At 70.0% G+C, this 53,976-nt stretch carries 61 protein-coding genes and 2 tRNA genes (2 of these 63 only partly in view); 47 read left to right on the top strand and 16 right to left on the bottom strand.

What is annotated here, in order from left to right; translation table 11 throughout:
- The 7 genes from VB738_RS10960 to VB738_RS10930 form a co-directional block, all read left to right on the top strand.
- Positions 1-777, top strand: the 3' portion of a protein-coding gene (locus VB738_RS10960) for an efflux RND transporter periplasmic adaptor subunit (RefSeq protein WP_323305764.1). Its footprint begins 438 nt before the window's first position; only the last 777 of its 1,215 coding nucleotides appear in the window; its start codon lies off the left edge, out of view; it ends in the stop codon at positions 775-777.
- The gene (locus tag VB738_RS10955; RefSeq protein ID WP_323305763.1) at positions 777-3,884 is read left to right on the top strand and encodes an efflux RND transporter permease subunit; all 3,108 of its coding nucleotides are present in this window, start codon (positions 777-779) and stop codon (positions 3,882-3,884) included. Before VB738_RS10960 ends, VB738_RS10955 begins: the two co-directional genes overlap by 1 nt.
- 153 nt (positions 3,885-4,037) lie before the next feature.
- Positions 4,038-5,054 (top strand): metallophosphoesterase, encoded by a 1,017-nt coding sequence (locus VB738_RS10950; RefSeq protein WP_323305762.1) that lies wholly within the window; start codon positions 4,038-4,040, stop codon positions 5,052-5,054.
- Between the two features lie 55 nt (positions 5,055-5,109).
- Positions 5,110-5,259, top strand: a complete 150-nt coding sequence (locus tag VB738_RS10945; RefSeq protein ID WP_254990500.1) for a hypothetical protein — start codon at positions 5,110-5,112, stop codon at positions 5,257-5,259.
- A gap of 16 nt (positions 5,260-5,275) precedes the next feature.
- The gene (locus VB738_RS10940) at positions 5,276-6,079 is read left to right on the top strand and encodes an META domain-containing protein (protein ID WP_323305761.1); all 804 of its coding nucleotides are present in this window, start codon (positions 5,276-5,278) and stop codon (positions 6,077-6,079) included.
- A gap of 9 nt (positions 6,080-6,088) precedes the next feature.
- Positions 6,089-6,799: a hypothetical protein gene (locus tag VB738_RS10935; protein ID WP_323305760.1), complete on the top strand. Its 711-nt coding sequence runs from the start codon at positions 6,089-6,091 to the stop codon at positions 6,797-6,799.
- Positions 6,800-6,920: 121 nt separating this feature from the next.
- Positions 6,921-7,631 carry a hypothetical protein gene (locus tag VB738_RS10930; RefSeq protein ID WP_323305759.1) on the top strand — a complete coding sequence of 237 codons (711 nt, stop codon included), beginning with the start codon at positions 6,921-6,923 and terminating at the stop codon, positions 7,629-7,631.
- Here VB738_RS10930 and VB738_RS10925 read toward each other — a convergent pair.
- From VB738_RS10925 to VB738_RS10910, 4 genes are all read right to left on the bottom strand, one after another.
- The gene (locus VB738_RS10925) at positions 7,586-8,572 is read right to left on the bottom strand and encodes a hypothetical protein (protein ID WP_323305758.1); all 987 of its coding nucleotides are present in this window, start codon (positions 8,570-8,572) and stop codon (positions 7,586-7,588) included. The two genes, VB738_RS10930 and VB738_RS10925, sit on opposite strands and share 46 nt — an antisense overlap.
- Entirely contained in the window at positions 8,551-8,949 is a 399-nt protein-coding gene (locus VB738_RS10920; protein ID WP_323305757.1) for a hypothetical protein, read from the bottom strand. Before VB738_RS10920 ends, VB738_RS10925 begins: the two co-directional genes overlap by 22 nt.
- A gap of 149 nt (positions 8,950-9,098) precedes the next feature.
- On the bottom strand, positions 9,099-10,217 hold the full coding sequence (corA, locus tag VB738_RS10915; protein WP_323305756.1) for a magnesium/cobalt transporter CorA: 1,119 nt from the start codon (positions 10,215-10,217) through the stop codon (positions 9,099-9,101).
- 51 nt (positions 10,218-10,268) lie between these two features.
- Positions 10,269-11,171, bottom strand: coding sequence for a prephenate/arogenate dehydrogenase (locus VB738_RS10910; protein WP_323305755.1), 903 nt, complete (start codon positions 11,169-11,171; stop codon positions 10,269-10,271).
- A gap of 43 nt (positions 11,172-11,214) precedes the next feature.
- On the opposite strand from VB738_RS10910, the gene VB738_RS10905 reads away from it, so the two are divergent.
- The 3 genes from VB738_RS10905 to VB738_RS10895 all read left to right on the top strand — a co-directional run bounded on the left by VB738_RS10905 (position 11,215) and on the right by VB738_RS10895 (position 13,416).
- On the top strand, positions 11,215-12,672 hold the full coding sequence (locus VB738_RS10905) for a helicase (RefSeq protein WP_323305754.1): 1,458 nt from the start codon (positions 11,215-11,217) through the stop codon (positions 12,670-12,672).
- A gap of 28 nt (positions 12,673-12,700) precedes the next feature.
- Complete coding sequence (locus VB738_RS10900; RefSeq protein ID WP_323305753.1) at positions 12,701-12,952, top strand: DUF2839 domain-containing protein; 252 nt, start codon at positions 12,701-12,703, stop codon at positions 12,950-12,952.
- 98 nt (positions 12,953-13,050) lie between these two features.
- Positions 13,051-13,416: a DUF1815 family protein gene (locus tag VB738_RS10895; RefSeq protein ID WP_323305752.1), complete on the top strand. Its 366-nt coding sequence runs from the start codon at positions 13,051-13,053 to the stop codon at positions 13,414-13,416.
- Between the two features lie 48 nt (positions 13,417-13,464).
- On the opposite strand, the gene recA is transcribed toward VB738_RS10895, so the two are convergent.
- The 7 genes from recA to VB738_RS10860 form a co-directional block, all read right to left on the bottom strand.
- Positions 13,465-14,667: a recombinase RecA gene (gene recA / locus VB738_RS10890; protein ID WP_323305751.1), complete on the bottom strand. Its 1,203-nt coding sequence runs from the start codon at positions 14,665-14,667 to the stop codon at positions 13,465-13,467.
- Positions 14,668-14,831: 164 nt separating this feature from the next.
- Entirely contained in the window at positions 14,832-15,632 is an 801-nt protein-coding gene (locus tag VB738_RS10885) for an HAD family hydrolase (protein WP_323305750.1), read from the bottom strand.
- Between the two features lie 21 nt (positions 15,633-15,653).
- Positions 15,654-15,725 (bottom strand) — tRNA-Gln (locus tag VB738_RS10880).
- A 114-nt stretch (positions 15,726-15,839) separates the two neighbouring features.
- Entirely contained in the window at positions 15,840-17,441 is a 1,602-nt protein-coding gene (locus tag VB738_RS10875; RefSeq protein WP_323305749.1) for an AAA family ATPase, read from the bottom strand.
- Between the two features lie 98 nt (positions 17,442-17,539).
- On the bottom strand, positions 17,540-18,622 hold the full coding sequence (locus tag VB738_RS10870) for an LdpA C-terminal domain-containing domain (protein WP_323305748.1): 1,083 nt from the start codon (positions 18,620-18,622) through the stop codon (positions 17,540-17,542).
- Between the two features lie 45 nt (positions 18,623-18,667).
- Positions 18,668-19,924: a sodium:proton antiporter gene (locus VB738_RS10865; RefSeq protein ID WP_323305747.1), complete on the bottom strand. Its 1,257-nt coding sequence runs from the start codon at positions 19,922-19,924 to the stop codon at positions 18,668-18,670.
- A gap of 47 nt (positions 19,925-19,971) precedes the next feature.
- Positions 19,972-20,433 (bottom strand): NAD(P)H-quinone oxidoreductase subunit N, encoded by a 462-nt coding sequence (locus VB738_RS10860; RefSeq protein ID WP_043325625.1) that lies wholly within the window; start codon positions 20,431-20,433, stop codon positions 19,972-19,974.
- Positions 20,434-20,844: 411 nt separating this feature from the next.
- On the opposite strand from VB738_RS10860, the gene rplC reads away from it, so the two are divergent.
- From rplC to prfA, 30 genes are all read left to right on the top strand, one after another.
- Entirely contained in the window at positions 20,845-21,492 is a 648-nt protein-coding gene (rplC, locus tag VB738_RS10855) for a 50S ribosomal protein L3 (RefSeq protein WP_159820413.1), read from the top strand.
- 11 nt (positions 21,493-21,503) lie between these two features.
- Positions 21,504-22,139, top strand: a complete 636-nt coding sequence (gene rplD / locus VB738_RS10850) for a 50S ribosomal protein L4 (protein ID WP_323305746.1) — start codon at positions 21,504-21,506, stop codon at positions 22,137-22,139.
- Positions 22,132-22,434 carry a 50S ribosomal protein L23 gene (locus VB738_RS10845; protein WP_015109402.1) on the top strand — a complete coding sequence of 101 codons (303 nt, stop codon included), beginning with the start codon at positions 22,132-22,134 and terminating at the stop codon, positions 22,432-22,434. The genes rplD and VB738_RS10845 overlap by 8 nt, the downstream gene beginning before the upstream one ends.
- Before the next feature lie 15 nt (positions 22,435-22,449).
- On the top strand, positions 22,450-23,313 hold the full coding sequence (rplB, locus tag VB738_RS10840; protein ID WP_094586022.1) for a 50S ribosomal protein L2: 864 nt from the start codon (positions 22,450-22,452) through the stop codon (positions 23,311-23,313).
- Between the two features lie 35 nt (positions 23,314-23,348).
- Positions 23,349-23,624, top strand: a complete 276-nt coding sequence (rpsS, locus tag VB738_RS10835) for a 30S ribosomal protein S19 (RefSeq protein ID WP_015109404.1) — start codon at positions 23,349-23,351, stop codon at positions 23,622-23,624.
- Positions 23,625-23,628: 4 nt separating this feature from the next.
- A complete protein-coding gene (gene rplV, locus VB738_RS10830) occupies positions 23,629-23,988 on the top strand; it encodes a 50S ribosomal protein L22 (protein WP_015109405.1) in 360 nt (119 codons plus the stop codon).
- Positions 23,989-24,007: 19 nt separating this feature from the next.
- On the top strand, positions 24,008-24,736 hold the full coding sequence (rpsC, locus tag VB738_RS10825) for a 30S ribosomal protein S3 (protein ID WP_015109406.1): 729 nt from the start codon (positions 24,008-24,010) through the stop codon (positions 24,734-24,736).
- A 16-nt stretch (positions 24,737-24,752) separates the two neighbouring features.
- Positions 24,753-25,211 carry a 50S ribosomal protein L16 gene (gene rplP, locus VB738_RS10820; protein WP_106221673.1) on the top strand — a complete coding sequence of 153 codons (459 nt, stop codon included), beginning with the start codon at positions 24,753-24,755 and terminating at the stop codon, positions 25,209-25,211.
- A 2-nt stretch (positions 25,212-25,213) separates the two neighbouring features.
- Complete coding sequence (rpmC, locus tag VB738_RS10815) at positions 25,214-25,426, top strand: 50S ribosomal protein L29 (protein ID WP_323305745.1); 213 nt, start codon at positions 25,214-25,216, stop codon at positions 25,424-25,426.
- Positions 25,427-25,442: 16 nt separating this feature from the next.
- Positions 25,443-25,694, top strand: coding sequence for a 30S ribosomal protein S17 (rpsQ, locus tag VB738_RS10810; RefSeq protein WP_015109409.1), 252 nt, complete (start codon positions 25,443-25,445; stop codon positions 25,692-25,694).
- 10 nt (positions 25,695-25,704) lie between these two features.
- Complete coding sequence (rplN, locus tag VB738_RS10805; protein ID WP_015109410.1) at positions 25,705-26,070, top strand: 50S ribosomal protein L14; 366 nt, start codon at positions 25,705-25,707, stop codon at positions 26,068-26,070.
- 1 nt (position 26,071) lies between these two features.
- Positions 26,072-26,428 carry a 50S ribosomal protein L24 gene (gene rplX / locus VB738_RS10800; protein WP_323305744.1) on the top strand — a complete coding sequence of 119 codons (357 nt, stop codon included), beginning with the start codon at positions 26,072-26,074 and terminating at the stop codon, positions 26,426-26,428.
- A 119-nt stretch (positions 26,429-26,547) separates the two neighbouring features.
- Positions 26,548-27,087: a 50S ribosomal protein L5 gene (rplE, locus tag VB738_RS10795; protein ID WP_015109412.1), complete on the top strand. Its 540-nt coding sequence runs from the start codon at positions 26,548-26,550 to the stop codon at positions 27,085-27,087.
- Between the two features lie 20 nt (positions 27,088-27,107).
- Complete coding sequence (gene rpsH, locus VB738_RS10790; protein ID WP_015109413.1) at positions 27,108-27,509, top strand: 30S ribosomal protein S8; 402 nt, start codon at positions 27,108-27,110, stop codon at positions 27,507-27,509.
- A 16-nt stretch (positions 27,510-27,525) separates the two neighbouring features.
- Positions 27,526-28,065, top strand: coding sequence for a 50S ribosomal protein L6 (gene rplF, locus VB738_RS10785; RefSeq protein WP_323305743.1), 540 nt, complete (start codon positions 27,526-27,528; stop codon positions 28,063-28,065).
- A 32-nt stretch (positions 28,066-28,097) separates the two neighbouring features.
- Positions 28,098-28,463 carry a 50S ribosomal protein L18 gene (gene rplR, locus VB738_RS10780; protein ID WP_015109415.1) on the top strand — a complete coding sequence of 122 codons (366 nt, stop codon included), beginning with the start codon at positions 28,098-28,100 and terminating at the stop codon, positions 28,461-28,463.
- A 14-nt stretch (positions 28,464-28,477) separates the two neighbouring features.
- A complete protein-coding gene (gene rpsE / locus VB738_RS10775; protein WP_015109416.1) occupies positions 28,478-29,143 on the top strand; it encodes a 30S ribosomal protein S5 in 666 nt (221 codons plus the stop codon).
- An 8-nt stretch (positions 29,144-29,151) separates the two neighbouring features.
- On the top strand, positions 29,152-29,607 hold the full coding sequence (gene rplO / locus VB738_RS10770) for a 50S ribosomal protein L15 (protein ID WP_323305742.1): 456 nt from the start codon (positions 29,152-29,154) through the stop codon (positions 29,605-29,607).
- A gap of 107 nt (positions 29,608-29,714) precedes the next feature.
- Complete coding sequence (gene secY / locus VB738_RS10765; RefSeq protein ID WP_323206763.1) at positions 29,715-31,034, top strand: preprotein translocase subunit SecY; 1,320 nt, start codon at positions 29,715-29,717, stop codon at positions 31,032-31,034.
- Positions 31,035-31,058: 24 nt separating this feature from the next.
- The gene (locus tag VB738_RS10760) at positions 31,059-31,610 is read left to right on the top strand and encodes an adenylate kinase (RefSeq protein ID WP_323305741.1); all 552 of its coding nucleotides are present in this window, start codon (positions 31,059-31,061) and stop codon (positions 31,608-31,610) included.
- A gap of 43 nt (positions 31,611-31,653) precedes the next feature.
- A complete protein-coding gene (gene rpmJ / locus VB738_RS10755) occupies positions 31,654-31,767 on the top strand; it encodes a 50S ribosomal protein L36 (protein ID WP_006173336.1) in 114 nt (37 codons plus the stop codon).
- A 66-nt stretch (positions 31,768-31,833) separates the two neighbouring features.
- Positions 31,834-32,199, top strand: coding sequence for a 30S ribosomal protein S13 (gene rpsM / locus VB738_RS10750; RefSeq protein ID WP_015109420.1), 366 nt, complete (start codon positions 31,834-31,836; stop codon positions 32,197-32,199).
- A 171-nt stretch (positions 32,200-32,370) separates the two neighbouring features.
- Entirely contained in the window at positions 32,371-32,763 is a 393-nt protein-coding gene (gene rpsK, locus VB738_RS10745) for a 30S ribosomal protein S11 (RefSeq protein ID WP_094586009.1), read from the top strand.
- An 82-nt stretch (positions 32,764-32,845) separates the two neighbouring features.
- Complete coding sequence (locus VB738_RS10740) at positions 32,846-33,784, top strand: DNA-directed RNA polymerase subunit alpha (RefSeq protein ID WP_094586008.1); 939 nt, start codon at positions 32,846-32,848, stop codon at positions 33,782-33,784.
- Positions 33,785-33,830: 46 nt separating this feature from the next.
- On the top strand, positions 33,831-34,181 hold the full coding sequence (gene rplQ, locus VB738_RS10735; protein ID WP_015109423.1) for a 50S ribosomal protein L17: 351 nt from the start codon (positions 33,831-33,833) through the stop codon (positions 34,179-34,181).
- The gene (gene truA, locus VB738_RS10730) at positions 34,178-35,023 is read left to right on the top strand and encodes a tRNA pseudouridine(38-40) synthase TruA (protein WP_323305885.1); all 846 of its coding nucleotides are present in this window, start codon (positions 34,178-34,180) and stop codon (positions 35,021-35,023) included. Before rplQ ends, truA begins: the two co-directional genes overlap by 4 nt.
- Before the next feature lie 146 nt (positions 35,024-35,169).
- Positions 35,170-35,622: a 50S ribosomal protein L13 gene (rplM, locus tag VB738_RS10725; protein ID WP_015109425.1), complete on the top strand. Its 453-nt coding sequence runs from the start codon at positions 35,170-35,172 to the stop codon at positions 35,620-35,622.
- Positions 35,619-36,026, top strand: a complete 408-nt coding sequence (rpsI, locus tag VB738_RS10720) for a 30S ribosomal protein S9 (protein ID WP_015109426.1) — start codon at positions 35,619-35,621, stop codon at positions 36,024-36,026. Before rplM ends, rpsI begins: the two co-directional genes overlap by 4 nt.
- A gap of 8 nt (positions 36,027-36,034) precedes the next feature.
- The gene (gene rpmE, locus VB738_RS10715) at positions 36,035-36,331 is read left to right on the top strand and encodes a 50S ribosomal protein L31 (protein ID WP_323305740.1); all 297 of its coding nucleotides are present in this window, start codon (positions 36,035-36,037) and stop codon (positions 36,329-36,331) included.
- A gap of 94 nt (positions 36,332-36,425) precedes the next feature.
- Positions 36,426-37,541 (top strand): peptide chain release factor 1, encoded by a 1,116-nt coding sequence (gene prfA, locus VB738_RS10710; protein ID WP_323305739.1) that lies wholly within the window; start codon positions 36,426-36,428, stop codon positions 37,539-37,541.
- 35 nt (positions 37,542-37,576) lie between these two features.
- On the opposite strand, the gene VB738_RS10705 is transcribed toward prfA, so the two are convergent.
- The gene (locus VB738_RS10705) at positions 37,577-38,077 is read right to left on the bottom strand and encodes an HNH endonuclease (RefSeq protein WP_323305738.1); all 501 of its coding nucleotides are present in this window, start codon (positions 38,075-38,077) and stop codon (positions 37,577-37,579) included.
- 74 nt (positions 38,078-38,151) lie between these two features.
- Between VB738_RS10705 and alr the strand changes: the two genes are divergently transcribed.
- Both alr and VB738_RS10695 read left to right on the top strand, forming a co-directional pair.
- Positions 38,152-39,375: an alanine racemase gene (gene alr, locus VB738_RS10700; protein ID WP_323305737.1), complete on the top strand. Its 1,224-nt coding sequence runs from the start codon at positions 38,152-38,154 to the stop codon at positions 39,373-39,375.
- Positions 39,376-39,393: 18 nt separating this feature from the next.
- A tRNA-Ser gene (locus VB738_RS10695) sits at positions 39,394-39,482 on the top strand.
- Positions 39,483-39,543: 61 nt separating this feature from the next.
- On the opposite strand, the gene VB738_RS10690 is transcribed toward VB738_RS10695, so the two are convergent.
- Positions 39,544-40,191, bottom strand: coding sequence for a GAP family protein (locus tag VB738_RS10690; protein ID WP_323305736.1), 648 nt, complete (start codon positions 40,189-40,191; stop codon positions 39,544-39,546).
- 26 nt (positions 40,192-40,217) lie between these two features.
- The gene (locus VB738_RS10685; protein ID WP_323305735.1) at positions 40,218-41,138 is read right to left on the bottom strand and encodes a serine hydrolase; all 921 of its coding nucleotides are present in this window, start codon (positions 41,136-41,138) and stop codon (positions 40,218-40,220) included.
- Positions 41,139-41,156: 18 nt separating this feature from the next.
- Here VB738_RS10685 and VB738_RS10680 point away from each other — a divergent pair, with 18 nt between their 5' ends.
- From VB738_RS10680 to VB738_RS10665, 4 genes are all read left to right on the top strand, one after another.
- On the top strand, positions 41,157-41,894 hold the full coding sequence (locus tag VB738_RS10680) for a C40 family peptidase (protein ID WP_323305734.1): 738 nt from the start codon (positions 41,157-41,159) through the stop codon (positions 41,892-41,894).
- Positions 41,895-41,928: 34 nt separating this feature from the next.
- Positions 41,929-42,936, top strand: coding sequence for a glycosyltransferase family 2 protein (locus tag VB738_RS10675; RefSeq protein WP_323305733.1), 1,008 nt, complete (start codon positions 41,929-41,931; stop codon positions 42,934-42,936).
- A gap of 110 nt (positions 42,937-43,046) precedes the next feature.
- Positions 43,047-43,136 (top strand): photosystem I reaction center subunit VIII, encoded by a 90-nt coding sequence (psaI, locus tag VB738_RS10670; protein ID WP_254945554.1) that lies wholly within the window; start codon positions 43,047-43,049, stop codon positions 43,134-43,136.
- A 76-nt stretch (positions 43,137-43,212) separates the two neighbouring features.
- Entirely contained in the window at positions 43,213-43,704 is a 492-nt protein-coding gene (locus VB738_RS10665; RefSeq protein WP_159820436.1) for a photosystem I reaction center subunit XI, read from the top strand.
- Between the two features lie 139 nt (positions 43,705-43,843).
- Here the strand turns inward: VB738_RS10665 and VB738_RS10660 are convergent, their stop codons facing one another.
- On the bottom strand, positions 43,844-45,097 hold the full coding sequence (locus tag VB738_RS10660; RefSeq protein ID WP_323305732.1) for a hypothetical protein: 1,254 nt from the start codon (positions 45,095-45,097) through the stop codon (positions 43,844-43,846).
- A gap of 218 nt (positions 45,098-45,315) precedes the next feature.
- Entirely contained in the window at positions 45,316-51,492 is a 6,177-nt protein-coding gene (locus VB738_RS10655) for a choice-of-anchor I domain-containing protein (RefSeq protein WP_416233175.1), read from the bottom strand.
- A 480-nt stretch (positions 51,493-51,972) separates the two neighbouring features.
- Between VB738_RS10655 and VB738_RS10650 the strand changes: the two genes are divergently transcribed.
- Positions 51,973-53,976, top strand: partial view of an HAD-IC family P-type ATPase gene (locus VB738_RS10650; protein ID WP_323305730.1) — the 5' portion only. Its footprint extends 729 nt past the window's final position; the window shows 2,004 of its 2,733 coding nt (coding positions 1-2,004); its start codon is at positions 51,973-51,975; the stop codon falls past the right edge of the window.

Below are 53,976 nucleotides of genomic sequence, written 5' to 3'. Positions count from 1 at the left end.
GTGCGGCAGCAGCTCACCCTGGCCGAACTGCAGCGCGACCGCCGCCGGCAGCTCCATGCCCAGGGGGCGATCTCCCGCGAGGACCTCGACCAGCAGATCCACGGCAGCGCCGCCCTGCGCAGTCGGCTCGTCCAGGCCGAAGCCCAGGTGGACGACGCCGAGGCCCGCCTGCGCCAGATCGATGTCGACCTGGCCCGCAGCGTGCTGGTGGCCCCCTTCGACGGCACGGTGAGCCGGCGGCGGCTCGATGAGGGCGTGGTGGTGAGCGGCGGCCAGGCGCTGATCACCCTGGTGGAGTCCGCCCCCCTGGAGGTGCGGGTGGGGGTGCCCCCCGACGCCGCCCGGGGCCTGCGGCCGGGGCAGCGCCATCCGGTGCGCATCGGCGATCGGCGCCTGCAGGCCACCGTCAGCGCCCTGCTGCCGGAACTCGATGCCGGCAGCCGCACCGCGACGGTGGTGCTCCGGTTGCCGGCCGAGGATCTGCCGGTGGGGGCCACGGCCCGCCTCAGCCTGCGGCGCAGCGAGACCGGCGCCGGCTTCTGGCTGCCCACCACCGCCCTGGTGGCCGCCGAGCGGGGCCTCTGGTCGGTCTATGTGCTGGAGCCCGCCGACACCGCGCCTGAGCAGGGGCGGCGGGTGGTCCGGCGCCTGGTGGAGCCCCTGCACAGCGAGGGCGACCGCTCCCTCGTCCGCGGCACCCTGCGCCCCGGCGACCGGGTGATCGCCGCCGGCACCCACCGGGTCGTGCCGGGGGTCCGGGTGCAGGAGGCGCCCTGATGTTCGACATCTTTCACCGCAACCGCCAGCTGCAGCTGCTCACCCTGCTGCTGGTGGTGGTCTGGGGGCTGTCGGCCCTGCTCACCCTGCCGCGGCTGGAGGACCCCCTGATCACCCAGCGCAACGCCCTGGTGGTTACCGCCCTGCCGGGGGCCACCCCGGAGCGGGTCGAGTCCCTCGTCACCGAACCCCTTGAGGAGGCCCTGCTGGAGCTGGAGGAGGTGGACCACCTCGACTCCACCTCCTCCACCGGCACCTCGGTGATCGCCGTGAGTCTCAAGGAGTCGATCCGCCAGGTGGCGCCGGTGTGGGGGAAGGTGCGCAGCAAGATCGATGACGCCACCCCCGAGCTGCCGCCGGAGGCCACGGATCCCGAGTTCCGCGACGGCAACATCGGCGCCAGTGCCCTGATCGTCGGCCTCACCTGGGAGCTCGACAGCCCCCCCAACCTGGGCCTGCTGACCCGGCTGGCCGACGATCTGGCCAGCCGGCTGCGGGCCCTGCCCGGCACCGACCGGGTGGAGCTCAGCGGCGAACCCGACGAGGAGATCCGGGTGGCGATCGGCGCCCGGGAGCTGGCCCGGCTCGGCCTCACCCCGGCGGGCCTCTCCGAACGGATCGCCGCCAGCGACGCCAAGGAGGCCGCCGGCCAGGTGCGGGGCCTCCGCAGCGAGCTGCTGCTGGAGGTGGATGGCGCCCTCGATTCCCTGGAGCGCATCCGCGCCATCCCCCTGCGCACCGGCGACGACGGTGCCAGCGCCCGCCTGGGACAGGTGGCCGCCGTGAGCCGCGGGGTGCGCCAACCCGCCGCCCGCCTGGCCCTGGTCGGGGGCCGGCCAGCCGTGGTGGTGTCGGCCACGGTGGCCTCCGGCTCCCGGGTCGACCAGTGGGCCCGCCAGGCCCGCGCCCAGCTCGACGCGGTGCGCGCCACCCTGCCCGAGGGCCTGGGGCTGCACACCGTGCTCGACCAGAGCCGCTACGTGCAGGAGCGTCTCGACGGCGTGATCGGCAACCTGGTCACCGGCTCGCTGCTGGTGGTGGCCGTGTCGGTGCTGATGCTCGGCGGCCGGGCCGCCCTGGTGGTGGGGGTGGCCCTGCCCCTGTCGGCCCTGATGGTGTTCGGCTGGATGCGGGTGCTGGAGGTGCCCCTGCACCAGATGTCGGCCACCGGCCTGGTGATCGCCCTGGGCCTGCTGATCGACAACGCCATCGTCGTGGTCGACGAGGTGCAGCAGCGGCTGCGCTCCGGCGACAGCCCCGGCGCGGCGGTGCGCCACTCGGTGCGGTATCTGCTGGTGCCGCTGCTGGCCTCCACCCTCACCACCGTGCTGGCCTTCGTGCCCATCGCCACCTCGCCGGGGGCCACCGGGGAATTCATCGGCACCATCGGCCTCACCGTGATCCTGGCCCTGGGCAGCTCCCTGTTCCTTTCCCTCACGGTGATCCCGGCCCTCACCGCCCAGCTGCAGTCCTGGCAGCCCCTGGGGCCAGGCGTGCGCTGGTGGGAGCAGGGCATCTCCCCGTCGATGCTGGCCCACCCCTACCGCCGCTCTCTGCTCCGGACCCTGCGCCATCCCGGGCGGGGGGTGGCCCTGTCGCTGCTGCTGCCATTGCTGGGGTTTCTGGCCTTCGGCAGCCTCGACCAGCAGTTCTTCCCGCCCACCAACCGCGACCAGTTCCAGATCGAGCTGCGGCTTCCCCAGCAGAGCGCCCTGGGGCGCACCGAAGCCCTGGCGATGGCCGTGCGCCAGCGGATCCGTCAGGACCCCCACGTCGACGACGTGCACTGGTTCCTTGGAGAAAGCGCCCCACCCTTCTTCTATAACGTGATCGCCTCCGAGGAGAACGCCCCCCACTACGCCCAGGGCCTGGTGCAGCTGCGGGGGGCGGAGGGGGTGCGGACCACGATCCGCTCCCTCCAGCGGGCACTGGATCAGGACTTCCCCGAAGCCCAGATCCTGGTGAAGCAGCTGGAGCAGGGGCCCCCCTTCGAGGCGCCGATCGAGCTGCGGCTGGAGGGGGCCGATCTGGAGCAGCTGCGCCGCACCGGCGACGAGCTGCGCCGCCACCTGGCCCAGCTGGAGCCTGTGACCCACACCGCCGCCAGCCTGGGCGAGGCCGTGCCCCGTCTGGCCCTGGCGGTGGACGAGGAGCAGGCCCGCCGCAGCGGCCTCGACAACCGCGCCATCGCCCGCCAGCTCCAGGGCGGCCTCGAGGGAACCGTGGGCGGGTCGATCCTGGAGGGGGTCACCACCGTGCCGGTGCGGGTGCAGGTGGCCGAGGACCAGCGCGGCGATCTCCAGCAGGTGGCCTCGCTGGATCTGGTGGCGCCAGGCCGTGAGGCACCGATTCCCCTCGGGGCCCTGGCCGGGCTGCGGCTGGAGCCGGAGCTGGCGGCGATCGAACGCCGCGACGGGCAGCGGGTCAACACGGTGCAGGCCTTCCTGGAGGCGGGGGCCCTGCCCGATTCCGTGCTGGGGGACTTCCGCCGCCAGCTGGAGCGGGAGGGCTGGCAGCTCCCGGCCGGGCTCCGGCTGGCCTACGGCGGCGAGGCCGATGCCCGTGGCGATGCGGTCGCCAATCTCCTCTCCACGGTGGGGGTGCTGGCGATCCTGATGACCGCCACCCTGGTGCTCTCCTTCCGCTCCTTCCGGATGGCCGCCCTGATCGCCTCGGTGGCCCTGCTGTCGGTGGGGCTGGCGGCCCTGGCCCTGAGGCTCAGCGGATCGCCCTTCGGCTTCACCGCCATCCTCGGCACCCTCGGGCTGATCGGGCTGGCGGTGAACGACGCGATCGTGGTGCTCACCGCCATCCGCACCGATCCGCTGGCCCGCAGCGGCGACCCTGCCGCCACCGCCGCGGTGGTGCTGCACGCCACCCGCCATGTGCTGGCCACCACGATCACCACGGTGGTCGGCTTCCTGCCCCTGATGCTCGATCCCACCGGCTTCTGGCCGCCGCTGGCGATCGCGGTGGCCGGCGGCCTGGTGGGGGCCACGGCCCTGGCCCTGTACTACGTGCCGGCCGCCCACGGCCTGCTGGCCAGGGCCGCCAGGCCCACGGCCGGCCAGGCTTCCCGGCATCACCGTCCGAGCCCTGCGGCATGAGGCGGCTCACCGGGGTGCTCTCCGCAGCGGAGCCGGTGCCGTTCGCAGGCGATGCCACCGGCCGGGTGGGCGACTTCAACCCCCTCGGCCAGGGCGTCCGGCGCCTTGTCCCCTGAGGGGCCATCCTGGGCATCGGATCGCCCTCATGCCGCCATGCCGCCGACCCTGGGCCGTCGCCAGGTGCTGACGCTCTCCGGCCTGGCCCTGGGGGCGGGCCTCTGGCAGGCGAGCCGACCGGCCCGAGCCCTGGCCGAAGGCGGCACCCGCCTGGTGCTGATCAGCGACCTCAACGCCGCCTACGGCTCCACCACCTACATCGCCGAGGTGCATCGGGGCGTGGCCCTCATCCCCTCGCTGCGCCCGGATCTGGTGATCTGCGCCGGCGACATGGTGGCGGGCCAGAAGGCGGGGCTGGGGCGGGAGCGGCTGGCCGCCATGTGGGCGGGCTTCGACCGCAGCGTTCTGGGCCCGCTGCGGCGCGCCGGCCTGCCCTTCGCGCCGGCGATGGGCAACCACGACGCCTCCGGCGCCCGCTCCGGCGGCCGCTTTCTGTTCGAGGACGACCGCCGCGAGGCGGCCCGCTTCTGGAGGGCTCGCCGCGACGCCCTTGGGCTGACGTTCGTCGACAGCGGCGACTTCCCCTTCCACTACGCCATCCGCGAGAAGGACGCCTTCGTGCTGGTGTGGGACGCCTCCACCGCCCAGGTGCCGGCGGAGCAGCTGCGCTGGGCGGAGCGGGTTCTGGCGGGTCCCGCCGCCCGCTCCGCCGGCCGGCGCCTGGTGGTGGGCCACCTGCCGCTGCGGGCCGTGAGCCAGGGCCGCGACCGGCCGGGGGAGGTGCTGGCCCAGCCGGCGGCCCTGCAGCGGCTTCTGGAGCGCCAGGGCGTGGAGGCCTACGTGAGCGGCCATCAGCACGCCTACTTCCCCGCCCGCCTGGGACAGCTGGATCTGTTCCACCTCGGGGCCATGGGCAGCGGCCCCCGTCGGCTGCTGGGCCAGGCCAGCCCCCCCTTCCAGACCCTCACGGTCCTGGATCTGGTCGGCAGCCCCCCCCGGCTGGTGGACACCAGCTTCGATCTGCGCAGCCTGCGCCCCATCGACCCCCAGCGGCTGCCCCGCACCCTCAGCGATGCCGCCGGCCGGGTGCTGCCGCGACGGGCAGGCGCCTGAGCCGGCGGGGCCAGCGTCGGCGGATCTATCGTCGCCGCCATCGCAGGCCGACGTCATGAAGCTCCCGGAAGGCTGGCGGATCTACGCCCTGGTCCTCGGTCTGAACGTGCTGGCCCTCTCGCTCTGGTGGGTCGATCGCGACGCGGTGCCCCACCCCTCCGCCGGCGGCATGGGCGCCTGGATCGCCGCCCGCCTGGGGTCCTGAGCCACTCGTGATCACGATGCAAGCGAACCACCAACGCCGCCCCCGGGCCCTCCTGGCCGTCGTCGCCGCGCTGACGCTCCTGCCGGCGGCTCCCCAGGGCGCAGCCCTGGCCTCCACCGCGCCCGCCACCCGGCTGGAGAACACCGCCTGGGTGGTGGAACGGCTGGGGGAGCGCCCGCCCCTGGACGGCACCAGCCTCACGCTTCGCTTCGAGAACGGCCGGGTGGCCGGCAGCGACGGCTGCAATCGCTTCGGCGCCCCCGTGACCGTGCGGGGATCGGCCCTGCAGGTGTCGCCCCGGGGCATGAGCACCAAGATGGCCTGCCCACCGGCGGTGATGAACCAGGCGGAGGCCTTCCAGAGCGCCCTGCGCAACAGCCGGGGCTTCCGGCTCGGCGGCGAGCGACTGCGCCTGCTTGCCGCTGACGGCCGGCCCCTGCTGGTGCTGGCGCCCCAGTCGCAGCAGCTGGTGGGCAGCAGCTGGCGGGTGGCGGGCTTCAACAACGGCCGCCAGGCCCTGGTGAGCCCGATCCTGGGCACCTCGCTGTCGTTGCGCCTCCTCAAGGGCGGCCAGCTGGCCGGCTCGGCGGGCTGCAACCGCTTCACCGCCCCGGTGCGGCTGGACGGCACCCGCCTGCGCATCGGCACCCCGGTGGCGACCCGCCGAAGCTGTCCAGGCGCCGGGGTGATGGAGCAGGAGCGGCAGTTCCTGGCCGCCCTGCCCACCGCCGTCAGCCTGAGACTGGAGGGCGACGCTCTCGAGCTGCGCCGCAGCGACGGCGCCATCGCCCTCAGCCTGCGCCGCGTCCCGGGGTCCTGAGCACCACATATGGATCTCCCAAGGGTGGTGTTCTTCGGACGCACCGGGGCCGACGCCCTGGCCTTCTTCAACCTCGATCTGGCGGCCTGGCGCGGTCAGCGGGTGCTCGACTGCCCCGGCGGTCCCGGCTCGTTCACCGCCCTGGCCCGCGCCGCCGGGGTGGAGAGCGTGGCGGCGGACCCCCTCTACGACCTGTCGCTGGCGGAACTGGAACAGCGCTGCCGCGATGACGTCGCCTTCACCATGGAGCGCCTGGCCCGCAGTGCCTCACTGCGGCCGGACTTCGACCTCTCCCGGTTCCGCCAGGGCAAGTTGGAGGCCCTGGAGGCCTTCCTGGCCGACCGACGGGACCACCCGGAGGCCTATCGGGCGGCGGCGCTGCCCCACCTTCCCTTCGCGGCGGCCAGCTTCGATCTGGTGCTCTGCGGCCACCTGCTGTTCTGCTACGCACCGATCGCCGACGGCGGGCTCAGCGAACAACCCGACTTCGACCTCGACTGGCATCGCCGCGCCCTGGCCGAACTGCTGCGGGTGAGCCGGCGGGAGGTGCGCCTCTACCCGGCCCACACCATCGAGCGGTGCCCGAAGGTCCATCCCTGGGTGGAGCCCCTGCTGGCCTCGCTGCCCCCTGGCTGGCGGGGGCAGCTCGAAGACACCGCCTATGACGAAGGGTTCGAGGGCAAAACGCCGATGCTGCGACTGCGACGTGACGCCGCTTGATCACGAATCCAACACGTTAGATAGTGGCCGTTGATACAAAAAGCCGGGAATGTAACAGGTCGTGGCTTGATTTCACCGCTGGGGACACACTGAAAAAAAATTGCACCCGGAGTGAATCCCCATGACGTATCTGACCTGGAGGCGGGAGCTCGTGCGCTCCGCCATCGATCAGATGCTGGAGGCCACCGATCCCGACCGCGGCCCCTTCGGGGATGGGGGTGTTCTGTTCAACGCCATGATGCAGGAGCTGACCCAGAGCCTGCCGGCCCTGGAGATTGTGGCCGCTGCCGACGACATCCTCACCGCCCATCGGGGCTTCTGCGAGGGGCGCAGCTGTGAGGTGGCCCAGGCCCTCAAGGTGTGCCTCTCGATGCCCGCGGAGAAGCAGGGCCTTGAGCGCCGTCTGGTGCTCGATCGCGAACGGGTCGAGCACAACGCCTTCGGCCATGACGCCAACCTGCTGCTGGTCTGGGATGGACGACGCGGCAGCGCCATCGAAGAGCTGAGCGCCGCCGGCCTCAGTGATCGCTTCCCCTGCCAGGGCAGCGAGGCCCGCTGGAACACCGATGAGTTCGTGGCCCTGCTCGAGGCCCGTGCCCTCCAGTGCCGCCGCACCAGGGTGGCCCTGGAGATCGTGGCGGAGGATCCCGCCACCACCCCCTCAGCCGGCACCGTGGTGCTGGTGTTCCCCGCCGAGGCCGGCACCCGCCCGTGGGTGGCCACCGTGGCCGTGGCCCTGCGCTCCGAGGAACTGCCCGAGAGCGCCCCCCCCACCCTCGACGGCTATCAGGCCATGCGGGTGCTGGCGGGGCCCAGCAGGGCCTCGGCATAACGGTCGCAGGCCTCGCCCTCGGCCAGGAACAGGCGCGGGATCACCAGCTCGCATTCCAGCAGCAGCAGATCTCCCGCCCCATCGCGGATGCCGTCGATGCGGGCATAGGGCAGCACCCCGAAGCGGCGGCGCAGGTGCGCCTCGATCGACGCGGCCCACTGCCGCTCGGTCGCACTCGCCTCCCGCTGGGTGTTGGTGCCGCCGAAGCCCTCGTGGGCGATCCAGCCGCCGGCCGCCACGGTCTTGGCCACGGCGTGGGAGAAACGCCCGCCGAGCATCACGGCGCTGAACTCCCCGTCCCGGCAGACCGCCGGCAGGAACGACTGCAGACACACCTCCCCGTCCCGGGTCAGAGCGGCCAGCCAGGCATCGACCGCGCCGGCCGCTGCCGGCCGGCTGCCATCGGCCGCCGTGATCGCCAGGTGGGCGCCATCGCGTCGCACCCGGTAGGTGCGCCAGCCCAGGGAGCCGACCGCCGGCTTGAGCACCGCTTCCTGCCAGCCGGCGGCGTCCAGGAGTTCCGCCAGGGAGCCACACCAACCCTGGGGCAGCCACCGGCTGGGGATCAGGGCCACCCCCTCCCGCCCGAGCCGGGGCAGGTAGGCGTTCTTGGCATGGCCGGCCTCGATCACCGGCAGGGGGTTGGCCAGGGGCACCCCGAGGGCCTCCAGATGCTGCGCCAGGGCCCGGATCCGGGGCAGAAAGTCGCCGTGATGGTGGCTGCCGCGGCAGTCGCGCACGCTGACCAGATCGAAGCGACCCCAGTCAGGGGAGTCGGCCCCGCCAGCCACAGCCAGAGCGTCCGCAGCCAGCGGGGGCAGGGGCACCAGCTCGCTGGCAATGCCGCGCCGGGCGAGACGGGCCCGCAACGCCGGCGTCTCGTCGTGGATCCGCCCAAGGTGGAGGAGGGCGATCCGCTTCAGGTGGGCAGAATCCCCCACTCGCGCTTGACCTGCACGCTGGTGATCTCCCAGGCCTCCTCGGCCGCCACCACCGGTCCACGGGGCTCCTCAGGCGTCAGGCCGCGCCGGGCAAACTCGTTCTGCAGCAGCAGCTGGAACAGCACGCTCTGGGACACCAGCCCGCGCAGCCGATCCTCGCCGCCCACCCGCGCCATCAACACCGGATGGCCCTCGCAGTCACGCAGAGCCCTCAGCTGCTGCTGCAGCCAAACCCTCTCGTACTGGAGCATGGCATCGCTGCAGCGGGACAGGTTCTCCCGGTAGCAGCCGGCATGGCACTTGATCGCCCCCTCGGACAGGCCCGCCGCCGTGCCGGCGTCCTTCAGGAGCTGCATCGCTTCACTCAGGAAACTCACGCGCGTTCACCGCATCCTGTGGAACGCTAGAAACGCCGGCCGCCTCTGCCAACGGAGGACAAGCTGCGGCAATGAACCGTATCGGGAAGAAAGAAAAACCAAAGCCAGTGGCATTGGATACATAACGAAGGCCGATCCCGGCGAAGCCCTCAGAGCCACTGCTTGCGGCGGAAATAGAGGTAAAGGGAGATGCCGATCACGATCATCACACCCCACACCGAATAGTAACCGCCGCGCCACTCCAGCTCGGGCATTTCCTTGAAGTTCATGCCATAGACACCGGCAATGAAGGTGAGGGGAATAAAGATGGTGGAGATGATCGTCAGCACCTTCATCACCTCGTTCATCCGATGACTGAGGATCGAGAGGTAGGTGTCATGCATCCCCCCAAGAATGTCTCGGTGGGTCTCAACAAGATCGATGATCTGGATGCAGTGGTCGTAGAGATCGCGCCAGAACACCCGGCTCTCGGTCGTCAGCAGAGACGACTCGCTCTTGACAATCATGGCCACCTCTTCCCGGATCGGCCAGACAGCCTTGCGCAGGCTGAGGATGGCTCGCTTGAGCCCATGGATCTCCTTGATGTCACCGGGGCGGGGATCCTCCAGAAGTCGATCATCCACCTCTTCGATGATGTCGCCCATCCGTTCCACGGCCAGGAAGTAATGGTCGACAACGGCGTCCAGGAGCGAGTAGGCGAGGTAGTCGGCCTTCATCCAGCGGATCCGGCCGCCGGAGGAACGGATCCGGTCCCGCACCCCGTCGAAGACGTCACCGTCGTCCTCGAGGAAGGAAATCACGAAGTGGTCGCCGAGGATCACGCTGACATGCTCGATGTCAATGGTCTGGGTGTCTTCGTTGAAGGCGATCATCTTCAACACCATGAAGACGTACCCCGGAAATTCCTCCACCTTGGGGCGCTGGGTGGTGTTGGCGATGTCCTCCAGGGTCATCGGGTGCAGGCCGAAGCACTCGCCGAGACGCTCCACCAGGGCGACGTCATGGACGCCACTGACGTTCATCCAGGTGATGCTGCCCTTCGTCACCGCATCGGCACAGCCTTCCACCGAGGCATCCCGATGCTCCGACCAGCCATCCGCGCCGTAATGAATGACGTCAATCTGCACCCTGGCCAGCCGCTGCTCGCCCACGAACACCACGGTGCCGGGGGAGGCCCCGGGCCGGATGCGGCGGCTGCGGATCCCTCGGCCGCCCGCGCCACTGGAGCCTCGGATGCGCGGGGACGGTCGTGAAGGCCTCGTCTTCATCGCCGGGCCCGGAGGCATCGATGTGGCAGGGAGCCTATCGGCTTCCCCCGGTCAGAGGAAGTCGGGCCGCAGCCGCTGGCTGAGCTCCAGCCCCTGCTCCAGTCCGCCCCAGTCCTCCTCCCGCACCATCGCTTCCAGGCCGGCCAGGGCGCGCTTGTAGTGGCCCAGGGCCTCCAGCAGCGCTTCCCGGTTGGAACGGGCCATCAGCATCCCCAGCTCCGGGTTGCCGCCGCCGACGCGGGTCGTGTCGGCGAAGCCGCTGGAGGCCAGGGCCCGCACCAGACCGGCCCCGACCTCCGGCGTGGCGCAGGCTGCATCGCCCCCGGCAGCGGCCGCCTGCAGCAGGGCGGCTCCCGCCAGCACCGGCAGGTGGGAGATCAGCGCCACGGCCCGATCGTGGGCCTCGGCGTCGCAGCACAGCCAGCGCGCCCCGAGGGCCTCCGCCAGCTCCCGCACCGCCTCCAGCGCCCCTGCGTCGGTGTCCGGCTCCGGAGTCGCCACCCAGGGCCGCCCCCGGAACAGCCCCCTCTCCCCCGCCTCCACCCCGGCCCGGGCCGTGCCCGCCATCGGATGGGAGGCCACGAAGCGGGACGCCGCCGGGCCGCCGCCGCCCGCCAGCAGCAGCTGCCGCCAGCGCCGCAGCACCGGCCCCTTCACCGAGCCCACATCCGTGATCACCGCCGCGGCCGGAAGGGCCGCCAGCAGGGTGGGATCCGGCGCCAGCAGCCGGTCGAGGGGCAGGGCCAGCAGCACCAGGCCGCAGCCCGCCAGCACGGTCGGATCGGTGCTCACCACGCTGGCCAGCCCCCGCTCCCTGGCCCGCTCGGCGGTGGCCGGCCGGTGCACCAGGGCCCGCACCTGCGCCCCGGCCGCGATCAGATCGAGCCCCAGGGAGCCGCCAATCAGCCCCAGGCCCACCACCCCCACCGGTTTGCGCTGCCAGAGGGGTGTCATCGTCGCTGCGGATCGGCTGGGGCCAGCTTCCTACGATCCGGCGATGTTGGAAGCCCGCGCCCACCAGCACCTCAAGGCTCTCCTGCAGCGAGAGGGGGTGGAACGCTGGCCCCATCACCTCACCCTCAGCCGGCTGGTGGCCCGCAGCCTGCGCCGGGCCGACCACACCCTGGTGCGGCTGGCCCCCGGCACCGCCCCCAGCTGGTGGATCAGCCTGCTGGTGCCCCTGGCCCTCAGCGAGGTTCCCCTGGCCCTGGTGGTGACCCCGGCCCTGCGCCAGCGCCTGCTGCGGGTGGAGTGGCCCCGGCTGCGCAGCGTGGGACTGGAACTGGCCTGCTGGGAAGGGCCCGGTGCCCCCGCCGGCACCCCGCTCTGGCTGCTCGACCACCGCGAGCTGGTCGCGGCCTGGCGCAACGGCCAGCTGGGGGAACGGCAACTGGTGATCCCCGAGGCCGAGACGCTGGAGTCGGCCCTGCGCGAGGCCCTGGAGGTGGAGCTGGAGCCCCGCCACTGGGACCAGCTGCGCCGCGTCCAGCCGAGCGCCGAAGCCTGTCTGCTCAGCCTGCACGAACGGCTCAGCCGGCGGGTGCTGGCCCATCCCCGCTCCCCCCACCGTCTGGTGGCCCTGGCCGACGATGACGAGGCCCCCCTGCGCCACCTGCTGCGGCTGCTGGAGCCCTTGCCGGAGCCCTGGCCCCGCTGGCTGAGTGCCGGTGCGGGCTGGAGCAGCTGGGCCCGGGTGGATCCATCCCTGCTGCAGTGGAACCTGCTGCGGCAACCCCTCGAACCCCTGGGCGAACTGGCCGGGCTGCTGGTGGGGCGGGGGGCGGTGCTGATCGGGGAGCTGGCCACCGGCCGGGCGGCGGAGGGCCAGCCCGCCTCCGGTGCCGCCCTGGGGCTGAAGCCCGCGGTGGTGCTGGATCTGGCCGATCCCCCCCTGTCCGACCCCTTGCCCCTCTACGCCCCCCTGCGCCAGCCGCTGCCCAACAGTCCCCAGTACGCCGAGCACCTGCTGGAGCAGAGCCGGCGGCTGGTGCTGGGGCAGAGCGGCCTGTCGGTGATGCTGATCGACGATCCGGCCCTGTGCCTGGGCCTGGCCAGCGGCCTGGCCGCCGAGTTCGGCAGCCGCGTCTGTCACCAGAACCTGGCCCCGGAGAGCAACGGGGTGGTGTGCTGCAGCTGGGACTGGTGGCTGGAGCACCAGCCCCGCCTGCCCCTGCCCTGCCAGGTGGTGGTGGCCCTGCTGCCGATCGCCAGCCTGGAGGATCCACTCACGGCCGCCCGGGTCGGGGTGCTGCGCCAGCAGGGCCGCGACTGGTTCCGGGAGCTGCTGCTGCCGGAGGCCCTCAATCGGCTGCAGCGTGGTGTGGCCGGACTGCGTCGCAGCGGCGGTCGTCTGGCGGTGCTGGATGGCCGCCTGCGGGGGCGCAGCTGGGGGCGGCTGGTGTTCACCGCCCTCGAGCCCTGGGTGGCCCTGACCCGCCTGCGGCCCGACTCCTAGCCTGCTGCCAGTTGCCACCGAAAGCCTGATGGGGGAAGCCAAACGCCGGGCCGAGCAGGGTCTGCCGCCCCGGGACAAGCCACGCGCCAACAAGAGCAAAAGCGTCGATACATCGCCCCGCATCGCCCCCTGGCTGCCCCTGACCCGCGACCAGGCGTCCCGCTTCGTGGCGATCACCACCAAGGGGGCCTGGATCGGCATCGGCGCCCTGGCCCTGTTCTGGGTGACCGTGCGCTTCATCGGCCCCGCGGCCGGCTGGTGGACCCTGGCCGACGGCTGAGCGGGGGCCATGCGTGCGGGTCTCCCCACCAGCGCCACGGCGCCTGGCGAGAATCGGAAGAAATCCTTATGATCTGCGGATCGTGATGGGAACGACCCATGTTTCTCCGTCTGGCCGAGCAGTACCGCTCGGCCGTTGAGGATCTGATCCTGAGCCTTCAGGCCCTGGCAGTGTCCCTGCGGAAACAGGGGCATGTGGCCACCTGCTACACCTGCGGCGACGGCCGCGACGGCCATGGCGCCTCCTTCGTGGCCGACCTGGGCGACAACCACATGGTGCGGCTGCTGGTGTCCGATTTCGGCATCAGCTGGGTGGAGTCCCGCCACGGCCAGGAGCTGGTGAAGCTCGAAGGCGCCGACGCCATCCAGGAACTCCAGCGGGTGGTGCTGGTGCTGCAGCCCACGGCCGAGCCTGCCGGTGCGAGCACCAGGGCCCCCGGTGCGGCTCTGCCGGCCCAGCCCTGAAACAGGCACCCCGGTGACCCCGGGGACCTGGCCCATGGGCTCCCGGGATCAGCCGGCGGCGGGCAGCTCCTCCGCCTCGGAGCCTTCGGTACCGGTCGCAGGCTTGGCGGCCGCCAGCTTGGCCGCCGCCGCCAGGGGCTTCATCGAGTTGGCGGTGACCTCGGAACCCTCGGTGAGCTTCTGACGGGTGAGCGTCTCGATCACCTCCTTCGGCGCGGGGTTCTGCTCCAGCCAGGCGATCGTGTTGTCGCGGCCCTGGCCGATGTTGTCGCCCTCGTAGCTGTACCAGGCGCCCTTGCGGGTGACCACGCCCGTTTCCTCGGCCAGATCGAGCAGGCAGCCCAGGGTGCTGATGCCGCGGCCGAAGAGGATGTCGAACTCGGCGATCCGGAAGGGAGGGGCCACCTTGTTCTTGGCCACCTTCACCTTGGCCCGGATGCCGTACTCCTCGGTGCCGCGCTTGAGGGTCTGGATGCGGCGGATGTCGAGCCGCACCGAGGCATAGAACTTGAGGGCGTTGCCACCGGTGGTGGTTTCCGGGTTGCCGTAGGTGACGCCGATCTTCTGGCGCAGCTGGTTGAGGAAAATCACCGTGCAGCCGGATTTGCCGATGTTGCCGGTGATCTTGCGCATGGCCTGACTCATCAGGCGGGCCTGGCTGCCCACCGCCAGGTCGCCCATCTCCCCCTCGATCTCGGCCCGGGGCGTCAGCGCCGCCACCGAGTCGACGACGACGATGTCGACAGCGGCTGAGCGCACCAGCTGGTCGACGATCTCCAGGGCCATCTCGCCGGTGTCCGGCTGGGAGACCAGCAGGTTCTCGATGTCGACCCCGAGGGCGGCGGCATAGACCGGATCGAGGGCATGCTCCGCATCCACGAAGGCCGCCACGCCGCCGCGCTTCTGCACCTCGGCGATGGCATGGAGGGTGAGGGTGGTTTTGCCGGAGCTCTCGGGTCCGTAGACCTCGACCACCCGGCCCTTGGGATAGCCGCCCCCGAGGGCCAGATCGAGGGTGAGCGCCCCGGTGGGGACCGTTTCCACCCGCATGCGGGAGGCATCCCCCAGGCGCATGATCGAGCCCTTGCCGAAGTTGCGCTCGATCTGGGTGAGCACCAGACCCAGGGCCTTGTCGCGCTCCGCCGCGGCCCGGGGATCACCGCTGGGGGCGGCGGCGGACACGTAGGAGGTGGACGGCGAGGAGGAGGAAGACGCGGCGGCGGCGGCCGTGGCCCTGGAATCGGCAGGCATGGTGGGGGTAGGTGATGGAACGGGCCGCAGCAGGCAGGAGCCGTGCAGACAGGTGGTGGGAGAGGGGGCCGGAACCGGGCGCCATCCTGCGACCTCTGGACAACCAGTGCCACCCGGAGAGGCCGGCGTATCAATCCCGTGTAGTACGGGCGTACTCTAGCGTTTCATGGCCAGAGCGCCAGGGGGGCCGCAAAGCCGGCGGGCTCCAGCCAGCGGATCCCCAGGGGGGCCAGCCCCTCCCCGTCCCCGGGGCCCAGGTACCCCCACGACACCAGATAGCAGCGCACCGCCTCCAGCCCGGGGGTGCGCCGCACCAGCTCCAGGGTGGGGCGCCGATCCTCGACGAACCACAGGGGACGCTCAGCGGGGTCATGGCCGGCCAGCAGCCGCGCCAGCACCGACGGCTTGCTGCCCTGTTCATGGCCGTACAGGGCCAGGGGCGTGAGGCCGGCGGCGGCCAGCAGGCGGGAGGCGAAGGCTCCGCCCTTGGTGGTGAGCACGGCCCAGTCGGCCCCCTCCGCCGCCAGGCGGTCCAGGCGCTCCTCGACGCCGGGGTAGAAGCGGTGCAGGGCCAGCCAGGCGTCGGGGTCGGTGGCGATGGCCTCGGCCCGCAGACCCTCGAGCGCCTGTTGCAGCTGGGCGGTCGTCCAGCCCCAGCGCCGCAGGGCCGCCCCGAGAAAGGTGTCGTAATCGGCCAGGGCAGCGTCGAGATCGAGGTCGGGCCGTCCCAGCTCGGCGGCCATCAGCACCATCTCCCAGCCCTTGTGGATCAGGGGCCGCAGCAGGGCGAACCCCGGTGGTGCCTGCTCCGGGAGGTGCCAGGCGGCGGGAGCGACGCTTCCAGCGGGGGCGGCGCTGTGGGCGACGAGGGCCAGGGCCGCCCGCCGGGCCGACCACCAGTACTCGGCCATGCCGTCCACCAGCACGCCGTCAAAATCGAACACCAGCAAGGGGCGTTCAGGCACCGGCGGAAAAGGGAGAAGAAACTGGGCCGCTAGGATTCGAACCTAGGAATGTCGGGACCAAAACCCGATGCCTTACCGCTTGGCGACGGCCCAATCAAGCCCATGGGATGGGGCAGGCGTCGGTGCGAAACCGGCGCCTTGCTAGTTACCCACAGCGGCTGGTCCTTCGTCAACTCGCCGGCGTCCACCCCCCGGCGGCAGGCCCCTTCAGGCGGGGAAGACGCGCAGGCGCTGCTGCAGGCCGCGGCCGAAGACGGCACTGCGCAGCCGGTAGTGGTGCACCAGCTCGGCCTGCAGGGCCCGCACCGCTTCGCTGCGGGGCAGCAGCTCCACCGGCCGGCCTTCGGGGAGCACCACCTGCTCCACCGCCAGCCGGCATTCCTCCAGGGCCGCATGGGCATCGTCGAGGCGGGCCGGTGCCGCCGGTTCCTCCCCATCCGCCCCGCCGCCCCCCCGGCGCCGCTCCAGCAGACGCTCCATGGCCCGCTGCAACTGGTGGGGGGTGTCGGATTTGATCACCAGGATCGGCAGGCCAAGGTCGCGGGCCTGGCGGCGCAGCTCCGGGTCGCGCCCCAGCTGGCCGCGCACGCTCAGCACCGCATCCGCCTGCTCCGGGTCCTCCACCACCTGCACCGGCAGCTGGCGGCGGCGCACGGCCTCCTCCAGCTGCTGGGCCTCCAGCCCCACCCCGTAGACCCGCAGGGCTGGCACCGCCGGGGCCGAGGCGGCGGGGGCCGGTCGGGGGGCCGTCGGATCGGGCAGGGGCACCACCGCCAGGAGGGCAGGGCCGGGGCGCCGGGGAGGCGGAACGGCGGTGCCCCAGGCGGGCGGCGGGACGGGGCGAACGGGGCCGTCGTCGCGCAGCACCAGGCGGCCGTCGCCACCCAGCTCCCGCACCTGGGGGTGGGTGGGCTGGCCGCGCAGCAGCAGGTCCACGGTGCCGGCCACGTCGCGGTGGACGAGCCAGCGGTGGCGGCTGTGCATCTCCACCGCCAGGGGGAAGGTGGGCTCGGCCGCCCGTTCCAGCACGGTCTTCTGGGTGCGGCGGCGGCGGGCCTCCTCGTCCCCCAGGGTCACCGACTGGATCCCGCCCACCAGATCGCTGAGGGTGGGGTTGCGGATCAGGTTGGCCAGTTCGTTGCCATGGGCCGTGGCCACCAGCATCACGCCCCGTTCGGCGATGGTGCGGGCCGCCTGGGCCTCCAGTTCGGTGCCGATCTCATCGATCACGATGACCTCGGGCATGTGGTTCTCCACCGCCTCGATCATCACCTGGTGCTGCAGCTCCGGCCGCGCCACCTGCATCCGCCGGGCCCGGCCAATGGCGGGGTGGGGGATGTCACCGTCGCCGGCGATCTCGTTGCTGGTGTCGATCACCACCACCCGACGCTGCAGGTCGTCGGCCAGCACCCGGGCGATCTCCCGCAGGGCCGTGGTCTTGCCCACCCCGGGGCGGCCCATCAGCAGCAGCGACTGGCCCGTGTCCAGCAGGTCGCGCACCATCGCCACCGTGCCGAACACGGCCCGGCCCACCCGGCAGGTGAGCCCCACCACGTCGCCGGTGCGGTTGCGGATGGCGCTGATGCGGTGCAGGGTGCGCTCGATGCCGGCCCGGTTGTCGCCGCCGAAGGAGCCGAGGCGCTGCAGCACGGCCGCCAGATCGGAACGCTCGATCGCGTCGTTGCCCAGGGCCCGCACGCGGCCGGGGTAGCGGGCCTCGGGCACCCGGCCCAGGTCGAGCACCACCTCCAGCAGGCCCTCCCGCTGCTCCGGCCCCGCCAGGGCCCGCTGCACCACGGGCGGCAGCACGGCCAGCAGACGATCCAGGTCGTCGGTGACCCGCTGGGGGGAAAGGGACGGGGGGGGCGAAGGCTCCAGGGGGCGGCGGGGGGAGCTGCCCGTTCGTTCTAGCCGGGCCAGGGGCCCGCCAGACCCCGGGGGCCGCAGGCACCGCGGGCCAGCCAGGGGGCCACCAGCGCCTCGGCGATGGCCAGGGCCCGGGGCCAGAGCAGGGGCAGGTCCAGCAGCCGTCGCCCCTCGGCCTGGGCCTCCCGCAGCAAAGGCTGCAGCTGGCGGCGGGCCACCCCCCCAAAGGCCACCCCGGCCGCCCGGGGCCCGGCCGACGGGGAGCGGGCCAGCACCGCCAGGGTGTGGGCATTGGTGCCGCCGGCCAGCTGCAGGGGGCCCGGCGGCGCCAGCGGCCCCAGCCGCTCCAGCAGGCCCACCGCCGCATGGGCCGTGCCGGCCCCCACATCACCGCTCATCGGCCGCCCGTCCAGCTGCCAGAGCGGCCGGAAGCCGGCCCCGCGCAGCAGGCGGAACCGCGCCCAGAGCTCCGCCGACAGCTCTTCCACCGTGGCGCCTCCCTCCAGGGCCGCGCTCACCGCCACCCGCTGCAGCGGCACCCCGCTGGCGGCCAGCTGGGCCACCCGATCGCCGAAGGCCTCCAGCCGCCCCGGCCGGGTGTGCAGCTCCACCGCATCGGGGGCCAACTGCGCCAGCAGGCCCCCCACACCGGCCGCCTCCAGCACCTGGTTGCGCTCCTCGATCAGCCCCAGGGGACAGGCCGGCAGGCAGCGGCCGCAGCCGTAGCAGCGCTCCTCCACCACCCCCGTGCCGCCGATCGCCAGGGCGGGGCAGACCCGCTCGCAGGGCCGGGGGCAGGCGGGGGGGCAGCGGCCCGGGTCGAACCAGGCCTTGCGGAAGTGGGGGTCGAGGCCGTCACTGAGGCTGACCATCAGCCAGGGACGGGTCGCGCCCCTGGCCTCGGCCCAGGCCATGCCCCGCCGCGCCGCGGCCACCACCGCCGGATCGGCGGCCACATCGATGCAGTGGACCCCGGCCAGGGCATGGATGCCGGCCAGGTCCTCGATGGCGGCCAGATCCTGGTTGCTGGCCCCGCCGATCAGCTTCACCCAACGGCCGGCGGCCAGGGCCTGCTCGGGGTCCTGGCGGAGCAGCGGCGCGGGGCCCCGGAGTACGGCACCCATGGATGGCGGTGGGGGGAAGGATCGATCCTGCCACCGGCTCGCCCCTCAGCCGGCCTGGGAGGGCTCCGCCGCAACCTCGGGCTGGGCGAGCCCGAGGCGCTGCACCAGCCAGGGGGCGGTGAACCCCTGCAGGCCCACGGTGATCAGGATGGTCAGGAACACCAGACCCTTGAGGGTGGCCCCCCCAGGGACCTCGGCCCGGTCGAGCTCAAGGGCGAACAGGCTCACCACCGCCGCGGTGACGATGCCCCGCGGAGCGATCCAGCTGAGCAGGGCCTTCTCCTTCCAGTCGAGGCTGGGCAGGCCGAGGCCCGTCAGCTGGATCAGGGGCCAGCGCACCAGCATCAGGGCCAGCACGCAGCCCAGGCCGCCCAGGCCGAGGGGACTGAGCTCGGCCCAGGAGACATCGGCCGCCAGCAGGGGAAACAGCACCGTGATGGCCAGCATGGCCAGCTGGCGGATCAACTCGTCGAGCTGGGTGGCGGCTGCATCGAGGCGCAGCCCCACCACCACCCCGGCGCCCACCGCCGCCGGCAGGCCCGACTCCGGCAGCAGCGCCTCGCAGCCGCTGAACATCAGGAACAGCACCCCGAGGGTGAGCTGCAGCTCCAGACCATTGCCATTGGCGACGGGCACCCCCTCGGCCGCCCGGGACGCCGCGACGGCCCCCAGCCGTCGGAGGGCCTCCGAGAGCAGCAAGCCGGCCAGGCCGCCGAGGACCACCCCGCCCCCCAGGCGCAGGAGCAGGCGGGAGGCCACCTCCTGCCAGCTGCCCAGGTCCCCAAGGGTCACCTGGAGCAGCACCAGGCCGAGCACGGCACTGACCGGCTCGAGGATCAGGCCCTCGGCCTCCAGCAGCTGGCCCAGCTTCGGAGCCAGACGCAGCTGGCGCACCATCGGGGTGACCACCGTGGGTCCGGTGGCCAGGGCGATAGCGCCGTAGACCAGCGCGAGGGACCAGGGCAGGCCCGCCAGGACGTGGGCCAGCAGGGCCGCCAGGGGCAGCCCCAGCACCAGGCGCACCAGCACCAGCTGCAGCACCGACCGCTGCAGATCGCGGCCGGCCAGGCGCAGATTGAGCCCACCGTCGAAGAGCACCAGGCTCACGAGCAGACCGACCAGGGGCTCCAGGCCGGCGCCCAGGTTCTCGGGATGGACCAGGTCGAAACCGGCATGGCCCGTGAGCAGGCCGATCGCCAGCAGCAGCACCACCGCCGGCTGGCCGGTGAGCCAGGCCGTGGCCTGGGCCAGGGAGCCGGCGAAGAAGGCCGAACCCCAGATCAATCCGAGCCGCTCACTCAAGGCCCTGGAGTCCGAGGAACGGGCCCAGGCTATGGGGTGGACCCGGCTCAGGCCGGCACGAGCTGCTCGAGGGGCTGCCAGCGCAGGGCCCTGGCGCCGCCCATCTCCACCACCAGCTTCAGGCGCGGTTCGCGGCGGCAGAGCTCGCAGAGGGCAGCCAGCTCCGAGCTGCTCAGCACCTGGCCCTCCAGCAGCCAGAGGAGCACCGGCCCGTCGCCGGCCAGGGCAGGGCCCAGCTGGGGCATCACCCGCTGCACCTCACCCACGGCAGCCGCCCGGCCGACGCTGTGGTGGCCGAGGTGGGGGGGCCGGATGCCATGCAGCTGCATCAGGTAGGCCTCCGGATCCCCCAGCCCACGGGCGGAGGTGAGATGGGCCCGGTACCCGGCCGCCCGCAGCCGCCGCAGCAGCCGTGTCTCGGCACCGCCCTCCAGGGGAACGAACAGGGCGAGGGCACCGCAGCGCTCCAGCTCGGTGCGGAAACCACGGCCGGTCATCAGCAGAGGCATCGGGAGCGGCAGGCGAATCGGGGCTGAGTCTGACAGCCGGAGAGGGTCCCGCAGGTGGTGGTGCACACCATGGGGTACTGTTGTCTCTTGTGCCGAAGATCTGTGCCCGTCCGCTAGCCGGGCCTCCAGAGAACGGTACGGGGTCCGTCAGTGGTGACGAACCCTTCCCGGCTCGTACGACTCCTTCAGCGCTCGTCGCTGTCAGGACCGTCGGGATACTGCTCGAGGCCTCACCGCTTCCGGCAAGTCCCAGCCAGCTGATTCGCCTCGCTAGCTCCTGACCCTCGGGTCAATCTGCGATTCCACGAATTCAGCCCCCCGCCGTCCAGCGGGTCCACCACGGATGTCGGGCCTCGGCCCGGATCCCTGGCGACTCGCCGCGGCAGTCCAGCTGGTGTTGTTCTCCCTCCCATGTCCATCGGCATTCTCGGGAAGAAGCTGGGTATGTCCCAGTTCTTCGACGAAGAAGGCAAATCCATTCCGGTCACCCTGATCGAAGCGGGTCCCTGCCGCATCACCCAACTCAAGAGCGAAGCCACCGACGGCTACACCGCGGTGCAGCTCGGCTTCGGCGAGACGCGCGACAAGCTCGTCAACAAACCGGCCAAGGGCCACCTGGCCAAATCCGGCGAGGCGCCCCTGCGGCACCTCAAGGAGTACCGGCTGGAGGCCATCGACGGCCTCGAGCTCGGGGCCGCCGTCACCGTCGGTGACTTCGCCCCCGGCCAGAAGGTCGACGTCAGCGGTGACACGATCGGCCGCGGCTTCTCGGGCTACCAGAAGCGCCACGGCTTCAGCCGCGGCCCGATGAGCCACGGCTCCAAGAACCACCGCGAACCGGGTTCCACCGGCGCCGGCACCACCCCCGGCCGGGTCTACCCCGGCAAGCGGATGGCCGGCCGCTACGGCGGCAAGCAGATCACCACCCGCGGCCTCACCATCCTCAAGGTGGATGCAGACCGCAATCTGCTCGTGGTCAAGGGCTCGGTTCCCGGCAAGCCTGGCGCCCTGCTCGACATCCGCCCGGCCCGGCGGGTGGGCGTCCCCGCAGCGAACTGAGGAGAACACCCATGACTGACTGTGTGATCCGCGACTGGCAAGGCAAGGAGAGCGGCAAGGCTCCCCTCGACCTCAAGGTCGCCAAGGAAACATCCGCCAACGGCCTGCTGCACCGCGCCGTGGTCCGCCAGCTGGCCCACGCCCGTCAGGGCACCGCCAGCACCCTCACCCGGGCCGAAGTGGCCGGCGGCGGCCGCAAGCCCTACAAGCAGAAGGGCACCGGCCGGGCTCGCCAGGGCTCCATCCGCACCCCGCTGCGGCCCGGTGGTGGCGTGATCTTCGGACCCAAGCCCCGCAGCTACGCGGTGTCGATGAACCGCAAGGAGCGCCGCCTGGCCCTGCGCACCGCCCTGATGAGCCGCGTCGCGGACATCACCGTGGTGAAAGGCTTCGCCGAGGGGCTCGATACCCCGAAAACGAAGGAAATCACCGCCGCCCTGGCCCGCTTCGGCATCGACGCCGGCGCCAAGGTGCTGCTGATCCTCGACGGCGCCTCCGAGGCGGTCTCCCGCTCGGTGCGCAACCTCGAGAAGGTGAAGCTGATCGCCGCCGATCAGCTGAACGTGTTCGATCTGCTCCATGCCAACAAGCTGGTGCTCAGCGAAGAGGCACTGGCGAAGATTCAGGAGGTCTACGGCGATGTCTGAGCGTTTTGCAGGTCGGCTGGCGGACGTGATCCGTCGCCCGCTGATCACCGAGAAGGCCACCCGCGCCATCGAGATCAACCAGTACACCTTCGAGGTGGACCATCGGGCCGCCAAGCCCGACATCAAGGCGGCCGTCGAACACCTGTTCGATGTCAAGGTCGTCGGCGTCAGCACCATGAATCCCCCCCGCCGCACCCGTCGGGTGGGGCGCTTCGCCGGCAAACGCGCCCAGGTGAAGAAAGCGGTGGTGCGCCTTGCCGAAGGCAACGCCATCCAGTTGTTCCCTGAGTCCTGAGGGGTCTGAAACGTCATGGCAATCCGCAACTACAGGCCCAACACCCCCGGCACCCGAACGCTGGTCGTCACCGACTTCAGCGACATCACGGGCAAGAACCGGGAACGGGGCCTGGTGGTGTCCAAGCACCGCCACAAGGGCCGCAACAACCGCGGCGTCATCACCTGCCGCCACCGCGGCGGTGGCCACAAGCGCCTCTACCGCATCGTCGACTTCCGTCGCGACAAGCACGGGGTGAGCGCCAAGGTGGCCGCGATCCACTACGACCCGCACCGCAACGCCCGTCTGGCGCTGCTCTATTACACCGACGGCGAGAAGCGCTACATCCTTGCCCCCGCCAACGTGGCGGTGGGCCAGAGCGTCATCTCCGGCCCCGACGCCCCGATCGAGAACGGCAACGCCCTGCCGCTCTCGGCCATCCCCCTGGGCTCGAGCGTTCACAACGTGGAGCTCTACGCCGGGCGCGGCGGTCAGATGGTCCGCACCGCCGGGGCCAGCGCCCAGGTGGTGGCCAAGGAAGGGGACTACGTCGCCCTCAAGCTGCCCTCCACCGAGGTGCGGCTGGTGCGCCGGGAGTGCTACGCCACCCTCGGTGAGGTGGGCAACGCCGAGCAGCGCAACACCAGCCTGGGCAAGGCCGGCCGCAAGCGCTGGCTGGGCCGCCGTCCGGAAGTGCGCGGCAGCGTCATGAACCCCTGCGACCACCCCCACGGTGGTGGTGAGGGCCGGGCACCGATCGGCCGTTCCGGTCCGGTCACGCCCTGGGGCAAACCCGCCCTGGGCCTCAAGACCCGCAAGCGCAACAAGCCGAGCAACCGGTTCGTGCTGCGGAAACGACGCCGCACCTCCAAACGGAGCCGTGGCGGACGCGACTCCTGATGACCCACACCGCTCTGCTGTTCGCCTGATCCGCCATGGGACGCTCACTCAAGAAAGGCCCGTTCGTCGCCGACCACCTGCTCCGCAAGGTGGAGAAGCAGAACGCCGCCGACGACAAGACCGTGATCAAGACCTGGTCACGGGCCTCCACCATCCTGCCGATGATGATCGGCCACACCATTGCCGTTCACAACGGCAAGGCCCACGTGCCCGTCTACGTGACGGAGCAGATGGTGGGCCACAAGCTGGGCGAATTCGCCCCCACCCGCACGTTCCGCGGTCACATCAAAGACAAGAAGGGAGGCCGCTGATCCGATGGCAACCACCACACCCGACACCCAGGCCCTGGCGCACGGCCGCTTCATCCGCGGTTCCGTGTCCAAGGTGCGCCGGGTTCTCGATCAGATCCGGGGTCGCACCTACCGCGACGCCCTGATCATGCTCGAGTTCATGCCCTACCGCTCCACGGGCCCGATCACCAAGGTGCTCCGCTCCGCGGTCGCCAATGCCGAGCACAACCTCGGCCTCGATCCGGCCACCCTGGTCATCAGCCAGGCCAGCGCCGACATGGGACCCTCCCTGAAGCGGTTCCGGCCCCGGGCCCAGGGCCGCGCCTACGCCATCAAAAAGCAAACCTGCCACATCAGCATTGCTGTGGCAGCGCCCACCGCCTGACCCCCGAGGACACCGCCCGATGGGACACAAGATCCATCCAACCGGCCTGCGCCTGGGGATCACCCAGGACCACCGCTCCCGCTGGTACGCCCCAAGCAAGACCTACCCCGTCCTCCTTCAGGAGGACGACCGGATCCGGTCGTTCATCAACAAGAAGTACGCCGCCGCCGGCATCAGCGACGTGCTGATCGCCCGTAAGGCCGACCAGCTCGAAGTGGAACTCAAGACCGCCCGTCCGGGCGTTCTCGTGGGCCGCCAGGGCAGCGGCATCGAAGAGCTGCGCACCGGCATCCAGAAGACCCTCGGCGACGCCCACCGTCAGGTGCGCATCAACGTGGTCGAGGTGGAGCGGGTCGACGCCGACGCCTTCCTGCTGGCCGAGTACATCGCCCAGCAGCTGGAGAAGCGGGTGGCCTTCCGGCGCGTCATGCGCATGGCGGTGCAGCGCGCCCAGCGGGCCGGGGTGCTGGGTCTCAAGCTCCAGGTGAGCGGCCGCCTCAACGGCGCCGAAATCGCCCGGACGGAGTGGACCCGCGAGGGTCGCGTGCCCCTGCACACGCTCCGCGCCGACATCGACTACGCCACCAAGGTGGCCACCACCACCTACGGGGTGCTGGGCATCAAGGTCTGGGTGTTCAAAGGGGAGGTGCTTCCCGGTCAGCAGGACCAGCTGCCCGTGGGTGGAGCACCGAAACGCCGCGCCAACCGCCGGCCGCAACAGTTCGAAGACCGCTCCAACGAGGAGTGATCAGGAGGCCTGAACCATGCTGAGTCCAAAACGCGTCAAGTTCCGAAAGCAGCAGCGAGGCCGCATGCGCGGCATCGCCACGCGCGGCAACACCATCGCCTTCGGCGATTTCGCCCTGCAGGCCCAGGAGTGCGGGTGGATCACCTCCCGCCAGATCGAGGCCAGCCGCCGTGCCATGACCCGCTACGTCAAGCGGGGCGGGAAGATCTGGATCCGGATCTTCCCTGACAAGCCCGTCACCATGCGGCCGGCCGAAACCCGCATGGGGTCCGGTAAGGGCAACCCGGAATTCTGGGTGGCCGTGATCAAGCCGGGGCGCATTCTCTTCGAGATGGGCGGCCCGGAGATCACCCCCCAGATCGCCAAGGAAGCCATGCGTCTGGCCCAGTACAAACTGCCGGTCAAGACGAAGTTCCTCGCCCTGGCCGATCAGGAGGCAGCCGCCCCCGAACCCGCCCTCGCCGTCGAATCCTGACCATGGCCCGTCCCACCATCACCGATGTGCGGTCGCTCAGCGACACCCAGATCGGCGAACAGATCGACGGCGTCCGTCGCGAACTGTTCGACCTCCGCTTCCAGCAGGCCACCCGCCGTCTGGAGCACCCGCACCGCTTCAAGGAGGCCCGCATCAAGCTGGCCCACCTGCTGACGGTGCAGCAGGAGCGTCAAAGCTCCACCGTCGCCTCCTGATTCCCCCTCGATCCCCATGGCACTCAAGGAAAGGGTCGGCACCGTCGTCAGCGACAAGATGGACAAAACGGTGGTGGTGGCGGTGGAAAACCGCTTCCCCCACCCCATCTATCAGAAGACCGTCCGCCGTACCACCCGCTACAAAGCCCACGACGAAGCCAACAGCTGCCGCGTGGGTGACCGGGTCCGGATCACCGAGACCCGCCCCCTCAGCCGCACCAAACGTTGGGCCGTCGCTGAGGTTCTCTCCACCACCAGCGCCGGCTGAGGAACTCCCCATGATTCAGCAGGAAACCTTCCTCAACGTCGCTGACAACAGCGGCGCCAAGCGCATCCAGTGCATCCGGGTGCTCGGCACCAACCGTCGCTACGCCCACGTGGGCGATGTGATTGTGGCCGCCGTCAAGGACGCCATGCCCAACATGGGCGTCAAGAAGTCGGATGTGGTCAAGGCCGTAGTGGTGCGCACCCGGGCCACGCTGCGCCGTGACACCGGCAACGCCATCCGCTTCGACGACAACGCCGCGGTGATCCTGGGGAACGACAACAACCCCAAGGGCACCCGCGTCTTCGGCCCGGTCGCCCGGGAGCTGCGCGAGCGCAACTTCACCAAGATCGTGTCCCTCGCCCCGGAGGTGATCTGAGATGGCCACCGCAACCCCCAAGGCCCGGCCCGTTCAGCGCATCAAGATGCGCATCCGCAAGGGTGACACCGTCCAGGTGATCGCCGGCAAGGACAAGGGCAAGACCGGCGAGGTGCTGCGCACCCTGCCCAACGAGAACCGTGTCGTGGTGCAGGGCGTCAACCTGCGCACCCGCCACGTCAAGCCCACCCAGGAGGGCGAGACCGGCCGCATCGTCACCGAGGAAGCGTCCCTGCATGCCTCCAACGTGATGCTGTACTCCGCCGCCAACAAGGTGGCCAGCCGGGTGGAGATCGTCGTCCAGGAGGACGGCAGCAAGAAGCGCCGCCTCAAGAAGACCGGGGAGGTGCTCGACTGACCGCCCCCCACCGCGTCGCCGCCCCCATCCTCCGCGACGCCCCCCACGCTCCGCGTCCCTGCCTCCCTCCCCCGTCCGCCTTCTGACCACGTCCAGAAGCGCCCCCCCATCCCCCCGTCATGTCACTCAAACAGCGCTACCGGGAGACGATCCAGCCCAAGCTGCTGAAGGATCTCAACCTCTCCAACGTCCACGAGGTTCCCAAGGTGGTGAAGGTCACCGTCAACCGGGGCCTCGGTGAAGCCGCCCAGAACGCCAAGGCCCTCGAGGCCTCGATCACCGAACTGGCGACCATCACCGGTCAGAAGGTGGTGGTGACCCGCGCCAAGAAGGCCATCGCCGGCTTCAAGATCCGCCAGGGCATGCCGATCGGCGTGGCCGTCACCCTGCGGGGCGAGCGGATGTATGCCTTCCTCGAGCGTCTCATCCACCTGGCGCTGCCGCGCATCCGCGACTTCCGCGGTGTGAGCCCGAAGAGCTTCGACGGCCGGGGCAACTACACCCTGGGGATCCGGGAGCAGATCATCTTCCCCGAGATCTCCTTCGACAAGATCGATGCCATCCGGGGGATGGACGTCACGATCGTGACCAACGCCCGTAACGACGAAGAGGGCCGGGCCCTCCTCCGCGAAATGGGAATGCCGTTCCGCAATACCTGAGCCCCCTCCCGGACACGACCATGGCCAACCACGACCCGATCTCAGACATGCTCACCCGCCTTCGCAACGCGAGTGAGAAGCGCCACGAGCGCACCAGGATTCCCGCTTCCCGCCTCTCCCGCAGCATCGCCAACGTGCTCCACCAGGAAGGCTTCATCGGCGCCATCGCCGAGGAAGGCGAAGGTGTGCAGCGCCAGCTGGTGCTCGAGCTGAAGTACAGCGGCAAGCACCGCCAGCCCACCATCCGCTCCGTGCAGCGGGTGAGCAAGCCCGGCCTGCGCATCTACAAGAACACCCGCCAGCTGCCCAAGGTGCTGGGCGGCCTCGGCGTGGCGATCATCTCCACCTCCCGGGGTGTGATGAGCGACCGTGATGCCCGCAAGCAGGGCGTCGGCGGCGAAGTGCTCTGCTACGTCTACTGATCCCAGGAGTTGTTCCATGTCTCGTATCGGTAAAGCCCCGATCCCCATCCCCGACAAGGTCACCGTCAGCCTCGACGGCCTTTCGGTCACCGTGAAGGGTCCCAAGGGCGAACTCAGCCGCGTTCTTCCGGAGGGCGTCAGCGTCAGCCAGGACGGCGGCACCGTGGTGGTGAGTCCCACCAGCAGCCACCGCCGCTCCCGGGAGCGCCACGGCCTCAGCCGCACCCTCGTCGCCAACATGGTGGAAGGGGTCAGCCAGGGCTTCACCCGCAAGCTCGAGATCGTCGGTGTGGGCTACCGCGCCCAGGTCCAGGGGCGCAAGCTCGTGGTCAGCGCCGGCTACAGCCACCCGGTGGAGATGGTTCCCCCCGAAGGGGTCACCTTCTCGGTCGAGAACAACACCTCGGTCTTCGTCTCCGGCCCCGACAAGGAGCTGGTGGGCAACGAGGCGGCCAAGATCCGCGGCATCCGTCCGCCCGAGCCCTACAAGGGCAAAGGCATCAAGTACGAAGGTGAGCGGATTCTGCGCAAGGCCGGCAAGACCGGCAAGAAATGAGGTCTGCTCGAGCGTCATCCGTCTGATCCCCCATGTCTTCCCTCTCCCGCAAACAGCAGACCCAGAAGCGTCACCGCCGCCTGCGTCGTCTGCTCTCCGGCACCGCCGACCGTCCCAGGCTGGCCGTGTTCCGCTCCAACAACCACATCTACGCCCAGGTCATCGACGACGACGCCCAGAACACCCTCTGTGCCGCGTCCACCCTCGACAAGGACCTGCGCACCAGCGTCACCGCGGGCGCCAACTGCGATGCCTCCATCGCGGTGGGCCAGCTCGTCGCCCAGCGCGCCCTCGCCAAGGGCATCCAGCAGGTGGTCTTCGATCGCGGCGGCAACCTGTACCACGGCAGGGTCAAGGCCCTTGCTGACGCCGCCCGGGAAGCGGGCCTTCAGTTCTGATCCCTGCTCTCACCATGACCGAAACCAACGACCAGATCCAGACCGGCGCCGTGCCTGCGGCCTCCGACGTCCCCGCCGCTGCCGAAGGCCAGCAGGAGCAGCGCCGGGGCGGCGGTGGCGGTGGCCGCGGCGATGCCAAGGGTGACCGCCGCGGTGGCGGCGGCCGTGGCCGCGACAACCGCCGTGGCCAGGAACGCGACTCCGAATGGCAGGAGCGGGTGGTGCAGATCCGCCGCGTCTCCAAGACCGTCAAGGGCGGCAAGAAGATGAGCTTCCGGGCCATCGTCGTCGTCGGCAACGAACGCGGCCAGGTGGGCGTGGGCGTCGGCAAGGCCGGCGATGTCATCGGCGCCGTCCGCAAGGGCGTGGCCGACGGCAAGAAGCATCTGGTCAAGGTGCCCCTCACCCGCACCAGTTCGATCCCCACCCTCAGCAACGGCCGCGACGGCGCCGCCAGCGTGCTGATCCGGCCGGCCGCCCCCGGTACCGGGGTGATCGCGGGCGGTTCGATCCGCACCGTGCTCGAACTGGCCGGCATCAAGAACGTGCTGGCGAAACGGCTGGGCTCCAAGACCCCGCTCAACAACGCCCGCGCCGCCATGCAGGCCCTCGAAGGCCTGCGCACCCACAAGGAGACCGCCAAGGAGCGGGGCATCTCCCTCGAGCAGATCTACTCCTGAGGCCCGCCATGACGTCCTTCTCTCTCAACAGTCTCCAGCCCCAGACGGGCTCCCGCCGCCGCAAGCTGCGCAAGGGTCGCGGCATCGCCGCCGGCCAGGGCGCCAGCTGCGGTTTCGGCATGCGCGGCCAGAAGTCCCGCTCCGGCCGGCCCACCCGCCCCGGCTTCGAGGGTGGCCAGATGCCCCTCTACCGCCGGATCCCGAAGCTCAAGCACTTCCCGGTCATCAACCCCACCCACTACACCGTGATCAACGTGTCGCGGCTGGGTGAGCTGAAGGCCGGCAGCACGGTCAGCCTCGAGTCCCTCGAGCAGGCGGGCCTGGTCACCAGCCCCCGCTACCCGCTGAAGGTGCTCGGCAACGGCGAACTGACGGTGAAACTGACGGTCCAGGCCGCCGCCTTCACCGCCTCGGCCCGCGCCAAGATCGAAGCCGCCGGCGGCTCCTGCGAGATCATCGACTGAGGCCGGGCCCTGCCCTGCCCCCAGCCGCGAGCCGCCTGCCCGTAGCCTTGTGCTGCGGCAGGCGGCTCCGGTCGTAGCGACCCGTTCCCACCACTCCCGACATCACCATGCTCCTCAGCCGGGGGCGCAATCCGAGCGCCGCTGAAATCCTCGTCCAGCTGGTCCAGTCAAAGGGCCTGCGGGACCGGGTGCTCACCACCCTGGGCCTGCTGCTGCTGGTGCGACTCGGCATCTACATCCCGGTGCCCGGCATCGATCGGGTCGCCTTCCAGGACTTCATCCGTCAGGGGGGTCAGCTGATCGGCTTCCTCGACATCTTCACCGGCGGCGGCCTCTCCACCCTGGGCGTGTTCGCCCTGGGCATCCTGCCCTTCATCAACGCCTCGATCATCATCCAGCTGATGACGGCGGCCCTGCCCCAGCTCGAGGAGCTGCAGAAGAACGAGGGGGAGGCCGGGCGCCGCAAGCTGGCCCAGATCACCCGCTACGTGGCCCTGGGCTGGGGCATCCTCCAGAGCATCGTCTTCGCCCTGATCCTGCGGCAGTACGCCCTGCCCGGCCTGCCGGACTGGCTGTTCGTCGTCCAGACGAGCCTGGCCCTGGTGACCGGATCGATGGTGGTGATGTGGATCAGCGAGGTGATCACCGAACGGGGCATCGGCCAGGGGGCCTCCCTGGTGATCTTCATCAACATCGTCGCCACCCTGCCCAAGGCCCTCGGGTCCACCATCCAGCTGGCCCAGAGCGGCGACCGCGCCACGGTGGGTGGCATCGTCGTGCTGGTGCTGGTCTTCCTGGTGACGATCGTGGGCATCATCTTCCTGCAGGAGGGCAGCCGCCGCATCCCGATCGTCAGCGCCAAGCGCCAGGTGGGCGGGGCCAGCACCCTGGCCTCCCGCCAGAGCTACCTGCCCCTCAAGCTCAACGCCGGCGGGGTGATGCCGATCATCTTCGCCTCGGCGGTGGTCTTCCTGCCCCTGACGATCGCCAACCTCACCAAGAGCCCCTGGCTGATCCGGGTGGCGGGCTACCTCAACCCCACCAGCAGCACCCCCTGGCTCTACGCCCTGGTGTACTTCGCCCTGATCTGCGGCTTCGCCTTCTTCTACGCCTCCCTCACCGTCAACCCGGTGGACATCGCCACCAACCTGAAGCGCTCCGGCGTCGCCATCCCCGGGGTGCGGCCGGGCTCCGCCACGGCCGACTACCTCTCGGGCGTGTCCAACCGGCTCACCCTGCTGGGGGGCCTGTTCCTCGGCGCGATCGCGATCATCCCCTCGGCGGTGGAGGGGGCCACCCAGGTGCGCACCTTCCAGGGGCTCGGGGCCACCTCCCTGCTGATCCTGGTGGGCGTGGCGATCGATACCGCCAAGCAGGTTCAGACCTACGTGATCTCCCAGCGTTACGAAGGACTGGTCCGCCAATAGGCCCCTTCCCCCGTTTCCCTTCCCATGAAACAGCGACTCCTCTTCCTCGGTCCCCCCGGCGCCGGCAAGGGCACCCAGGCCGAGCTCCTGGCTGAACGTCACCAGCTGCTGCATCTCTCCACCGGCGACCTGCTGCGGGGGGAGGTCAAGGCCGGCACCGCCCTGGGCCAGGAGGCCGAGGCGGTGATGGCCCGCGGCGAGCTGGTGAGCGACGCCCTGGTGCTGGCGATCGTGCGCAGCCGCCTGGAGGGCCACACCGGCGGCTGGCTCCTGGACGGCTTCCCCCGCAACCTCGCCCAGGCCGAGGCGCTCGACGCCCTGCTGGCGGAGCTCGACCAGCGCATCGAACGGGTGCTGCTGCTGGAGCTGGAGGACGGCGTGCTGATCCAGCGCCTCCTCTCCCGGGGCCGGGCCGACGACAACGAGGCCGTGATCCGCAACCGCCTGGTGGTGTACCAGGAGCAGACCGCCCCCCTGATCGACCACTACCGCCAGCTGGGCCTGCTCTGCAGCGTGGAGGCCTCCGGCACCGTGGAGGCCATCGCAGGGAGGATCGTAGCCAGCTTGACGGACTGATGTGATAAGGTAGCTGTTTGCAAATTCGGAGAGCACAACGCCCATGAAGGTGCGTGCCTCAGTCAAGAAGATGTGCGACAAGTGCCGGGTGATCCGTCGCCACGGCCGGGTCATGGTGATCTGCACCAACCCGAAGCACAAGCAGCGTCAGGGTTGACCCCTCACGCCTTCACGGCGGCCGCCGTCGGCCGCCAACCCCTTTGCCCTCTGATCGTTTCCTGACGTGGCTCGGATCGCCGGTGTCGATATCCCTCGTGACAAGAGGGTTGAGATCTCACTCACTTACGTGTACGGGATCGGGCTCACCAGGGCCCGCAAGATTCTCGCCAAGTCGGGGGTCAACCCCGACATCCGGGTGAAGGACCTCAGCGACGGCGACGTGCAGAAGCTGCGCGGCGCTGCTGATTCCTTCGTCCTCGAGGGTGACCTGCGCCGCGAAGAGGGCATGGCCCTCAAGCGCCTGCAGGACATCGGCTGCCTGCGGGGTCGCCGTCACCGCATGGGCCTGCCCGTGCGCGGCCAGCGCACCCGCACCAACGCCCGCACTCGCCGCGGCGCCCGCAAGACCGTCGCCGGCAAGAAGAAGTGAGTTCCGGGCCTTCGGGCCCGCCCTCTCTTCCCTGTCTGCTCCACCTCCTGGCCCGTGGTCCCTTGCGGCAGCCATCGGGCTCCGGTCCCGCCGCCCTCCCCTTGGGGAGGTCGTCACCGGGGCTTCCCACAAGTCCTCCGATCACCTCCCCGCAGCTGCGGGGTCACCGCCATGGCCAAACCAGCCAAGAAAACCGGCCCCAAGAAGGCCAAGCGCAACGTGCCCAACGGGGTCGCTCACATCCAGAGCACCTTCAACAACACGATCGTCTCCATCACCGACACCGCCGGTGAAGTGGTGAGCTGGTCGTCGGCCGGCGCCAGCGGCTTCAAGGGAGCCCGCAAGGGCACCCCCTTCGCCGCCCAGACCGCCGCTGAAGCGGCCGCCCGTCGCGCCCTCGAGCAGGGCATGCGTCAGATCGAAGTGCTGGTGCGCGGCCCCGGCTCCGGCCGTGAAACCGCCATCCGTGCCCTCCAGGTGGCCGGTCTCGAGATCACCCTGATCCGCGACGTCACCCCCCTGCCCCACAACGGCTGCCGCCGGGCCAAGCGCCGCCGGGTCTGAGCCCCCGGAGTTTCTCCGGCCTCCGTCCCGCCTTCCCCGGGCCGCCCTCGCGGCCACCGTTCCCTTTTCACCTCCTCAGACCGTGTTGCACTACCAGATCGATCGGGTCGAGCACCAGGTCGCCGACGACCGTTCCCAGACGGGCGTCTTCCTGATCGGCCCCCTGGACCGGGGTCAGGCGACCACCCTCGGCAACGCCCTGCGGCGCGTGCTGATCGGTGGTCTCGAGGGAAGCGCCATCACGGCGGTGCGTCTCTCCGGGGTCAACCACGAGTACGCCACGGTGCCCGGGGTGCGCGAGGACGTGCTCGACATCCTGCTGAACTGCAAGTCGGTGCCGGTCAACAGCCGCAGCCGCGACCTGGAGATCGGCCGCCTCATGGTCAACGGCCCCGCCAGGGTCACCGCCTCGGATCTGCAGTTCTCCCCCCAGGTCCAGGTGATCGACGGCGACCGGGAGATCGCCACCGTGGCCGAGGGTCACAGCCTGGAGATGGAGGTTCACGTCGAGCGCGGCGTGGGCTACCGGCCGGTGGATCGCCACAACGAGGACACCTCCGCCATCGATCTCCTGCAGATCGATGCGGTGTTCATGCCCGTCCGTCGGGTCAACTACACCGTCGATGAGACCGCCGTTGGCGAAGGCGGTTCGGCCCATGAGCGCCTGCGCATCGAGATCGAGACCAACGGCAGCGTCACCCCCGACGACGCCATGGCCCAGGCGGCCAACCAGCTGATCAGCCTGTTCCAGCCCCTGGCCACCCTCACCATGACCGAGGAGCCCGGCCTGGAACCCGAGCCTTCGGCCGAGGCCCAGATTCCCCTGGAGGAGCTGAACCTCTCCGTGCGCGCCTACAACTGCCTCAAGCGCGCCCAGGTCAACTCCGTCTCCGACCTCATGGGCTTCAGCTACGAAGACCTGCTGGAGATCAAGAACTTCGGTTCCAAGTCCGCCGACGAGGTGATCGAGGCTCTCGAGAGGATCGGCATCTCCCTGCCCCAGAGCCGCACCAGCGGCTGAAAGGCGGTTCCCCCTTCCCCGTTTCGCCACCCGCCCCGTCCCCACCATGCGACACCAGTGCCGAGTCCCCCTGCTGGGACGCCCCGCCGACCAACGCAAGGCCATGCTGCGTGGTCTCACCACCCAGCTCATCCGTGAAGGTCGCGTCACCACCACCAAGGCCCGGGCCAAGGCCCTGCGTGATGAAGCCGAGCGCATGATCACCCTGGCCAAGGACGGCACCCTCGCCGCCCGCCGTCGCGCCATCGGCTACATCTACGACAAGCAGCTGGTGCACGCCCTGTTCGACAAGGCCCAGGACCGCTACGGCGATCGCCAGGGTGGCTACACCCGCATCATCCGCACGGTGCGTCGCCGGGGCGACAACGCCGAGATGGCCATCATCGAGCTGGTCTGAAACGGATCGCCCTCTCGCTGCAGTACGACGGAGCCTGCTTCCACGGCTGGCAGCGGCAGGCCCATCACTCCAGCGTCCAGGAATCCCTCGAGGTGGCCATCGAGGCCCTTGACCCGCACCGTCCCGTCCGAGCGGTGGCGGCGGGCCGCACCGATACCGGCGTCCATGCCGCCGCCCAGGTGGTGCACTTCGATGCCGACGGCCCCATCCCCGTGACCCGTTGGGCCAAGGCCCTCAACGGTCGCCTGCCGTCCACGATCCGGGTGAGGGCCGCCGCTGAGGTGCCCCCCGACTGGCACGCCTGCTTCAGTGCCACCTACCGGCGCTACCGGTACACGATCTTCAATGCCCGCACCCCCAACCTCTTCCTCGCCCCCTGGAGCTGGCATCGCTACCAGTGGCGCCTGGATGAGGCCCTGATGGGCCGTTGTCTGGAGGCCCTCCTGGGGGAGCACGATTTCTCCGCCTTCCAGCGGGCGGGCAGCCGCCGGGCCCATGCCCGCACCACCCTCCAGGAGGTCCAGGTGGATCGCCGCGGCGACCTGCTGGTCACCGAGGTGCAGGCCAGCGGCTTCCTCTACGGCATGGTGCGCCTGCTGATGGGCCAGCTGGTGGCGGTGGGGGAGGGCCGCCTGGCGGCCGCGGAGTTTCTGCACCGCTGGCGCAGCGGCGCCCGCCACGCTGTGAAGGAGGCCGCACCGCCCCAGGGCCTCTGCCTGCTGCGGGTGGGCTACCCGGAACCGGTCTTCCCTGAGGCCGCCTGGTATGATTGTCAACCGCGATTTCTGTTGGATTCGCGCGATCCTCCCGCCGATCCCTTCGGCGACGAACCGATCGGCTGAGAGCCCTGCAGGGAGCCCCATCCGGTGGCCCCAGGCAGATGGCACCTCTCCGAATTCGCCGGGTCCGGCGACACGGTAGGGTCGAATCTCCCTGTCCCGACCCATCCGGCTGCGATGGGCTCACCCCAAACCGGCCCGCCGGCGCGATGAACAAGACAACCCCACCCTCCATCGATTCGCTCGAGCGCCAGTGGTATCTGGTCGACGCAGCGGACCAGACCCTCGGCCGTCTCGCCAGTGAAGTGGCGCAGGTGCTGCGCGGCAAGAACAAGCCCACCTTCACGCCCCACCTCGACACGGGCGACTTCGTGGTGGTGATCAACGCCGACAAGGTGCGCGTCAGCGGCAACAAGGCCACCCAGAAGATCTACCGGCGCCACTCCGGCCGTCCCGGCGGCATGAAGACCGAAACCTTTGAGCACCTGCAGGCCCGCCTGCCGGAGCGGATCATCGAGAAGGCCATCAAGGGCATGCTTCCCCACAACGCCCTGGGCCGCCAGCTGTTCCGCAAGCTGAAGGTCTACAAGGGTGCCGAGCATCCCCACGCCGCCCAGCAGCCCCAGCCCCTCGCCCTCGATCCCGCCGCCGCCGCCCAATGACCAGCACCTCCAACCGCGTCGTCTACTGGGGCACCGGCCGTCGCAAGACCGCCGTCGCCCGTGTGCGGGTGGTGCCCGGCAGCGGCAGCGTCACCATCAACGGCCGCCCCGGCGACAACTACCTCAACTACAACCCCGTCTACCTGGCGGCGGTCAAGGCTCCCCTGCAGACCCTGGGTCTGGAAGCCCAGTACGACCTCCTGGTCAACGTGCGCGGCGGCGGCCTCACCGGCCAGGCCGATGCCATCAAGCAGGGTGCGGCCCGCGCCCTCTGCGATCTCTCCCCCGACAACCGCAAGCCCCTCAAGATCGAAGGCCACCTGAGCCGCGATCCCCGGGCCAAGGAGCGTCGCAAGTACGGCCTCAAGAAAGCCCGCAAGGCTCCCCAGTTCTCCAAGCGCTGATTTCCGTCATGCCGAAAGCCGACATCCATCCCACCTGGTATCCGGACGCCAAGGTGATCTGCAATGGAGAGGTGGTCATGACCACCGGCTCCACCCAGCCCGAGATCACGGTCGACGTGTGGAGCGGCAACCACCCCTTCTACACGGGCACCCAGAAGATCCTCGACACCGAGGGCCGGGTCGACCGCTTCATGCGCAAGTACGGCATGGGCAGTGCCGATTCCGCTTCGGGGGCCAAGAAGGCCGCCAAGGCCACCGAGCCCGACGCCACCCCGGTGGAAGAGCCGGCCGCCGCCGAGGCCTGAGCGGTCGCTCAGCTTCCCGGACCACACCACGGTCCGGTTCCGCCTTGGCCGGGTGCCTGACGCACCCGGCCCTTTTTGTTGCCGGTGCCGCCCCATGGATTCCGAGCTGCTGCAATCCCGGCTGGACACCGCCTGCCGCACCTTCCAGACCCTGGAGCGCCAGCTGGCGGATCCGGCGGTGGCCTCCGATCCTTCCCGGCTCCAGGCGATTGCCCGGGAACGGGCGCGGCTGGAGCCCCTGGTCAACGACTACCAGCGGCTGCGCAAGCTGGAGCAGGAACGGGAGGAGGCGCGCGCCCTGCTGCGGGCCCACCGCGACGATCCCGCCGCTGAGGAACTGGCGGCCCTGGCGGGCGAAGAGCTGGTGAGCCTCGAGAGCTTGATCGGAGCTCTCAATGAACGGCTCACCCTGGGCCTGCTGCCCTCGGATCCCCGCGACGAGCGCAGCGTGATGCTGGAGATCCGTGCCGGTGCCGGCGGCGATGAGGCCAGCCTCTGGGCGGGGGATCTGGCCCGCATGTACGAGCGCTATGCCCAGGGCCAGGGCTGGCAGGTGCAACCCGTCAGCGCCTCGGAGGCCGATCTCGGCGGCTACAAGGAGCTGATCCTCGCCATCCGCGGCGACGGGGTGTACAGCCGCCTGAAGTTCGAGGCGGGCGTGCATCGCGTCCAGCGGGTGCCGGCCACCGAATCCCAGGGGCGGGTGCACACCTCCACCGCCACCGTGGCGGTCATGCCCGAAGCCGACCCGGTGGAGGTACAGATCGACCCTGGGGATCTGGAGATCAGCACGGCCCGCTCCGGCGGCGCCGGCGGCCAGAACGTCAACAAGGTGGAGACGGCGGTCGACCTGCTGCACAAGCCCACCGGCATCCGGGTGTTCTGCACCCAGGAGCGCTCCCAGCTTCAGAACCGGGAACGGGCCATGGAGATCCTGCGGGCCAAGCTCTACGAGCGCCAGCTGGCCGAAGCCAACGCCGCCGAGCGTTCCGTGCGCCGCGCCCAGGTGGGCAGCGGCGACCGCAGCGAGAAGATCCGCACGTACAACGCCAAGGACAACCGGGTGACCGACCATCGTCTGGGGCGGAACTTCTCGCTCGAGCCCGTGCTGGCCGGCCAGATCGAGGACCTGATCGGGGCCTGCATCGCCGAGGAGCAGCGTCAGGGTCTGGAGGCCCTCGCCCTCGAGGCCACCGGGGCCGGCGGCTGAGGGGGCGGATGGGGCCGGCGACGACGGGGGGCGGATCAGGCGCCGATGACGTACTTGGCCCACTCCTGGTGCTGGCCGGAGCGGATGCGCCGGTTGGCCTCGAAGCTCAGGCTGCCCAGGGGCCGGCGGGGCTCCCGGGCCAGGGGCATCGCCGCCTCCCGCGGGGTGCGGTTGCCCTTGCGCACGTTGCAGGGCAGGCAGGCGGTGGTGACGTTCTCCCAGACGTCGGTGCCCCCCCGGCTGCGGGGCACCACGTGGTCGATGGAGAGCTGCTCACCGCTGTAGCCGCAGTACTGGCAGGCGTGGCCGTCGCGATGGAAGACATTGCGGCGGGTGAGGGGCAGGGGCTTGTAGGGCACCCGCACGAACTGGCGCAGCCGGATCACCGTGGGCAGGAAATGGTCCGGACGGATCGCCCGCTCGGGGTCGTGCTCAAGCCCCTCGGCCTTCCCCTTCAGCAGCATCACCATGGCGCGCCGCCAGGTGGTGATGTTCAGCGGTTCGTAGGACGCATTCAGAACGAGTACGTGGCCCATTCCCGTCCGCTGGATACGCGGCATGCTAACGGGATTCCCATGAATTCCATGGTTCATTCCCACCGGCGGCGCCCATGACCAGCTCTTCGCTCGCCACCGCCAGCGCAACGGAGGAAACCCAGCCGTCGCGGCAGCGGGCCTGGGTGGAGGTGAACACCGCGGCCATCCAGGCCAACGTGCGGGCTCTGCGGCGCCACATCGGTCCGGCCACCCAGCTGATGGCGGTGGTCAAGGCCGACGCCTACGGCCACGGTGCCCTTGCGGTGGCCCGCGCCTCCCTGGAGGCGGGGGCGGGCTGCTTCGGGGTCGCCACCCTGGGCGAAGGGGTGCAGCTGCGCCGCGCCGGCATCTCCGCTCCGGTGCTGGTGCTCGGCAACCTCACCCAGCCCGAGGAACTGCGCAGCTGCCTGCGCTGGCAGCTGATGCCGACCCTCAGCAGCATGCGGGAAGCCCTGCTCTGCCAGAACCTGGCCAGCGGCAGCGGCCGCCCTATGACCGTGCAGCTGAAGCTGGACACCGGCATGGCCCGCCTGGGCGCCGACTGGCAGGAAGGGCCGCGGCTGGTGGCGGCCCTGCAGGGCATGGAGGCGATCGAGCTGGCGGGGGTCTACTCCCATCTGGCCTGCGCCGATGCCGCCCCCGGAGAGGACGACGGCCTCAACGCGCTCCAGCAGCAGCGCTTCGAATCGGTCCTCACCAGTCTGGCCGAACAGGGCCTGGCGGCCGGTTGCCGTCACCTCGCCAATTCGGCGGCCACCCTGCGGGGGCACCGCCAGCACTACGACCTGGTCCGGGTGGGGCTGGCCCTTTACGGCCAGCCGCCGGCGGCCCACCTGGCCGGGGTGGTGCCCCTGCGGCCCGCCCTGCAGATCCACGCCCGCGTCACCCTGCTGCGGCAGGTGGGGGCGGGGGTCGGCGTCAGCTACGGCCACCGCTTCCGCACCAGCCGGCCCAGCCGGCTGGCGGTGGTGTCGATCGGCTACGCCGACGGGGTGCCGCGCCAGCTCTCCAACCGCATGGACGTCCTCTTCGAGGGCCGGCGCCTGCCCCAGGTGGGTGCCATCACCATGGACCAGCTCGTGATCGACGCCACCGACGCCCCGGGCATCGAAGTGGGCAGCATGGTCGCCTTGCTGGGCGAGCAGGAGGGGGAGACGATCAGCCCCCTCGACTGGAGCGAGCGCTGCGGCACCATCCCCTGGGAGATCCTCTGCGGCTTCAAGCACCGCCTGCCCCGCCTGGCCGTGCCCCCGGATCCGGGGGCACCCCTGCCGCCGGGGCCCGAGTCCGAGCCCTGATAAGCTCGCTGGGCCACTGGAGAGGTGGCTGAGTGGTTGAAAGCGGCTCCCTGCTAAGGAGTTACAGGAGGCAACTTCTGTCGAGGGTTCGAATCCCTCCCTCTCCGTTCCAGGCCCTTCCATGGGCCGCCCCCCGGCCCCTTCGCGGGGCCCCGTCGCCAGGTCCGCTCAGAGCCTGGCGACTCCGCTCCAGCCGAGATAGGCCGCGAACAGAACGCACAAGCCACCGTTGATCCGGCCCTGGTGGGCCAGCGTCCAGCCGCAGAGCTGCTCGAGGCGGGACCGCCCCCAGGCCCCCGTGAGCACCAGGACCAGCGGCGGCAGCAGCGACGGCGCCAGGGTCACCAGGCTCACCAGCACCACCAGCGCGGCCAGGGGGCCCGCCGCCAGGCCGGAACGGGCCAGGTCCTGCAGCGCCGGCAGATAGAGCACCAGCGAGGTGAGGTTGCCGGCCATCAGGGCGATCCCCAGCCCGAAGGACCGTGCCAGGGAGTGGCCCCCCCGGGCCGGGGACGCCGTTCCGCCCTCACGCTGCAGGGCCCGGGCGCCGATGGCGAGCAGCACGGCGGCCAGGACCAGCCGGAGGCCGGCGGACACCGGATCGGCGCCGGCGGCGCGGACCGGCAGGGATCCCCCCGAGCCCAGCCCCACCAGCGCCCAGCCCGCCACCACGACGGCATTGCCGGCGACGTAGGCCCAGCTCTGGCGCACGCCCGATCCCGGAGCGGTGAGGGTGCGCATCTGCCCCACCAGCAGCATCGGGCTCACCGCCGCCCCCAGAGCGAGGGGAACCACATCGAGGGGCGGGGAACTCACTGGGCGGAGCAGTCAGCGGGGCAGGGTCAGGCGTCCAGCAGGGCGGCGGCGATGGCCGGCAGCAGGGTCTCGTCGGTGGCCCGGACCCGCCCCTCGCTGAACACCACCAGCAGCATCGGCGCCCTCCCGTCCACCTCCACATAGGCGGCGTCATGGCGCGCCTGGCTCATCCAGCCGGCCTTGCTCCACAGCCGGGCCCCCTCGGGCAGGCCGGCCCCGAGGAAACCATCCACCTGGTTCTCGGGATCGGCGGCCCGGGCCAGGGGATCGAGGGAGCGGCGCAGCAGCGCCGTCATTCGCCGGCAGGCCGGCGGAGAGACCGCCGCACCGGCCATCACGGCGTGCAGCAGGCGGGCCGTGACATCGGTGCTGAGGCGGTTGCGGTTCTCCAGCTGGGCGCCGTAGAAGTCCCGTTCGCGGCCGTAGGGGCCCTCCGCCCAGGTCTTCTGGCAGGCGTTCACCCCCGCCACCTCGCTCCAGCCGAGGCGGGCCAGCCAGCCGTTGACCAGCTGGCGCTGGCGGCACCAGGCGGCATGGCGATCCGGCGGCAGGGACGGACCGCTGGTGGTGCCGCTGAGCAGATCCACCACCAGGCTGGTGGCATCGTTGCCCGAATCGCGCACCATGTCGGCCAGGGCGCGGCGCAGCTCCGGCCCGTCTTCGATCAGCTGGCGCTGCAGCCAGGCTTCGGCCGCCACCAGGTAGACCAGCTTCACGACGCTGGCGGGATAGCGGGGCGTCGGGCCCGCCCAGGAGGCGCCGGCCACCGTCCGGCCCCAGAACTCCTCCTGGCCCAGCCCCTCGGCCGCCCCCACCAGGGAGTCGCCGTAGCGGAGCCAGGTGACGGAGAGCTGCTCCCCCAGCCCCGGGCGTCCCTCCGCCTCCAGTCGGCCGATCAGCTGGCGGAGGGCCTCGCCCATGGCCGGATCCGGGCTGTAGAACGCCATCAGCGGCGGCACCTTGCGATGGCGACCTTAGGCACCCTGCCGGCGCCGGGCCGTATCTGGACCCTGACCCAGCCGCTGCCGGCCTACAGCCGCCCGCAGGGGCCGGGGCTGGCCACCGAAATTCACGCGGGCCGGAGCCTGAGGGTGCTGGGGGCGGCCCCCGCCGCCGCCGGCGCCGAGACCCGCCTGCGGGTCCGCCTGCACGAGGACGGCTACCCCTGCTGGGTGGACGCGGTGGCCCTCGAGCGCCACGGGCAGCCCGTACCCTCGCCACCGCCGCTGCCCCGCCTCGAACGCGACCGGATCGCCTCCCGCCTGGAAGCGGTACTGGCCTTCGCCGAGGCCGCACGGCACCGCCCCAACCGCTACCTCTGGGGGGGCACCCTGGGGCCCGACTTCGACTGCTCGGGGCTGGTGCAGACCGCCTTCGCCCAGGCCGGCATCTGGCTGCCCCGCGATGCCTACCTGCAGGAGCGCTTCTGCCGCCCGGTGGCCGTGGCCAGCGGTGTCACCAGCCTGCTGCTGCCGGGGGACCTGCTGTTCTTCGGCACCCTGCGGCGCTGCACCCACGTGGCCCTGCACCTCGGCGGCGGCCGCTACCTGCACAGCTCGGGGCGCCAGCACGGCCGTGACGGCATCGGCGTCGACGACCTGAACCCCCGCAACCGGGATCCGGTGGCCTGCCACTACCGGGCCGAGCTGCGGGGCGCGGGGCGGGTGATGCACAGCCACGACGGCAGCCCCCTGCCCCCCTGAGGTAAGTTCAGGCCACGAGTTTCGGGGAACGGTCATGGCGCGGGCAGCCCTGGCCCACAGTTCCGACCACCCCGCGGCCGAACGCTTCCCCGAACTCTCCGTGGTCGTCCCCCTCTACAACGAGGAGGAGAGCCTTCCCCATCTGGTGGAGAAACTCCTGGCGGCCCTGCGGCCGCTGGGGCGCAGCTTCGAGCTGGTCCTGGTGGATGACGGCTCGAAGGACGGCACCGCGGCGGTGCTGCGGGATCTGGCCGCTCGGGTGCCCGAGCTGGTGGCCGTGCTGCTGCGGCGCAACTACGGGCAGACGGCCGCCATGGCCGCCGGCTTCGACGCCAGCAGCGGCGGGGTGATCGTCACCCTGGACGGGGACCTCCAGAACGATCCCGCCGACATTCCGATGCTGCTGGCCCGGCTGGAGCAGGACGACCTGGACCTGGTGAGCGGCTGGCGGCAGCAGCGCCAGGACGGGGCCCTCGACCGGCTGCTGCCCTCCCTGCTGGCGAACCGCCTGATCGCCCGGGTCACCGGGGTGCGGCTGCACGACTACGGCTGCTCCCTGAAGGCCTACCGGCGGGAGGTGGTCAGCGACATGAACCTCTACGGGGAACTGCACCGCTTCCTGCCGGCCCTGGCCTTCATCGAAGGCGCCCGGATCGGTGAGGTGAGGGTGTCCCACCAGGCGCGCCGCTACGGCCGCAGCAACTACGGCATCGACCGCACCTTCCGGGTGCTGATGGACCTGCTGACGGTCTGGTTCATGAAGCGGTTCCTGACCCGGCCGATGCATGTGTTCGGCTTCGCCGGCCTCCTGGCCCTGTTGGTGGGGCTGGCCATCGCCGCCTGGCTGGTGGGCGAGAAACTGCTGGTGGGGGCCGACATCGGCAACCGCCCCCTGCTGCTGATGGCGGTGCTGGCGATTCTCAGCGGCGTGCAGCTGTTCAGCTTCGGGCTCCTGGCGGAACTGCAGATGCGCACGTATCACGAAAGCCAGGGCCGGCCGATCTACCGGGTGCGCGCCATCGTGCGGGGCGAGCCTGGCTGAACTTTTATGTCGCCCCCCGGGTCCCCGAGAAGCCGGACAGGGCATGGTCCTTACAGTACCGGCGGTTCCTATTGGCCCAAGCCATGACTGGTGAATTTGCCGTTGCCTGGATGCCGTCCGTGATGGTTCCCCTGGTGGGAATCCTCGGCGCGGCGGTGGCCATGGCCCTGCTGTTCAACGTGATCGAGGCGACCGACTGACGACGGGCCCAGGCCCCAGCGTCATTCGCCGCCCCATCGACGACCCCCGATCCGCCGCCCCCCCGATCCGCTTCCCATGACCGTGACCCCCGTGGCCGACCCGACCGTCGGCAATCTGGCCACCCCCGTCAACAGCAGCTATTTCACCAAGGCCTTCCTGAACGCCCTGCCGGCCTACCGCCCGTCCCTCTCGCCCAACCGTCGCGGTCTCGAGGTGGGCATGGCCCACGGCTACCTGCTCTACGGCCCCTTCGCCTACACCGGTCCCCTGCGCGCCACCGAGTTCGCCAGCACCGCCGGCCTGCTGGCCACCATCGGCCTGGTGTCGATTCTCACCATCTGCCTGTCGATCTACGGCACCGCCGGCAGCGGCCCCAACGTCCAGCCCCCCGACGCCACCATCGACAACCCCCCGGCCGACCTGTTCACCAAAGCCGGCTGGGCGGAATTCGCCAGCGGTTTCTGGCTGGGTGGCTGCGGCGGCGCCGCCTTCGCCTGGTTCCTCTGCAGCACCGCCATCCAGTCTCCGCTGGCCAACATCGCCGGTGGTGTCTGGAGCGCCGGCTGAGTTCAGCGACGGTCAGCCATCCCTGGGAGCGGATGCCAGGGATGGTCTGCCAAGCCTTTCCTTCCAACCCTGCCTCGGCAGGGTTTTTTCATGCTCCTGCTCTCGCCCCCGATCGCCGCTGCCGCCCGATGCCGATCCCTCAACCGAAGGGCATCAGCGGTGATCGAATCAGGCGCTCGCTGAACAGGGCAAGGTTCAGCACAAGGGTGAGCAGGGAACAGACCAGGAACGTGATCTTCAGGGAGCGTGGCGCCTGAGAGGATCCGGCGGCAGCGGCGGACAGCACCACCAGCGGAAGGAAGACCACGGCGAGATAGCGGGGACTGATGAATCTGAGCAGCAGCGGCGGCACCAGGGAAAAGAAGGCCGCCGCACCGAGAAACCGGAGGCTGAGTTGGGTGACGGCAGGGAAGGCCCGGAGGCGCAAGGCGCGAAAAAAGGGAATCAGCATCAATCCCATCGTCTGCAACACAGAAAACACTCCGTAGGCACCTGCCACCAGCAGGTAGTCAAGGTACTTCTTCGGATACCGAAGGATCACGTCGCTCACGGTGCGGGCACCCGGGAACACCGATCGCATCACATCCTGCCAACTGGTGATACTGCCCGCGAGCGTTTCTGAGCTGGGAGCGAACTGATGGGGGCTGAACATGAACACATAGGACGAGGCAAAGGTGCGCAGTCCCTTGACCGTCCTGACCATGTCAATGCCATAGAGCTTCAAGCCGGGAGCCATCAGCAACATCAGCCAGAAGGCCATCCCCACTGGGATCTGCCAGCGCATCCGGTTCTCCCGCACATCCCACCAGTACCAGACAGCACCCACCCCCAGGGAGCAGACGAGCAACTGGATCTTGGACACGCCGAAAAGGATCAGCAGGCCAGAGGAGATCAGCCGCGGCCATCCCTGCCGCACGGACAGCATGAACAGGGCGAAGAACGCCGCCGCGATGATGTCACTGGAGGGTTCAGCAAACTGAAGGGCGGAACTGGCAATGACGGAGAAGGCCAGCGCCTGGAAGATCCAATGGCGGATCAACAGCAGGCAAAGAGAATACGCAGATCCCAGAAACAGCAGGGTGGTGATGCACTTGGCGTGCCAATTGAGCGTCTCCGGGGCCGGAGAGACCACCAACTTATAGAGACCGATCAGCAGGCTGGCCGATACGCCGCCAGACCAGTTGAAGCGGGGATATTGAAAGACCCAGCCCGTCGGCAATCGATACAGACGAAGATCAGCCCGCGTCACAAACGATTGGTCCATGGGCCATTCGGACACCTGACCGCTCTGACTCAGGATGCCGACAAACGAGACAACGATGGCAATGATCAGGAGCAGCGGCAAACAGCTCTTTCTCAACAAGCCGGGAAGCTGTTGGAACGTTGTTTGCATTTGTACCCCACGACCAACCGAGCGTAGCAGGCAAAAAATGCCAGCCAGCCCAGCCTTTACCGCTCAGAGGCGATCGATTCAGACGATCTGACTGACGTTGAAGCCAATCACGTGGTCATCGAAATCCCGATGGCCATGAGGGGCCCGATGGAAGGGATTGCGGTGTGCGGGTTGTCAGCACTTCAAGGCGGATAGCCACCGGTGGCAACCCTCGACCCTCAGGCCAGCAACTGGATGTCGTCGCCGGCTCCGCCCACACTCAGCCCCCTGACCCCCTCCAGCAGCACGCCCTGCAGCGGGCGGCCCGAGAAGCTCACGAAGGTGCCGTTGCCGAACTCCGTCACCTGGGCCGTTCCCAGCCCACCGATCACCTGCAGCCGGTCCAGGCCTGCCTCGAAGCCCCTGACCCGGTCCACTCCGCCGTCCGCCAGGTCGTAGATGACCGTGTCAGCCGCTCCGTCACCGCCACCGCCGGGGGCCTGCAGGTCGATCAGGTCGCCGCCGCTCACCACCACCCGACGGCCGGATCCGCGGCCGGTGTAGCGGAAGCTGCCGTCGTCGCCGCCGCCAATCAGGGTGTCCTCGCCCAGGCCACCGATCAGGCGGTCGTTGCGGCGCGCCCCGATCAGGATGTCGTCCCCCTCGCCGCCATCGGCCTGCAGCCGCACGTTCCCTTCCGTCTCGATGCGGTCATCGCCCTCACCGCCGTTGGCGAAGGCCGTGCTGAACCGGCCGTCGTAGGTGGCGTTCCACTGGGAGCCGTTGCCCGCGGGCCGGCCATTGTCAGCCAGCAGCACGTCATCGAGATCGGAACTGCCCACCGCCGCGAAGCGGAGCACATCGTTGCCCTCCCCGCCCGACACCGTGGCCGTGTTGCTGCGGGCGGCCCCATCGCTGTGGAACAGCCAGGTGAGGGTGTCATCGCCGCCGCCGAAATCGATGGCACCCCGCTTGGCACCCACCACCTGCAGGTCGAAATCCAGGGATGGCGCCGTGGACAGATCCCAGCGCACATCCACGAAGTTGGCCACCAGCAGGTCGCTGCCCAGGGACGGGTTCCAGTAGTCGGCGCCGAGGGTGAGGTTCTTGAGGGAATTCCAGTAGCTGGTGTTCTCGATCCGTGCCCGGGGCTCGCTTTCCCCCGGAAGGGTGATCGGGGCGGTCTGGACGCTGCCCAGCGAGCCGGTGGCGAGGGGCCGGCCGCTGGGGACCGATCCCTGGGGGTTGCCGCCCACACCGTTCGTGATCGAGAAACCGGGGGCGTTGATCTCCGCCGCCTGCACGGCGGCCCCCTCGGCCAGGTCGGTCACCGTGATGGTGAAGGGCCTGTCGTAACGGGTGCCGTCGCCATCGGTGACCCGCAGGGTGAGGCCGAGGGTCGCGGCCGCCTCGAAGTCGAGCGGGGCGGTCGTCAGCAGACGATCCCCGTCGAGGCGGAAGAGGTCGCCAGGGTTGCCGTTGGGCGCGAAGGAGAAGCTGAAGGTGTCGCTCCCGTCCGGGTCGATGGCGGAAAGCTCACCCACCAGGGTGTCCGCCGGCAGGTTCTCCAGCACCGCCCCGCCCGTGAGGGTGATCACCGGGTCGATCACCGAATCACCGCGCACCGACAGGTTCTGCAGCCGCCTGTCGAGGGCCGCCGGGGTGTCGGCCGCCGTGAACGGGTTGGCCGGCGAGTGGTTGGCCGCCAGGAATTCGGCCAGGGCATCCTGCTCGGAGCCGTTGGCGGCGAAGGTGGCGACGCCGGTGCGGGGGGCGCCGGCCTCGGTGATGTTCACCCGGTTGGGGTTGGTGAGGCTGGCGAAGGGGTAGCCATCGCCGCCGCTGGCCAGGAAGTCCAGCGTCACCATGCGAATGCTGCGGGTCGGATCCCCCACCACGGAGCCATTGCGCACCACGACGTCAAGGTCGTTGCCGGCGTCGTCCTGGATCGCCAGGTTCACCACCCGGGAGCCGGCCGGCCTGCTGAGGTCATAGCTGAAGGCCAAGCCTCCCACCTGGGGGAAACGGCCCTGGTTGACGCCGGCGGCGATGCCGTGCTCGATCAGGGCCTTGAGTTCGCCGGGGGTGACGCTGACCAGGGACAGGCCGTTGTTGAAGCTCAGGGCGTTGGCGATGTCGTTGCGGGAGATGCCGCCCTCCGGCTTGACCACATTGCCCTGGGCATCGAACACCGCTGCGGTGGGCAGCAGATCGGGAACGCCGTCGACCGAGCCGGTGGGGATCACCGACTGACCGATGGAGTTGCGGATACCGCCACCGTTCTTGAGCGAGACCAGAACGGTGGAATCGATCTGGCGGGCATAGGCGAGGTTGGCGTCGGCGGTGAGGTTGCCGAAGTTGGTCTCCTCGCTGCGCACACCGGGGTTGCGGTTGCCATTGAGGAACACCTCACTGACGCCGAACCATTCCGACTCCTGGGAGACGATCACTGCCCGCAGGTTGTCGACCACCTCCTGCACCCGGGCATCGATGAAGGCCTCGGCGTTGAGGGCCGCCACGGCGTCGGCATCGGTGCGGAAGGCCCCGCTGATGGTGGGGTCGTAGCTCTCGGGAATGATCACGCCCTGGCCATCGAAATCGAGCACCAGGCGGCCGAGATACTTGTAGGTGCCATCGGTGTTCACCACGGCCACCGGCTTGCCATCGGCGTCGGTCTTGACGATCGGATAGGGGCCCTGGACGCTGTCGCCGGGGCGGGCCACGTCATCGCTGTCGAACAGACGGGTGTTGGAGCCACCGGCCACGATGATGTCCACGTGGCGCAGGCGCTCGGCCAGGGCCTGCTCGATGCTGATCTGCTGCATGTGGGCCAGCAGGATCACCTTGTTGAGGCCGGGATTGGCGGCGATCAGGGCGTCCACATCAGCCTGGATCTCGGCGGCGAGGGCGTCCAGCTCGGCATCCGTGGGGACACCGCTGAAGGGGGCCGGGGCCACACCCACGCCGCCCGGGCTGGAGATGGTGCGCAACCAAGGGGTGGTGGCCCCGACCACACCCACCGACTCGCCGTTGACATCGAAGACGACGCTGCTGGTGATGCTGTTGGGCTGGGGTGCCTGGCCTGCGGGCACCACCAGGGAGGCCAGGTTGGCGTCGGTGCTGAAGTCGAGGTTGCCGCTCAGGTAGGGGAAGGCCGTGCCGGGGTAACCGGCGGCCGCATTGGGCCCGACCAGGTCCCGCACCACGGCGGTGCCCTGGTCGAACTCGTGGTTGCCGAAGGCGATCGCCTGCACCCCCAGGGCGTTCTGGATCAGCACATCACCGCGACCCACGGCGCCGTAGGCCTGGGCGGAGGCTCCGTAGAACAGACCGGGGATCCAGGCGTCGCCGCTGGAGAGGGTGAGGGTGTTGACGAAGCCGGGGATGCCATCAAGGTCGATGTCCTGGGCCCGCAGGGCGTTGAGCACACCGGAGAGGCGGGGCGCATTGTCCAGGGCCGAGATGGCCCCCTCCTGGTCGGCCAGGTGGAACAGCTGCAGCTTGAAAGCACTGCCGGCTGGCAGGGGCGCAGCCGCGGTGATGCTCACCACATCATTGCCTTCGCTGCTGGCGATCAGGCCGGCCGGCTCCCCGGCGGCGCTGCGCAGGAAGGTGATGCCCTCGATCCGCTCGGCGCCGGGAAACACCACCGGGTCCACCGCCGCCACGTTGTAGGGATCGGTCACATCGAACACGGCGGCCACGCTCGTGGTGGTGCGCTCCAGGGCCACGAAGGCGTAAGTGCGGCCGGCCACGGTGGCGATCTCCACCATCTCGGGCTCGGTGCCCTTGTCGTCGTCGCGGTTGCTGGCCATCAAGCCGAGGCTGTCGGCCAACTCCTCCAGGGCGTCGCTGGAATCGAACACCACGTTGCCCTGCACGTCGTAGATGCGCAGGGAACGGGAGCCGATGCTGAACGGCTTGTCGATCAGGCCGTCGCCGTTGATGTCGCCGTAGTCGTTGAGCAGGTTGAGGCGGGTGCGGCTGACGCCGGTGGCGGCGGCGAAGGCGTCATTCAGCGCATCCACACCGGGATGGTCCCGGAAGGGGGTGCCATTGACCAGCGCGCCATCACTGGCACGGGTGAGGTCGAAGAAGATGTTGCCCTGATCCGGCTCGTATTCGCGCGAATCCCCCTCACCGACGGCCAGCAGGAAACTGCGCCCCTGGGGATCGGTGAAGGTGGCAATGCCGTCCGGCATCGTGAGGCTGTAGAGCGGCAATCCGCTCACGGGGCGGTATTGGTTACCGCCACCGCTGCTGCCGTCCACATCCCGGTCGGAACTGTCGAAGCCGGCGCCGTCGAAGCTCACCACGGTGAACGTGTTGCCGCTGGCGCCTTCGGTGCCGAAATCGTTGTCGTAGTTGATCACCAGCGCGCCGTCATCGCGGATGGTGAGGCCTTCCGGTTTGTCGAAGGCCAGGCTGCCGCCGATGGAGGGCAGGTTGAACAGCTCGATCTTGTGGGCCAGGCGGATGCCCGCGGCAGCCAGCACGTCGGCACTGGAGGTGCTGAAGATCGGGGCCGTGGCGGCGTTGCTGTCGTGATCGACGAGGGTGCGGCGATTGTCGAGCAGCTCGGGGCTGACCACGCCGATCGCCCCCAGCCAGCCGTCCGTGGCCTGGTCGGCGGCGCTGGTGAGCGGCAGGGTGTCGGTGGCACCGCGCAGATCCACCTCGTAGACATGCTTGAAGCCGGTGAGGCTGCGGCTGCTGTCGCGCTCCATCACCACGAACACGCCGCGGGCAGCGTCGAAGGCGACATCGCCGATCTTGTCCTGCCCGGTGCGGCCGCTGAGGAGGTAGAGGTGTTCCTTCACCGGGTTACCGGTGGCCGGATCGATCGCCAGGATGCGGGTGAGCTCGGAGCGGCTGCGGCCTTCGGTGACGCCGTCCCCGTTGGCATCCACATCCAGGGGGCTCTGCATGAAGGCATAGAGCAGGCCGTCGGTGGGGTTGAAGGCCATGCCTTCGATGCCACGGTTGCTCCAGCGGTTGCCGTAGATGGCCGGCAGGCTGTCGATCGTTTCAGCACCGATCGGGCTGGCGCCGCCCACGTTGTGCTGGGCGGCAAGCTGGGCCTTCTGGCCTGCGGGGATGTAGCGCTGGATCAGGTTGCCGCTGAGGGCATCAAAGATCGCGATCTGGCCGCGGTACTCATCGCCGACCGCGAACACCTCACGCGTGCTGCCGCCGATGCTGAGACTGAACCGCGAGACGGTTTCCGAATCGATGCCGAAGGGGTCGTAGGCCAGTGGGGCATTGGCGGCATCGATGGGCACGTCATCCTTGATCGCCAGCTGGGGCAGGCCGGTGAGGGGGGTGCCATCGGGGCGGTTGAGGCCAAGGCGGCCCAGCTCGGTGACGGCGCCAGTGGCACGATTCATGCCCAGCTTGTAGATGGTGGGCTGGAAGTCGGGATCGAGAAACTGACGCTGACCAGCGATCAGATCGCCGTTGGGACCGCGATCGGTGATGGAGAAATAGACATCCAGCTCCGTGCCGTTGACTGCTTCCTTGCCAGCGAAGAACAGGCCGGAAAGGCCACCGGCCAGCACACCCTCGGGTTGGTTGCTGGCTCCGGCGGCATACTCCAGCTCGTAACTGAAATTCTCGGCGCTGGCAACGCCGCGGGACCAATCCTTGATACCGGCGGAGAAGATGGTGGTAATCACCGGCGCGGAACCGCTCAGATCAACCACGGCGATGGCGTTGTTCTCCTGCAGGGAAATCCAGGCGGTGTTGCCATCGGCGCTGATGGCAATCGCCTCCGGCTCGATGTCCTGGGCCACACTGGTGGTGACGCCCAGACGGGTGCCGATGCGCACACCGCGGTTGATCAATTCCTCGCGGCGGTTTTCCCAGGCCTCAAAGCCCACGCTCTGCAGATCGGCGGCCGTGGGAGCCAGAGGCGTGGCCGCCAGGTAGCCGCTGGTATTGATCAGCGAGATCGAACCGACCGGATCAATGGTGTAGAGGGAATTCGGCTCGCCTTCGTTGGTCACCAGCAGCTTGGTGCCGTCGCTGCTGAACTTGACCATGTCGGGCAGGGCGCCCACGGTCACGGTGCTGAGATGAACAGGCAGGGCCGGATTGCTGAGATCGTAAAACTGCACGAAACCCGGATCCGTCTTGACGGCGTTCTGCACTGCAATGGCCAGCAGATCGCCGAACACCGCCGCGCTCTGCAGGGTTTCACCATTGCCGGTGGAGGTGGCCCGGGCCACGGTCTGGGGGTTGGCGGGATCACGGAGATCGGATACGACAATGGCCCCGGATCCGCCACCAACCGTATACAGATAGCCGCTGGCTGGGTTGTAGGCAGAGATTTCAGCGTTGGCCCCAAGACTCCCCAGAGAAATCACTCCATCTGTCGCCTGGATGAAGGGATCCAGTGCGGAAAAAGTGAGGGCCATTGAAATCAGCTGCATTCAGCTTAAACCTGACAGCAGCGGCCTCATGCCAGGTTAAGCTCTGACAAATTCGTGTTGAAGAGATGGGGCCAATCGCCGCCCCGTTACGTGACCAGGTATTCGGGACGACGTTGGTTTTCGTGGCTCCAGGGTCCGTTTGAAGCTCATTCCGTTGGGCACGATGGCAAGACCTATGGCGTCCTTCAGTGATCCGAGCGAAACAGTGTCAGGTCTTCGATCGTCAGCTCAATGGCGCGCTCAGACGCGTTGATTCGCGGGGCCTGGGAACTGAGTGGATGCCGAGGAGCCGTCGGCGATTTCCCTGCAGGAATCAGCCCTCTTGAACAGGCGCACAGGCGCTCCAGCCAACCCCATCCCTTTGCATTGCAGGTCTGACACCGCTGCACGGGGCATCGCTGCTGCACCGGCCCTCAGGCGCCAGGACGTGCGCTATGGCTTGGGGCTAGAACCTGACCGCCCCCCATGCCGCCTGTGCCCGCTCCAGCCCATGCCCGGCCAGGGGCCGATGTGGTGGAGGCCCTGCAGAGCGATGCCACGAGCGGCCTGAGCGAGGCGGAAGCCAGTCGGCGGCTCCATGGCCATGGCACCAATACGCTCACGATCCGTGGCGGCAAGCCCGGCTGGCTGAAGTTTGTCCTGCAGTTCAACAACCCCCTGTTGATCACCCTGCTGGTGGTGGGGGCGGTGAAGGCACTGCTGGGTCACCCCCGCGATGCTCTGGTGATCTGGAGCGTCACGGTGATCAATGCCGTGATCGGCTTCGTGCAGGAGAGCAAGGCCGAAAACGCCATCGCCGCCCTGGCGCGGTCGGTGCGCACCGAGGTGGAGGTGGTGCGCGCTGGCGCGCGCCAGCGCCTGGCCTCGGAGCAATTGGTGCCAGGTGATCTGGTGCAGCTGGAGGCTGGGGCGCGGGTGCCGGCCGACCTGCGGTTGCTGGAAGCCCGCCACCTGCAGACCGATGAATCGGCCCTCACCGGGGAATCGATGCCGGTGCACAAGGGCACCACCGCCGTCGAGGCGTCCGCCCCCCTGGCGGAGCGGATCGGCATGGCCTATGCGGGCAGCTTCGTGACGAAGGGTCAGGGACTGGGGCTGGTGGTGGCCACCGGGGATGACACCGAGGTGGGCAGCATCTCCAGCTCCCTGCAGGACCAGGTGGATCTCACCACCCCGCTCACCCGCAAGTTCGGCCGCTTCAGTCGCAGCTTGCTGCAGGTGATCCTGGTCATGGCCGGGCTCACGTTTCTGGTGGGGCTGGCGCGGGGGCGCGGCGTCGATGAGATGTTCGATGGGGCCGTGGCCCTGGCGGTGGGCGCGATCCCGGAAGAGTTGCCGGCGATCGTGACGATCACCCTGGCCATCGGCGTGAATCGCATGGCCAGGCGGAGGGCCATCATCCGCAAGCTGCCGGCCGTGGAAACCCTGGGCAGCACCACCGTCATCTGCTCCGACAAGACCGGCACCCTCACCCAGAACCGGATGACGGTGCAGCACCTCTACGGGGGCGGCCAATCGGTGGCGATCGAGGATCTCTGGCCGGGCCAGGGCCTGGCCGGCCCCACGAATGTGGCCCTGCAGGAAACCCTGCTGGCGGGCCTGCTCTGCAACGACGCCCGACCCAGCAACCGTGAGGGGCTGGTGGGGGATCCCACCGAAACGGCCCTGCTGGTGGCCGCTGACGCGGCCGGAATCGACCGCCAGGACGCTCTGGATCGCCATCCCCGCCGCGATGCCATTCCCTTTGCTTCGGAACATCAGTTCATGGCCACGCTGCACGGCAGCGATCGCATCCTGGTCAAAGGCTCGGTGGAGGCCGTCCTGGATCGCTGCAGCCGGCAGCTGGATTCCCTGGGCCACCCCGAACCCCTCGACCGAGAGGCCATCGAAGCGGCCGTCGGGGCGATGGCGGCCAGCGGAGAACGGGTGCTGGCCTTTGCCATTGGCCAGGCCGAGGCCTCCCAGCACCAGCTGCAGCACCAGCATGTGGCAGAGGATCTGGATTTCCTCGGTCTGCAGGGGATGCTGGATCCACCACGCCCCGAGGCGATCCGGGCCGTGGCGGCCTGCCAGGCGGCAGGCATCGCAGTGAAGATGATCACCGGCGATCACCTGGAAACCGCCCGGGCCATCGCCCGCGAGATGGGCATCGGGCGCGCTCCGGCCGGCGTGGCTGAGCCACTGGCGGCGATCGATGGCCGCCAGCTGGCCGAACTGGATGCGGATGGCATCGCCGAGTGCGTCGACCGGGTGGACGTGTTTGCCCGGGTGGCGCCGGCCCAGAAGTTGCAGTTGGTGCAGGCCCTCCAGGCCAATGGCGAGGTCGTGGCCATGACCGGCGACGGCGTCAACGACGCGCCCGCCCTCAAGCAGGCCGACATCGGCATCGCCATGGGCGCCGGCGGCACCGAGGTGGCACGCCAGGCCGCCGACGTGCTGCTCACCGACGACAACTTCGCCACGATCGAA

The sequence above is a fragment of the Cyanobium gracile UHCC 0139 genome, from assembly GCF_034931325.1.
Lineage (GTDB): Bacteria > Cyanobacteriota > Cyanobacteriia > PCC-6307 > Cyanobiaceae > Cyanobium > Cyanobium gracile_B.
The sequence above is the reverse complement of the archived record's forward strand: the minus strand, read 5'-3'. Positions and strand labels throughout refer to the sequence as shown.

What these genes read in the sequence shown, in the direction of transcription:
- VB738_RS10955 (WP_323305763.1), top strand. Translation starts at nt 777, where the DNA reads ATGTTCGACATCTTTCACCGCAACCGCCAGCTGCAGCTGCTCACCCTG.
- VB738_RS10950 (WP_323305762.1), top strand. Translation starts at nt 4,038, where the DNA reads ATGCCGCCGACCCTGGGCCGTCGCCAGGTGCTGACGCTCTCCGGCCTG.
- VB738_RS10945 (WP_254990500.1), top strand. Translation starts at nt 5,110, where the DNA reads ATGAAGCTCCCGGAAGGCTGGCGGATCTACGCCCTGGTCCTCGGTCTG.
- VB738_RS10940 (WP_323305761.1), top strand. Translation starts at nt 5,276, where the DNA reads ATGCAAGCGAACCACCAACGCCGCCCCCGGGCCCTCCTGGCCGTCGTC.
- VB738_RS10935 (WP_323305760.1), top strand. Translation starts at nt 6,089, where the DNA reads ATGGATCTCCCAAGGGTGGTGTTCTTCGGACGCACCGGGGCCGACGCC.
- VB738_RS10930 (WP_323305759.1), top strand. Translation starts at nt 6,921, where the DNA reads ATGACGTATCTGACCTGGAGGCGGGAGCTCGTGCGCTCCGCCATCGAT.
- corA (WP_323305756.1), bottom strand. Translation starts at nt 10,217, where the DNA reads ATGAAGACGAGGCCTTCACGACCGTCCCCGCGCATCCGAGGCTCCAGT.
- VB738_RS10910 (WP_323305755.1), bottom strand. Translation starts at nt 11,171, where the DNA reads ATGACACCCCTCTGGCAGCGCAAACCGGTGGGGGTGGTGGGCCTGGGG.
- VB738_RS10905 (WP_323305754.1), top strand. Translation starts at nt 11,215, where the DNA reads ATGTTGGAAGCCCGCGCCCACCAGCACCTCAAGGCTCTCCTGCAGCGA.
- VB738_RS10900 (WP_323305753.1), top strand. Translation starts at nt 12,701, where the DNA reads ATGGGGGAAGCCAAACGCCGGGCCGAGCAGGGTCTGCCGCCCCGGGAC.
- VB738_RS10895 (WP_323305752.1), top strand. Translation starts at nt 13,051, where the DNA reads ATGTTTCTCCGTCTGGCCGAGCAGTACCGCTCGGCCGTTGAGGATCTG.
- recA (WP_323305751.1), bottom strand. Translation starts at nt 14,667, where the DNA reads ATGCCTGCCGATTCCAGGGCCACGGCCGCCGCCGCCGCGTCTTCCTCC.
- VB738_RS10870 (WP_323305748.1), bottom strand. Translation starts at nt 18,622, where the DNA reads ATGGGTGCCGTACTCCGGGGCCCCGCGCCGCTGCTCCGCCAGGACCCC.
- VB738_RS10860 (WP_043325625.1), bottom strand. Translation starts at nt 20,433, where the DNA reads ATGCCTCTGCTGATGACCGGCCGTGGTTTCCGCACCGAGCTGGAGCGC.
- rplC (WP_159820413.1), top strand. Translation starts at nt 20,845, where the DNA reads ATGTCCATCGGCATTCTCGGGAAGAAGCTGGGTATGTCCCAGTTCTTC.
- rplD (WP_323305746.1), top strand. Translation starts at nt 21,504, where the DNA reads ATGACTGACTGTGTGATCCGCGACTGGCAAGGCAAGGAGAGCGGCAAG.
- VB738_RS10845 (WP_015109402.1), top strand. Translation starts at nt 22,132, where the DNA reads ATGTCTGAGCGTTTTGCAGGTCGGCTGGCGGACGTGATCCGTCGCCCG.
- rplB (WP_094586022.1), top strand. Translation starts at nt 22,450, where the DNA reads ATGGCAATCCGCAACTACAGGCCCAACACCCCCGGCACCCGAACGCTG.
- rpsS (WP_015109404.1), top strand. Translation starts at nt 23,349, where the DNA reads ATGGGACGCTCACTCAAGAAAGGCCCGTTCGTCGCCGACCACCTGCTC.
- rplV (WP_015109405.1), top strand. Translation starts at nt 23,629, where the DNA reads ATGGCAACCACCACACCCGACACCCAGGCCCTGGCGCACGGCCGCTTC.
- rpsC (WP_015109406.1), top strand. Translation starts at nt 24,008, where the DNA reads ATGGGACACAAGATCCATCCAACCGGCCTGCGCCTGGGGATCACCCAG.
- rplP (WP_106221673.1), top strand. Translation starts at nt 24,753, where the DNA reads ATGCTGAGTCCAAAACGCGTCAAGTTCCGAAAGCAGCAGCGAGGCCGC.
- rpmC (WP_323305745.1), top strand. Translation starts at nt 25,214, where the DNA reads ATGGCCCGTCCCACCATCACCGATGTGCGGTCGCTCAGCGACACCCAG.
- rpsQ (WP_015109409.1), top strand. Translation starts at nt 25,443, where the DNA reads ATGGCACTCAAGGAAAGGGTCGGCACCGTCGTCAGCGACAAGATGGAC.
- rplN (WP_015109410.1), top strand. Translation starts at nt 25,705, where the DNA reads ATGATTCAGCAGGAAACCTTCCTCAACGTCGCTGACAACAGCGGCGCC.
- rplX (WP_323305744.1), top strand. Translation starts at nt 26,072, where the DNA reads ATGGCCACCGCAACCCCCAAGGCCCGGCCCGTTCAGCGCATCAAGATG.
- rplE (WP_015109412.1), top strand. Translation starts at nt 26,548, where the DNA reads ATGTCACTCAAACAGCGCTACCGGGAGACGATCCAGCCCAAGCTGCTG.
- rpsH (WP_015109413.1), top strand. Translation starts at nt 27,108, where the DNA reads ATGGCCAACCACGACCCGATCTCAGACATGCTCACCCGCCTTCGCAAC.
- rplF (WP_323305743.1), top strand. Translation starts at nt 27,526, where the DNA reads ATGTCTCGTATCGGTAAAGCCCCGATCCCCATCCCCGACAAGGTCACC.
- rplR (WP_015109415.1), top strand. Translation starts at nt 28,098, where the DNA reads ATGTCTTCCCTCTCCCGCAAACAGCAGACCCAGAAGCGTCACCGCCGC.
- rpsE (WP_015109416.1), top strand. Translation starts at nt 28,478, where the DNA reads ATGACCGAAACCAACGACCAGATCCAGACCGGCGCCGTGCCTGCGGCC.
- rplO (WP_323305742.1), top strand. Translation starts at nt 29,152, where the DNA reads ATGACGTCCTTCTCTCTCAACAGTCTCCAGCCCCAGACGGGCTCCCGC.
- secY (WP_323206763.1), top strand. Translation starts at nt 29,715, where the DNA reads ATGCTCCTCAGCCGGGGGCGCAATCCGAGCGCCGCTGAAATCCTCGTC.
- VB738_RS10760 (WP_323305741.1), top strand. Translation starts at nt 31,059, where the DNA reads ATGAAACAGCGACTCCTCTTCCTCGGTCCCCCCGGCGCCGGCAAGGGC.
- rpmJ (WP_006173336.1), top strand. Translation starts at nt 31,654, where the DNA reads ATGAAGGTGCGTGCCTCAGTCAAGAAGATGTGCGACAAGTGCCGGGTG.
- rpsK (WP_094586009.1), top strand. Translation starts at nt 32,371, where the DNA reads ATGGCCAAACCAGCCAAGAAAACCGGCCCCAAGAAGGCCAAGCGCAAC.
- rplQ (WP_015109423.1), top strand. Translation starts at nt 33,831, where the DNA reads ATGCGACACCAGTGCCGAGTCCCCCTGCTGGGACGCCCCGCCGACCAA.
- rplM (WP_015109425.1), top strand. Translation starts at nt 35,170, where the DNA reads ATGAACAAGACAACCCCACCCTCCATCGATTCGCTCGAGCGCCAGTGG.
- rpsI (WP_015109426.1), top strand. Translation starts at nt 35,619, where the DNA reads ATGACCAGCACCTCCAACCGCGTCGTCTACTGGGGCACCGGCCGTCGC.
- rpmE (WP_323305740.1), top strand. Translation starts at nt 36,035, where the DNA reads ATGCCGAAAGCCGACATCCATCCCACCTGGTATCCGGACGCCAAGGTG.
- prfA (WP_323305739.1), top strand. Translation starts at nt 36,426, where the DNA reads ATGGATTCCGAGCTGCTGCAATCCCGGCTGGACACCGCCTGCCGCACC.
- VB738_RS10705 (WP_323305738.1), bottom strand. Translation starts at nt 38,077, where the DNA reads ATGGGCCACGTACTCGTTCTGAATGCGTCCTACGAACCGCTGAACATC.
- alr (WP_323305737.1), top strand. Translation starts at nt 38,152, where the DNA reads ATGACCAGCTCTTCGCTCGCCACCGCCAGCGCAACGGAGGAAACCCAG.
- VB738_RS10685 (WP_323305735.1), bottom strand. Translation starts at nt 41,138, where the DNA reads ATGGCGTTCTACAGCCCGGATCCGGCCATGGGCGAGGCCCTCCGCCAG.
- VB738_RS10680 (WP_323305734.1), top strand. Translation starts at nt 41,157, where the DNA reads ATGGCGACCTTAGGCACCCTGCCGGCGCCGGGCCGTATCTGGACCCTG.
- VB738_RS10675 (WP_323305733.1), top strand. Translation starts at nt 41,929, where the DNA reads ATGGCGCGGGCAGCCCTGGCCCACAGTTCCGACCACCCCGCGGCCGAA.
- psaI (WP_254945554.1), top strand. Translation starts at nt 43,047, where the DNA reads ATGCCGTCCGTGATGGTTCCCCTGGTGGGAATCCTCGGCGCGGCGGTG.
- VB738_RS10665 (WP_159820436.1), top strand. Translation starts at nt 43,213, where the DNA reads ATGACCGTGACCCCCGTGGCCGACCCGACCGTCGGCAATCTGGCCACC.
- VB738_RS10660 (WP_323305732.1), bottom strand. Translation starts at nt 45,097, where the DNA reads ATGCAAACAACGTTCCAACAGCTTCCCGGCTTGTTGAGAAAGAGCTGT.
- VB738_RS10655 (WP_416233175.1), bottom strand. Translation starts at nt 51,492, where the DNA reads ATGGCCCTCACTTTTTCCGCACTGGATCCCTTCATCCAGGCGACAGAT.